This window comes from Gilliamella sp. W8145 (assembly GCF_016101145.1).
GTDB lineage: Bacteria > Pseudomonadota > Gammaproteobacteria > Enterobacterales > Orbaceae > Gilliamella > Gilliamella apis_A.
This window is the reverse complement of the sequence record NZ_JACFRC010000003.1, coordinates 172,749-230,419: the sequence shown is the minus strand read 5'-3', so window position 1 is coordinate 230,419 and position 57,671 is coordinate 172,749. Positions and strand designations below refer to the sequence as shown.

Below are 57,671 nucleotides of genomic sequence, written 5' to 3'. Positions count from 1 at the left end.
ATTGGTATGCTGAGGATTAGATTTAGCAAGCACAGAGGGTCGTAAGGAGGTTAAACGATTAATGCAACCACCAATATCAATGCCAGCAGCATTAGTCTTGGCCCATAATCCTTGCGGAAGAGCGATAATTCCCGGTAGTATCCGTGGTGTCACTTTAGCTGGAATGTAAAGTCGACCGCGGTCATTATAAACTTCAACCAATTGACCATGCTTTATCTGTCTTTGTTCTGCGTCCACTGGATTAATCCAGAGACTACTAGCTACCGCTTCTCGCAGTTGCGGAAGATTACTATAACTTGAATGACAATGCCCTTTGATATGAAAACCGATTAATTGTAATGGATATTTCGCTTGTGTTTGCAGGTCTTCACTGCCCTCTATTGCCGGTAAATATGCCGGTATAGGATAAAGTTTATCATCGTCATCAAACTCCCATTCATTGGCAATTTTGGCTAATGCTTCTGAATAAATTTCGATTTTACCTGACGGCGTATTTAATGGATTTTTTATTGGATCATCGCGAAAAGCTTTTAATCCGATCTGTGCATCGCTATCAGCTAATTTACGATCAACAATCCCCATTCCATCTGTTTCGGCAAAAGTCGGTAAATTAGGATTGAGCTTACGCATTTTTTCATAACTATAAGCAATCCAATCATCTTGACTCCGACCTTCAGTAAATTTATCTTTAACTGCCATTTTTGCTGACAATTCTGTCAAAACCTCATAAGCAGGACGATTTTCCCAAAGTGGTTTTATTGCTCGTTGCAAACGAATAAAATAATGATAAGCACCTGATGCATATGAATTATTGATTAAATCATTACTCTCTACAGATGAAACATCCGGTAACAGTAGATCAGCATATTTTGCTGAAGCAGTCATATGGGTATCCCAAACTAAAATAAATTCACATTTCGATTCGTCTTGTAAAATTTGGTGAGTCCGATTGAGATCGGCGTGTTGATTACCAATAACATTGCTAGCATAGCTCCAGATAAATTTAATACCCACATCTAATTTATCTTTACCTTTTATATAAGAATTTTTCGCAGTCATGCTTAACGGTTCATCAATTGCCTTCGTCCATAAAAAGAAAGGAATACTCGTTTTAACAGGGTTAACCATATTCAAGCTAGGCACAGGATAAGTTACGCTACCACCCCAAGTACCAATGTTAGTACCACGCTTACCAAACTGACCGGTGATAACCGGTAGGATCATAATCGCCCTTGTAGTATGCTCACCATTTTGCCAGCGCTGTGGCCCCCAACCTTGTGAAATCCATGCTGCTTTAGCATTAACAATATCTAATGCCAACTGCCGAATTTGTTTGGCTGGAATGCCGGTTTTTTTAGCTGCCCATTCAGGCGTTTTTGCGGTTCTGTCGTGCCCTAGTCCCAAAATATAAGATTTGTAATCGCTAAAAGGCGGAGCACTATCAGGTAATGTATCAGCATTCCAACCCACACAATATTGGTTAAGCATCGCCTCATCAACACGATCTTCTTCAAGCAACGCATAAATAATTGCAGCGACTAACGCAGCGTCAGTACCAGGAATAATCGGCAGCCACTCAGCATTATAACCAACGACACTTTCACTACGGCGTGGATCAATAATAATTACCCTTGCTTTACTTTGTGCTAATGCAGTATATAACTCAGCAACCTGCCCACCGCCCGACATTCTAGTTTCAGCAACATTATGTCCAAACATCACAACTAGATCAGAATGTTTGATTTGGTCTAGCAACGACTCTTTAGCATTACCATATATAAAAGGTTGAATAGCGGTGATCTGTCCACTTGAATAATCACCATGATAATTAAGGTGGCCACCGATACAACTTAAAAATCGCTTACAGGCATTACGGCCTGAGATATTTGCCCCTGTCGTACCTGTACCATATTGGTAATAAATAGCTTCATTGCCATAGCGATTAATAGTGTATTTGAGTTTCTCAGCTAATAGATCGATAGCTTCGTCCCACGAGATGCGTTTAAATTTGCCTTCACCTCGTTTACCGATTCTTAGCATTGGATATTTTAGCCGTTCCGGATCATAAGTACGCCAACGCACAGCTCGTCCTCGCAGACAAGGACGGATTTGATGTTGACCAAAGATCGCATCATTAATCCCATCTTCAGCAGATATTTTAGTAATAATATCGTTTTTAACATGTACTTTTAACGGGCAACGACTACCACAGTTAACTAAACATGCACTATAAAAAATCTTTTCTTGATTCGTTGGATTAGGTACCGAGGTGTTGGCAAGATCTGTCTCTGGCGAGGCATAAGCAAAAGGTAATTGTAAATCATTAGTTAATGCGGCCACACTACCGATTGCTAATGATTTTTGTAAAAAATCGCGCCGAGTTATCTGATTATCTGACTTGCTCATCCTATTCGCTTATTTATATTTGGCATGTCATTATCATAATACTACAGTTAAAATTATAAAACAGAAAAAAGACTAAAATCGAAATTAACTTAAAATAAATTAATGAAATAAGAATTATTATCAATAAAAAAATAGCTTTGCTTTTTATTATAAATTTAATTTCATGCATCTTAAGGAAAGATTGGTATAATAAGCCCATTTAATCGAATAAACAGAAAAGTTATGTCACAATCCACTTATAATGCAGTTGATATTGAGGTCTTAAAAGGGCTCGATCCTGTTCGTCATCGTCCTGGAATGTATACTGACACAGCTCGCCCCAATCATTTAGGGCAAGAGGTGATTGATAATAGTGTCGATGAGGCTATTGCTGGCCATGCTCGCCAAGTGAAAGTAACCCTTTATGAAGACAATTCACTTGAGGTTATTGATGATGGTCGAGGTATGCCTGTTGATATCCATCCTGAAGAAGGCGTACCGGCTATTGAACTATTACTTTGTCGCTTACATGCTGGTGGTAAGTTCTCCAACAAAAACTATCAATTTTCTGGTGGTTTACATGGGGTGGGTATCTCTGTTGTCAATGCCTTATCCAAACGCGTAGAAGTCACCGTAAACCGTGATGGACAAGTTTACCAAATCGCCTTTGAAAATGGTGATAAAGTCGAAGATTTACATGTAATTGGCACCTGTGGCCGACGAAATACTGGTACAAAAGTACGTTTTTGGCCGGATGAAAAATATTTTGATTCACCACGCTTCTCAGTACCTCGCCTAACTCATTTGCTTAAAGCGAAAGCTGTACTTTGCCCGGGACTGGAAATCATTTTTAAAGACAAAATTAACAGTGCTGAGCAACGCTGGTGTTATCAAGACGGTTTAAAAGATTATCTGATAGAGTCAGTTAGTGGTTACACACTATTACCAGAACAACCATTTACTGGTAGCCATACAGGTGAAACAGAAGCGGTTGAATGGGCATTACTTTGGTTACCAGAAGGAGGTGAATTGTTAACTGAAAGTTACGTTAACTTAATTCCTACTGTGCAAGGTGGTACCCATGTCAATGGTTTACGTCAAGGATTACTTGATGCCATGCGTGAATTTTGTGAGTTTCGTAATTTATTACCGCGTGGTTTAAAATTAACCGCCGATGATATTTGGGAACGCTGTGCCTATGTGTTATCAGTAAAAATGCAAGAACCGCAATTTGCCGGTCAGACCAAAGAACGTTTATCATCAAGACAAAGTGCAGCTTTTGTTTCAGCTATTGTTAAAGATGCATTTAGCCTGTGGTTGAATCAAAATGTACAAATTGCCGAATTACTTGCTGAGATGGTAATTTCCAGTGCTCAAAAACGCTTAAGAGCATCCAAAAAAGTCATCCGTAAAAAACTAACCAGTGGTCCAGCTTTACCGGGTAAACTGGCTGACTGTGCATCACAAGATTTAAGTCGCACCGAACTATTTTTAGTCGAAGGTGATTCTGCTGGTGGGTCGGCTAAACAAGCCCGTGATCGTGAATATCAAGCAATTATGCCGTTGAAAGGCAAAATATTAAATACTTGGGAAGTCTCATCTGACGAAGTATTAGGATCGCAAGAAATTCATGATATTTCAGTAGCTATTGGTATTGATCCTGATAGTGATGATTTAAGTCAATTACGCTACGGTAAAATCTGTATTTTAGCCGATGCTGACTCAGATGGATTGCATATTGCCACGTTACTGTGCGCACTATTTGTTCGTCACTTTCGAGCCATGGTTGAACATGGGCATATTTTTGTCGCCATGCCACCACTGTATCGTATCGATTTAGGCAAAGAAGTTCATTACGCCCTTGATGAAGAAGAAAAAGAAGGGATTTTAGATCAGCTTAAACGTAAAAAAGGTAAGCCAAATGTTCAACGTTTCAAAGGGTTGGGTGAAATGAATCCATTACAACTTCGCGAAACCACAATGGATCCTAACACCCGTAGATTAGTTCAGTTATCACTAGATAATGCCGAAGAAACAATGGCATTAATGGATATGTTACTGGCGAAAAAACGTGCCGAAGATCGCCGAGAATGGTTACAAGAAAAAGGTGACCAAGTTGAACTTGATGTCTAATATACAGAATAATTTAGAGGAACAATAATGAGTGAAATAACTCATGACGGAGTAGAAGTTCAGTCGCTACGAACATTTACCGAAAGCGCCTATTTAAACTACTCAATGTATGTCATTATGGATCGCGCATTGCCGTTTATTGGCGATGGCTTAAAACCAGTACAACGTCGCATTGTTTATGCAATGTCAGAATTAGGGCTAAATGCTCAAGCAAAATTTAAAAAATCAGCCCGTACTGTCGGTGACGTTTTAGGTAAATACCATCCTCATGGTGATAGTGCCTGTTATGAAGCAATGGTATTAATGGCGCAACCGTTTTCTTATCGATATCCATTAGTTGATGGGCAAGGAAACTGGGGGGCACCCGATGATCCGAAATCATTTGCTGCAATGCGTTATACCGAATCACGTCTATCAAAATATGCCGAATTATTGTTAGGTGAGTTAGGACAAGGCACTGTTGACTATACGCCAAATTTTGATGGTACATTACAAGAGCCAAAAATGTTGCCAGCTCGATTGCCGAATATCTTATTAAACGGTACTACCGGTATTGCGGTAGGTATGGCAACCGATATTCCACCACATAACATTCGTGAAGTGGCGAATGCAGCTATTATGTTAGCTGATAATCCAAAAGCAACACTTAGCGAAGTGATGGATCACATAAAAGGCCCTGACTTCCCAACAGAAGCTGAGATTATTACCTCTCCGGAAGATATCGCCAAAATTTATAAAACTGGCCGTGGCTCAATACGTATGCGAGCAGTTTGGAAAAAAGAAGATGGCGACATTGTTATTACTGATCTGCCACATCAAGTTTCTGGTGCTAAAATTTTAGAGCAAATTGCTAGCCAAATGCGCGCTAAAAAACTACCGTTAATTGAAGACTTACGTGACGAATCCGATCACGAAAATCCGACTCGTCTGGTTATTGTGCCACGTTCTAATCGTGTAGATCTAGAGCAAGTAATGAATCATCTATTTGCCACTACTGATCTAGAAAAAAGCTATCGTGTTAATATGAACATGATTGGACTAGATAATCGTCCATCTGTTAAAGGATTGGTTGAAATCCTAACTGAATGGTTAGAATATCGACGCATTACCGTAACCCGTCGCTTAAATTATCGCTTAGATAAAATACTAAAAAGACTACATATTTTAGATGGTTTATTAATTGCCTTCCTAAATATTGATGAAGTAATTGAAATCATTCGTCATGAAGATGACCCAAAAGCAGAATTAATTCAGAGATTTGCCTTAAGCGAAACACAAGCTGAAGCTATCTTAGAATTAAAACTCCGCCATTTAGCTAAACTAGAAGAAATTCGTATCAAAGGTGAACAAGCCGAACTGGCTAAAGAGCGAGATCAACTGCAAGCATTATTAGCTTCACCAAGAAAGTTAAGTAATTTAATCAAAAAAGAGCTACAAGCTGATGCTGAAAAATATGGTGATGAACGTCGTTCACCAATTGTCGAGCGCAGTGAAGCCAAAGCAATTACTGAACAAGAGTTAATCCCTTCTGAACCAGTTACAATCGTATTATCAGAAATGGGTTGGGTCAGAGCTGCTAAAGGCCATGATATCGATCCTGTAGGATTAAGTTATAAAGCAGGTGATAGTTTTAAAACCGCAGCAAAAGGTAAAAGTAATCAACCAGTGGTATTTATCGATTCAACTGGTCGCAGTTACGCTATTGAGCCAAGTACATTACCATCAGCTAGAGGACAAGGCGAACCTCTTACTGGTAAACTGGCATTACCAGCTGGAGCAACCATTGAACATGTATTGATGTCAGGCAATGAACAACAAAAATTCTTACTTGCATCGAGTGCTGGATACGGTTTTATCTGTCAATTTAATGATTTAATTACCCGCAACCGTAATGGTAAAGCAGTGATTAATTTATCTAAAGATGCAGATGTATTAGCACCAATAGAGATTTTATCAGAAGAAAGCTTGCTGTTATCAATTACTAAAGCAGGAAGAATGCTGATATTCCCAGTAAAAGATTTACCAGAATTATCTAAAGGTAAAGGCAATAAAATTATTTCACTCTCTGGTAGCGATGATAGCCTAGCTTATATGATGTTGATAACACCAGAAACATCTATAACTCTATATGTTGGTAAACGCAAACTTACACTTTATCCAGCTGATTTACAAAAATTTAGAGCGGAGCGTGCTCGTAAAGGCACATCATTACCACGTGGATTGCAAAAAATAGATCGAATTGAGGTAAACGAATAATATGTCTTTGATCTGGTCCGTTATTACCGGTTTAATACTGAGTTCAGTATTAAAATCTGGGTGGGGATTTATACTCGGATTATTTATTGGCCCAATGCTATATCAAGCATTTGGCAATAAATTGACTGAGAAAAGGACACAATCTAATCCAAACTTATACTTAACGGTTGTTTTTGAAGTATTAGGACATTTAAGTAAAGCTAAAGGGGTTGTTACTCGTGATGATATTAATCTTGCTCGGCAAGTTATGGATCGACTCCAACTTGATGCGACAAGTCGTCAATTAGCGCAAGAATCATTCAATCGTGGTAAAGCGAGTGATTACCCACTTCGATCACGATTAAGTGAGTTATATCACCAATATCGTTATCGACGTAATGTCTTAAATATCTTTTGTGAACAATTAATTCAAGCTGCTTTAGTTGATGGTCATTTAGATGACAAAGAATCGGAGATTCTTTTCATTGTTGCCGATGAGTTTCGTATTCCACGGCCGCAAATGGCAATATATATTCAAATGATGATGGGAAGCTTTCATTTCCGTCAAGAATATCAGTACAATCAACAAAACAGTCAACATCAATATCAACAAAATCATAATTATAGTGGTTACCAAAGCAGTACTCGGCAATCAGATTTAGCAAATGCTTATAAAATATTAGGAATAAATTCATCTGCTGAAATTTCTGAAATTAAAAGAGCCTATCGTAAATTAATGAATGAACATCATCCAGACAAATTGGTATCCAAAGGCTTACCAAAAGAGATGTTAGAAGCAGCCAAAAAGCGAGCACAAGAAATTCAAGCTGCTTACGATCTTATAAAATCATCACGTGGCTTTAAATAGAGATTACTATATATGATGCATTGGCGCTCGATTATAAGAATTATCGGTTTATTAATATCACTATTGTCAGTATTCATGTTAATACCTGCACTAGTGGCGTTAATATATCGTGACGGTGCTGGTGCTATTTTTGTTCGTTCATTTTTCGCAGCATTAATTTTAGGTGTGTTATTGTGGTTTCCTAATCGTCATCAACGCCATGAATTAAGTACTCGAGAAGGCTTTTTCATTGTTGTATTATTTTGGGTCGTTTTAGGCACTATTGGCGCATTCCCGTTCCTATTTGATAATCATATCAATCTTAATTTAACCACAGCTTTTTTTGAGTCTTTTTCTGGATTAACAACCACTGGCGCCACTACGATTGTCAATTTGGATCATTTACCCAAAGCGCTACTTTTCTATCGTCAAATGCTGCAATGGTTAGGCGGTATGGGGATCATCGTACTTGCGGTTGCAATTTTACCATTATTAGGAGTCGGGGGTATGCAGCTCTATCGTGCTGAAATTCCTGGTCCTCAAAAAGACAGTAAAATGCGACCACGTATTGCCGAAACAGCAAAAACACTTTGGTCGATTTACATTTTACTCACTACCTTATGTGCAATAAGTTTGTGGTGTGCTGGAATGGATATCTTTGATGCTATTTCACATAGCTTTTCAACGATATCAATGGGTGGTTTTTCTACCCACGATAACAATTTAGCTTATTTTAATAGTGCAACAATTAACTATATTGTTACCTTGTTCCTCATTTTGTCAGGATGTAATTTTGCTCTACATTTTGCTGCGTTAAATGGTATCTCAGTGAAAGTGTATTGGCGTGATCAAGAATTTAGAACCTTTATCTTTATTCTGCTTATCTTAATTATTATCTGCGCTTTAGTGATCTATATTTATCAGCCACAACGCCATCTTAGTGTCGACAAAATTGTTTTACAAGTCGTGTCTGTTTCAGCAACAGTAGGCTTTACCGTCGACGATATTAATACTTGGCCATCGTCATTACCCATCTTTTTATTATGTGCTTCGTTTATTGGTGGCTGTGCTGGTTCTACTGGTGGTGGACTAAAAGTTGTTCGGGTACTACTACTATTTATGCAAGGTTCACGAGAGTTAAAACGACTTATTCACCCTAATGCAATTTATACCTTAAAACTCAATAATCGTGTTGTACCAGAACGTATCATTGAAGCGGTATGGGGATTCTTTTCTGCCTATGCATTAGTATTTTTAGTGAGTTTGTTTATTATTATGGCAACAGGAATTGATGCAACTGACTCATTTTATATCGTTGCTTCATCGCTAAATAATTTAGGCGTTGGCCTTGGTAGTGTCAGTGATAATTTTGCTCATGTCAGTGATATGGTGAAATGGGTCATGGTCGTTGACATGTTATTTGGTCGACTAGAAATATTTACTTTATTAGTTTTATTCACGCCGACATTCTGGCGAAGTTAATTTTTACGCCTAATAAAGGCTTTTAATCAACAATTTTCCATAAAATGGTCAAAAATTTAAATATTTTATTGATTATTTTGCTAATTACAGACAGAATTACTAAGCAGCATGTGCTGTGATCATTAGAGGTAATCACCTGACATATGGAATGGATCATGGATCCTACAATCTGGATTGGTTTATCCACTCTAGTTGTACTTGAAATCGTCCTTGGCATTGATAACATTGTTTTTATTGCCATTCTTGCGGAGAAACTTCCGCCTCAACAACGAGATAAAGCACGCATTACAGGCCTTGCTTTTGCATTAATAACCCGAATATTGTTATTAATGTTTACTGGCTGGTTAGTTACTCTCACCACCCCACTATTTTCTATATCAGGTATTAGTTTCAATGCTCGGCAATTAATTATGTTGCTTGGCGGAATATTTTTGCTGTTTAAAGCGACAATGGAACTCAATGAGCGTTTAGAAGGTGCATCACACGAGGATGGAAAACCGAAAAAAACCTCACATTTTTGGACTGTTGTTGCACAAATCGTGGTACTTGATGCCGTATTCTCACTTGATTCAGTCATTACTGCAGTGGGAATGGTTGACCATATACCCGTTATGATTATCGCAGTTTGTATCGCCATTGCGATTATGATGGTGGCAAGTAAACCATTAGCCTATTTTGTTAACTCCCATCCAACGATTGTTATTTTATGTTTAAGCTTTTTATTGATGATTGGCTTTAGTTTGGTTGCCGAAGGTTTCGGTTTTGTCATTCCAAAAGGCTATTTATATGCAGCTATCGGCTTCTCGATTATGATTGAATTCTTTAATCAACTAGCCATATTTAACCGTCGAAAAGCATTAAACAAAAAACCTCTACGCGAACGCACCGCCGAAGCTATTTTACATTTACTTAAAGGCGATGCTGAAGAAGATCCTGATAGCCATACCATTGATGTGGTATCTGATAATAATAAAAAAACTTCAGTATTTAATCATCAAGAATTAAACATGGTTGAGCGAGTATTAGGTTTAGCTCAACGTTCAGTAAGCAGTATCATGACATCTCGATTAGATGTTGATATGGTCAATATCAATGATGATCGAGAAGTAATATTAAAAGAAATTTTTGACAATCCTCATTCACGTTTAGTAGTGACTGATAATGCTTCAATTGATGAACCATTAGGTATCATTCAAGTTAATGATCTGTTAAAAGATATTTTACAAAATAAACAACCCTTTGATATTAATTCATTAATCAAACAACCATTAATTTTTCCTGAAACAGTATCTTTACTTGTAGCGCTGGAACAATTCAAAAAAGCCAAAACGCACTTTGCTTTTGTGGTTGATGAATTTGGATCAATGCAAGGTGTGGTGTCAGTGACCGATGTTATTGAAACCATTGCCGGTGACTTTCCAACTGAAGAAGAAGAGATCGATGCTAAACATGACATCCAATGTTTAGATGATGATAGTTGGATTGCAAATGGCTATATCCCAGTAGAAGAATTAGTAAGATTTGTACCGATTCCGATTGATGATAAGCGAGAATATCATACCCTTGCGGGATTATTGATGGAAAAAGCCCAACATCTACTCAATGTGGGTGAAACCATACAGATTGGTGACTATCTATTTGAAGTTGCCGAGATTGAAAGTCATCGGATTTTAAAAGTAAAAATTACTAAAAATAAATTAGATATTTTGGCTAACTAATCTATTGATAATCAGCATTTTATCCAGTGTACCATTAAATGGCTATAAATTACGTTAACGCTAAGTTATAAGCATGATTGATCACTAATAAAATGCTATTTGTTATTTAGAATAACGCTTGACCAAAATAAATTACAGGCAATAATAGCGCAGTGTTTTTACGTTTTTTAAAGATATGAAGTAATCACTTTATATCTTTTTTATTTTTACCGTAAATTCACTTCGGTAAAAATAAAGATATAAAATTATATCAAAATGGATCACTATCAACCTAAATTGGGCTTTAATTTATGAATTCACTATTCGAAAAAATCTTTCAATTAAAAGAGAAAAAAACCACCCCTGGTACCGAATTTATCGCCGGTTGTACCACCTTTTTAACCATGGTTTATATCATCTTTGTTAATCCTTCAATCTTATCTGCAACAGGAATGGATAAATCAGCAGTGTTTGTCCTAACTTGTGTTGTCACCGCTTTTGCGACAATTATGATGGGATTATTTGCCAATCTACCGATTGCTTTAGCACCTGCCATGGGGCTAAATGTCTTTTTTGCTTATGGAATATGCGGTGCAATGGGCTATTCTTGGCAAGTTGGGATGGGAGCGATATTTTGGGGATCATTGGTCTTTTTTGCATTATCACTATTTAAAGTCCGCCATTGGTTAATTGAACATATTCCACAATGTTTACGCGCTGGTATTAGTGCTGGTATTGGCTTATTTATTGCTTTTATGGGATTCCAAAATATGGGTATTGTGGTCGCATCGCCAGCTACATTACTAACCTTAGGCAATATTTTGTCACTTAAAGTCTTATTAGGTTCGCTTGGATTTTTTATTATCGTTATCCTTGCTACCCGCAATTTTCATGCTGCCGTGTTAGTTTCTATTCTTGTCGTGACCCTACTAGCACTATGGCTTGATCCAAATATTAGTTATCAAGGAATTGCAGCCGTTCCACCGAGTGTTGGCAGCGTTGTTGGCCATGTTAACCTTGCTGGTTCACTGAATATTGGTATCCTCGGGGTAATCTTTTCAGTAATGATTGTCAGCTTGTTTGATTCATCGGGTACTATTTTAGCTTTAACCGATAAAGCAGGACTTTCTGACGAAAAAGGTCGTTTTCCTAAAATGCGTCAAGCTTTATTAATTGATAGTTTCAGCTCTTCACTAGGTGGGTTATTTGGTACTTCATCTGTATTAACTTACATTGAAAGTTCCGCTGGCATTTCAGTTGGTGGACGTACTGGCTTAACTGCTGTGGTGGTTGGCTTATTATTTTTAATGATGACTTTCTTATCACCTTTAGCACATTTAGTACCGCCTTATGCCACATCAGGTGCACTAATTTTTGTTGGTATCTTAATGGTATCAAGTTTAATGAAAGTTAACTGGTCTGATTTAACTGATGCAACACCAGCATTTATTACCGCATTAATGATGCCATTTGCTTTTGCTATTACTGAAGGAGTCGCACTTGGCTTTATCTCTTATGTAATATTGAAAACATTTACTGGAAAATTTAAAGAATTAAATCTTTGTGTGATAGTTTTTGCACTACTGTTTGCTTTAAAATTCATCTTTATCGATCATCATTAATTTCATCAAACTATTTCTACCATTAACATGGTAGAAATAGCTTCTTCCCCCCATAAAATTATTTCATCTGAAATATCAAACAGACTACAACAATCATTTTACCTTCTTTAAACCCTTCATAGAATTTGATCTGCGTCACAAAAAACAAAAAACATAAAATCGCTACAAAATTTAGTAATTGTTGTTGTTGTTAAAACTCATGCATATTGATTACCTGATTTAGCAACGTTTAGTTATCCAGAAAACTTAGTAACCAATATATAGATTTTAAGTTAATTAATGGTATTTAGAGGTACATTATGAGTCAATATTATGAAAAAATAGAAAGAGTTAAATACGAAGGAACACAAACTAATAATCCTTTTGCGTTCAGGCATTACAATCCAGAGCAGATAATTTTAGGAAAAACAATGGCTGAGCACTTACGCTTTTCTATCTGTTATTGGCACACTTTTTGTTGGGCTGGCACCGACATGTTTGGTGCAAATTCATTTAATTATCCGTGGCAAAAAGGGGCTGATCCACTAGCTAATGCCAAAGCAAAGGCAGATATTGCTTTTGAATTTTTTTATAAAATGAATGTTCCTTTTTATGCATTTCATGATGTCGATGTTGCCCCAGAAGGTAATTCAATTCAAGAATACATCTCTAATTTATCCATGATGACGGATATCCTGTTACAAAAGCAACAAGAAACCGGCGTTAATTTATTATGGGGAACCGCTAACTGTTTCACAAATCCAAGATATGCAGCTGGTGCGGCAACCAATCCCGATCCGGAAGTTTTTGCCTGTGCTGCCACTCAAGTTGTCCATGCAATGAATGCTACTCATAAGTTAGGTGGTCAAAATTATGTATTATGGGGTGGTCGGGAAGGTTATGAAACGCTGTTAAATACTAACTTACGCCAAGAACGTGAACAACTCGGTAAATTTATGCAATTAGTTGTCGAAAACAAACACAAGATTGGTTTCAATGGCGCATTATTGATTGAACCAAAACCACAAGAGCCAACCAAACATCAATATGATTATGATGTTGCAACCATTTATGGCTTTTTAAAACAATTCGGCTTAGAAAAGGAAATTAAGGTCAATATTGAAGCAAATCATGCAACACTTGCCGGCCATTCATTTCAACATGAGGTAGCTTCAGCTATTGCCTTAGATATATTTGGTTCACTTGATGCTAATCGAGGTGATCCACAATTGGGATGGGATACAGATCAATTTCCGAATAGTGTCGAGGAAAACACACTAGTTATGTATGAAATATTAAAAAGAGGCGGATTTACCACTGGTGGACTTAACTTTGATGCCAAAATAAGACGGCAAAGCATTGATAAATATGATGTATTTCATGGACATATTGGTGCTATCGATACGATGGCATTATCATTAAAATGTGCAGCGAAAATGATTGAAGATAAACTATTAAATCAAAAAGTGGCTGAGCGTTATGCCGATTGGGACAAAAATTTAGGTAAAGATATTTTACAAGGGAATATGTCCCTACAAGAAATTGCACAATATAGTCTTGCAAACAACCTGCAACCTAAAGCGCGTAGCGGTGCACAAGAGCAATTAGAAAATATTGTTAATAAATCTATTTTTGGCTAAAAAAATCATTGTGTATTTATCTATCAGAACTATTATATTTATAGTTCTGATAGCTGCATAATGGAGGCAGATATGTATATTGGTATTGATTTAGGCACCTCTGGTGTCAAAGTAATTTTAATGGATGAAAAACAACGCATTATGGCGTCAAATACAAAGGCACTCACCGTATCCCGTCCCCACCCATTATGGTCAGAACAAGATCCCCAGCAGTGGTGGCATGCAACAGATTCAGCACTACAAGAACTTAGCCATCAACATGACTTAACACGAGTCAAAGCAATTGGCTTAAGTGGACAAATGCATGGAGCAGTACTATTAGATAGTTCATCTCAAGTATTAAGGCCTGCAATTTTATGGAATGACGGTCGTTGTGATATTGAATGTCATGAATTAGAACAGTTAGTGCCAAATTCTAGAAAAATTACTGGCAATTTGATGATGGCAGGTTTTACTGCACCCAAAATAAAATGGGTGCAAAAACACGAGCCAGAAATATTTGCCAAAATAGATAAAGTACTTTTACCAAAGGATTATTTACGCTTTAAAATTACAGGCGAATATGCATCAGATATGTCTGATTCTGCTGGCACCATGTGGTTAGATGTTGAAAAACGTGATTGGAACGATCAATTGTTAAATGCTTGTGGTTTAAATCGACGACATATGCCAACCTTATTTGAAGGCAATCAAATAACGGGTTATGTTACTGATGATATTGCTAAACGTTGGAAAATAAATTCAATTCCAGTTATTGCCGGTGGTGGCGATAATGCTGCTGGTGCTATCGGTGTTGGTCTTTATCAACCAGGACAAGCAATGCTTTCACTTGGTACTTCAGGGGTTTATTTCGCCGTTACTGATCGGTTTATCAGCCAACCTGAACAGGCAATTCATAGCTTTTGCCATGCATTACCTAATCGTTGGCATCTTATGTCGGTTATGTTAAGTTGTGCTTCATGTCTTGATTGGGGATGCCAATTGTTAGACATTAAAGATGTTGCTACATTATTTAGCTTAATAGAAGAACAACCATCTGACGATAAACCGCCAGTCTATTTTTTACCTTATCTATCAGGTGAAAGAACACCGCATAATAACCCTGAAGCTAAAGGCGTATTTTTTGGCTTAACCTATCAACATAATAAAGTCGATTTGGCTAAAGCAATCTTATTAGGTGTGAGTTATGGCCTAGCAGATGGTATAGATGTGGTAAAACAAAGCGGCATTTCACCTGATAAAATTATTGTTATTGGTGGCGGAGCTAGAAGTAAATATTGGCGCCAATTAATTAGTGATATATCTGGTTATACTATAGTTTATTGTGAGGGTGGCGAAGTTGGTCCCGCTTTAGGCGCCGCTAAACTGGCACAAATCGCTTGTAACCCAGATAGTGATTTAGGGCAATGGTTAGCACCATTACCAACCATTCAAACTCACCAGCCAGATAGGGAAAAACATGAATATTACCAACAACAGCGTGCTATGTTTAGAAACATTTATCAACAATTAAAGCCGCTAATGTCTTGATATTAAAAAGCAGAAGATCTTTTGTAACACTCTTCTGCTTTTTAGCCAGTTAATAAATCTATTTTTTAACTTTATGTTAATTTGATTATAGTAAATTAAGATTGGTAAATTTATTTCTGAAATCCTTCGGTGTCATACCATATAACTTTTTAAATAAAAAGTAAAAATATTGCACTGATGGATAGCCACATTGCTCAGATATTGCTTGAATCGATAATGAAGATTCAATTAATAGATATTTGGCTCGATTAAACTTCTCTTCATGAATGACCGTGTGAATGGTTTTACCTAATGATGTTTTAAAGCGAAGTTCTAAATTAGAACGAGATATTTGCAATTCCGAAGTCACTTGATCTACTTTAATACCTTTACAAGCATAATCACGGATATAATGAATAGCTTGTATAACATAAGGATCTTGTATTGAACGGTAATCGGTCGAACGACGTTCAATAACTTTTTTCGGTGAAATTAACCGTGGTGAGGTAGAGACCTTTCCTTTATTAAATATTTTTTGCAATAATTTAGCGGCTTCAAATCCCATCTCCTCGGTTCCTTGTTTTACAGTAGATAAGGAAACCATCGATAGATCATTGATTACTTCTTCATTATCTATACCAATTAAGCATAACTCTTCAGGTATTTTTATTTCAACTCTATCACAAGCTTGTAAAATATGATGAGCTCTAGCATCATTTACGGCAATAATGCCGGTATTAACTGGCAGAGATAATAACCATTTAGAGAGTTTATCTAAGCTATCTTGCCAATTATCAAGAGATGTAGTTGTTCCTTGATAAATAAACCCTTCATACCCCTTTTGACTTACAATTTGCTCAAAAAACTGTTCTCTTACTGCCGCCCAACGACAAGATCGATGTGATGGTAGGCCATAAAAGGCAAATTGATTAATGCCTTTAGAACATAAATGATTAAAAGCACTCTCAATAATCGCAAAATTATCCGCAGCAACATAAGGAACCTTTGGATAACTTGAATTATCATGATGGGAACTACCTACCCCAATTATTGGAATATCAACATTGGTTAGTAGATCTTGAATATCTGGATCATCAAAATTAGCAATAATACCATCGCAATCAAAATGGAAAGCTGTATTTGTGTCATAACGCATGGTTTCGGAAATATAGATATTCCAGTGAATATTATTTGCTTTTAGAAAATCACCTATTCCTTTAAGGATTTGTCGATCATAAATATTGTTTGCATTAAATAGCAAAACAACTTTGTAACTTTCAACCTGTGTATCTTTCATTGTCACATTTATATATTGGTATTAATTTATATCCCATCTATTAGGATAAACTAGTGCGATAAAAAGCACCAATAAAATAAAAAAAATGTATTTTTATTTCGCATTTATTCACACATAAAAATTATTGATAAATAACATAAAGAACCTGTGCTAATACTTGACATTATAGCTATTGAGGTCTAGAATCTTGCGACCCAAAACTTATATAAATAGGCTTTGGGCTACAGTTATTAATTACGTATCTAAAAAGCAATTTTTAAATTTATTTTAATTAATCAGGAGCTTATTAATGGCAACAATTAATCAGCTGGTACGCAAACCAAGAGCACTAAAGGAAGCGAAAAGTAACGTTCCTGCACTTGAAGCATGCCCGCAAAAACGAGGTGTATGTACACGTGTTTACACCACTACACCTAAAAAACCAAACTCAGCATTACGTAAAGTATGCCGTGTACGTTTAACCAACGGTTTCGAAGTAACTTCTTACATCGGTGGTGAAGGTCATAACTTACAAGAACATAGCGTGATTTTAATCCGCGGTGGTCGTGTTAAAGATTTACCTGGTGTTCGTTATCACACTGTTCGTGGTGCATTAGACTGCGCAGGTGTTAAAGATCGCAAACAAAGCCGTTCTAAATACGGTGTGAAACGACCTAAAGCTTAATGGAACTCCGTTAAGTAAGGCCAAACTATATAAATTCCATATAACTCATTTGAGTTTTGGGTAAACCTGAAAATTTGTAACATATAAACGGAGTATTCCAATGCCACGTCGTCATGTTGTCGGTCAAAGAAAAATTTTACCTGATCCGAAATTCGGTTCAGATTTGCTGGCGAAATTTGTAAATATTTTAATGATAGATGGTAAAAAATCTGTCGCAGAATCAATCGTATATTCAGCTCTTGATAAATTAGCTGAGCGTAGTGGAAAAGACCACTTAGCAGCTTTCGAAGTTGCATTAGATAACGTAAGACCAACTGTAGAAGTTAAGTCTCGTCGCGTTGGTGGTTCTACATACCAAGTTCCTGTTGAAGTGCGTCCTGTTCGTCGTAATGCACTTGCAATGCGTTGGATTGTAGATGCTGCACGTAAACGTGGCGATAAATCAATGGCATTACGCCTAGCGAATGAACTTATGGATGCTTTTGAAAACAAAGGTACCGCTGTGAAAAAACGCGAAGATGTTCATCGTATGGCTGAAGCTAATAGAGCGTTTGCACACTATCGTTGGTAATTTAAGCGCTTATATAAGACGCTTGAAATTAGACTGATAATTAATAGTTATTATCAGTCCCCCAAAAGATATTTTATAAGCAAACGATTCTAAATAGAGGATTAATATGGCTCGTACAACCCCTATAGCACGCTACCGTAATATCGGTATCAGTGCACACATTGACGCAGGTAAAACTACGACAACTGAACGTATTTTGTTTTACACTGGCGTAAGTCACAAAATTGGTGAGGTTCATGATGGTGCAGCTACCATGGACTGGATGGAACAAGAACAAGAACGTGGTATCACTATCACTTCTGCGGCAACTACTGCATTCTGGTCTGGTATGGGTCAACAATTTGAACCACACCGAATCAATATCATCGACACCCCGGGACACGTTGACTTCACAATCGAAGTTGAACGTTCTATGCGTGTTTTAGATGGTGCGGTAATGGTTTACTGTGCGGTTGGCGGTGTTCAACCTCAATCAGAAACAGTATGGCGTCAAGCAAACAAATATAAAGTTCCACGTATCGCTTTCGTAAACAAAATGGACCGTATGGGTGCTAACTTCTTACGTGTTGTTGATCAAATCAAAACTCGTTTAGCCGCTGTACCAGTTCCATTAGTATTACCTATCGGTGCTGAAGAAGGCTTTACTGGTGTAGTTGATTTACTTAAACGTAAAGCAATTAACTGGAATGATGCTGATCAAGGTGTAAGTTTCACTTATGAAGATGTTCCTGCAGATATGGTTGAGCAAGTCGAAGAATGGCGTGCAAACTTAATGGAAGCAGCAGCTGAAGCAAATGAAGAGTTAATGGAAAAATACCTTGGTGGTGAAGAGTTAACTGAAGAAGAAGTTAAATTAGCATTACGTGAACGTGTGCTTGCTAACGAAATCATCTTAGTAACTTGTGGTAGTGCCTTTAAAAACAAAGGTGTTCAATTCATGCTTGATGCAGTAATTGAATATTTACCAGCACCAACAGATGTTCCAGCAATCAAAGGTGAATTACCAAATGGTGAAGCAGCAGAGCGTCATTCAAGTGATGATGAACCATTCTCATCATTAGCATTTAAAATTGCAACTGACCCATTTGTTGGTAACTTAACATTCTTCCGTGTTTACTCTGGTGTAGTAAATTCTGGTGATACTGTTCTTAACTCTGTTAAAGATAAAAAAGAACGTTTTGGTCGTATCGTTCAGATGCACGCTAACAAACGTGAAGAAATTAAAGAAGTTCGCGCAGGTGACATTGCAGCAGCTATCGGTCTTAAAGAGGTAACAACTGGTGATACATTATGTGCTGAAAGTGCTCCAATTATTCTAGAAAGAATGGAGTTCCCAGAGCCGGTAATTTCTGTTGCTGTTGAACCAAAAACTAAAGCTGACCAAGAAAAAATGGGACTTGCTTTAGGTCGACTAGCACAAGAAGATCCTTCATTCCGTGTTCACACCGATGAAGAATCAGGTCAAACCATTATTTCTGGTATGGGTGAGCTTCACTTAGAAATCATCGTTGACCGTATGAAACGTGAATTTAAAGTCGAAGCAAATGTTGGTAAACCGCAAGTTGCTTACCGTGAAACCATTCGCAATGAAGTTGAACAAGAAGGTAAATTTGTTCGTCAGTCTGGTGGTCGTGGTCAATATGGTCATGTATGGTTAAGAATTAAACCATTGGAAGCTGGTGGCGAAGGCTACAAATTCAACAATGAAATTGTTGGTGGTGTGGTTCCTAAAGAATACATCCCTGCAGTTGATAAAGGCTGTCAAGAACAAATGAAAAATGGTGTTCTTGCTGGTTACCCAATTGTTGATGTTGAAGTTACCATCTTTGATGGTTCTTACCATGATGTCGACTCATCAGAAATGGCATTTAAAATTGCCGGTTCAATGGCGTTTAAAGATGGCTTCATGAAAGCTAAACCTGTGCTTTTAGAACCAATCATGAAAGTAGAAGTTGAAACCCCTGAAGATTATATGGGTGACGTTATCGGTGACTTAAACCGTCGTCGTGGTATGATCGAAGGAATGGAAGATACTGCAACTGGTAAAACAGTTAAAGCACAAGTTCCACTTTCAGAAATGTTTGGTTATGCAACTGACCTTCGTTCACAAACACAAGGTCGTGCTTCTTACTCAATGGAGTTCTTGAAGTACAATGAAGCGCCAACCAATATTGCAACTGCAATTATTGAAGCTCGTAAAGCGAAATAATTATTTATATAAATAAGTAACACTTCCCTATTGTTAGGGAAGTGATTTAATAAAGGAACATTAAGATGTCTAAAGAAAAATTTGAACGTACAAAACCCCACGTTAACGTTGGTACAATCGGCCACGTTGACCATGGTAAAACAACTTTAACTGCAGCGATCACATCAGTATTATCTAAAAAATACGGTGGTCAAGCTCGTGCATTCGATCAAATCGATAACGCACCAGAAGAAAAAGCACGTGGTATCACCATCAATACTTCACACGTTGAATACGATACACCAACTCGTCACTACGCACACGTAGACTGCCCAGGCCATGCTGACTATGTTAAAAACATGATCACTGGTGCGGCACAAATGGACGGCGCTATCTTAGTAGTAGCAGCAACTGATGGTCCAATGCCACAAACTCGTGAGCACATTCTTTTAGGTCGTCAAGTAGGTGTACCTTACATCATCGTATTCTTAAACAAATGTGATATGGTTGATGATGAAGAATTATTAGAATTAGTTGAAATGGAAGTACGTGAACTTCTATCTCAATACGATTTCCCAGGTGACGATACACCAGTAATTCGTGGTTCAGCGCTTAAAGCGTTAGAAGGCGATGCAGCATGGGAAGACAAAATTGTAGAATTAGCAGAAGCATTAGACAGCTACATTCCAGAACCAGAGCGTGACATTGATAAACCATTCTTATTACCAATCGAAGACGTATTCTCAATCTCAGGTCGTGGTACAGTAGTAACAGGTCGTGTAGAGCGCGGTGTAATCAAAGTTGGTGAAGAAGTTGAAATCGTTGGTATCAAACCGACTACTAAAACAACTTGTACTGGTGTTGAAATGTTCCGTAAATTACTAGACGAAGGTCGTGCTGGTGAGAACGTGGGTGTATTATTACGTGGTACAAAACGTGAAGAAATCGAACGTGGTCAAGTATTAGCAAAACCAGGTTCAATCACTCCACATACAGATTTCGAATCAGAAGTGTATATTCTAAGTAAAGATGAAGGTGGTCGTCATACTCCATTCTTCAAAGGTTACCGTCCACAGTTCTACTTCCGTACAACAGACGTAACAGGTACTATTGAATTACCAGAAGGCGTAGAAATGGTAATGCCAGGTGATAACATCAAAATGACAGTATCATTAATTCACCCAATCGCAATGGCAGACGGCTTACGTTTCGCTATTCGTGAAGGTGGTCGTACTGTTGGTGCTGGTGTTGTTGCTAAGGTTATTAAATAATTTAAGCTTAACTAAAGAGCATGTTAAATGCTCTTACCAGTTCAAAAAAGGTGCACTTTGTGCACCTTTTTTATTTGCTATCTAATCAATACTGTTCGAATAACTAAAACAACTTAACTGATTTCCTCAAATTAGCTAGCGAAAATTATCATCTTTAGCTCTTTATTGGCTAAAAATACAAACAAGTATGCCATTATTTGCATAGCGAGAAATAGAATAACTAATCATATTCTCTAAAAATACAACAACTAACTAATAGCGCTAATAACCACTTGTCACCAGCCAATACAACGATTAATTGTACGAATAATATGAATGCTTAATATCGAGATAAATAATTAACGTAGAGTTAATTATCAAAAACCTGATGGTTAATCAGTATATTTAAACTACGGATACTCCACAACTATCATACTACCACATTAGCACCAGAAGAAAGAATAAATTAAAAACAATAAGATACATTACTTCTAATAATAAGATTTAATCTAATAATAAACATATTTTTTAGTTTTAATATTTATTGATGCTATCTGACAGTAATAACATTACTGTCAGATATAGTTTTAATTTCAATTAAGGTTGTCAATGTATGATTATCAACATTAAAAAATCATACAACAACATAGCATCATAATAAAAACAGAACTAAGGGGTGACACATATTGCATTTGAAAACCTAAAACCTGTAGAAGAGTATTCAACTTTTCCATTATTATTTATTAAGAATCTTCCATCATAATCACTTGCTATTATACCTGGTTGATAACTAAGAGGTAATCCATACGAAGAAACATCTCCCCATTCTGCCATTAAGCCTGCACCAATATTACGTTGGTAAAAGTTAACTGGTGCCGCCGGTAAACCACCTTGACATTCTGGTGCCTCCGACTGTGCAACTTTACAGTTTGAATTAGTAATATCTTTTATCTGTGCCACTCTATAACCTAAACGTTGGCACCAATTTTTGTGACTACTATAATTGGTCGAATTATATCCTCGATGAACAAACCATTGGCGTAAGACAAAACCATATTTTATCACTGCATTACCACTGTTATCATAACCTATTATTTCAAAAGTTTGTGGTAATTTTGGAACATGAATACCTCGAACTCTATCATTATATACTTGATTTGAGGCTTCAGGTCCATTTAAAGTTACCTTTACGAGGCCATCATCGAAAGTCATCTTAGCAGTAATACCATCATGAGTAACAGATGGCCACGTAAGTGTAGTTCCATCGATACCACCTATCTGCAAAGTGAAATATAATTTATCCATACCAGTAGTTGGCCAATTATGACTATATAACTCAGGTTCAGTTGATTGGGGCAAAAATCCCCAAAACTGCCTATAAATATTGATAGGAGCTACACGATCAGCTGAATCCATCCCTCCCACGTATAGTCTGGGCTGAAGAAAACATAATTTGGGAGGATGTTTAGGAGCAAACGAAAAGGTGTGAGAGTCAAAATCAAAATCACTACGGTTTGGAAGACCATATAAGGTACTTATAGATCCTGGATAACCCGACAAAGTTATTTTATATGGTGCAGCACAAATATCTAAAGGAGCAGTATAACGATTAACTTTCTCTGGGTATATATTTTCAATAGAAATCTTTATACCTCCGGATGAGACAATTATCGGTTCATCACCATCATCATCTCTCAAATTTCCACTCTTAGCTAATTCATCGAAACTTAATAAAGGAGCATCGAAATAACCGTGTGCACCCGTTTCTGATGCAGGCACATTTATATGAATATCAGCTAAGGTTTTATCAGCAGAAGGTAATTGAATTGGATTTTCCCATGTTGAATTATCGGTCTCAGGAGTAATTTTTCGACCATCTGATAATGTAATAGTTAATAACTCTTCTGTAGAGGTTACTTTAGTTTTGCCATCATCGAAGGTCAAATATGGTGGAGATCCATAAATAAGATTAGTGCTAATAGCTGATAATGCTTGCAAATCAAAGGTATAAAATAGGAAAATTGATACCAATAAAGCTTTTGAGAATATTTTAGCTAATAACGTTGAAAAGAGAAACTTAGAAAACATAAAGACAGTTTTTACATAATAAAATAACAAATTTAATGTGTAAAATAAGCACTTTTCCCTATGATAATCTGAAATAATACTATATTTATAAGCAAATATATTGTTATGTTCCATTTAATTATTACCTCAATCCGATGAAATAATTGAAAATCCATTTTTATTTAGTATAGTGAATAAAAAACAATCATTCTATATATCTATATCAAGAATTTTGTAAGGATTTGTAAGGATTTGTAAGGTTTTTTTTGACATTAATCATCTTTAATATTTTTTCAATTATTGCTAATATTTGTTAGAAAAATATCTTGCTGGATAAAAAATTGCTATTATTTCAAATGAGATTATTAAGTTGTTTAGTAATAATAAGATACATTATTTCTAACAATTAGATTTAATCTAATAATAAATTTATTTTTCAGTTTTAATATTTATTGAAGCTATCTGACAGTAATAATATTACTGTCAGATAGTGCTACTTAAAATGAACGTTGTGAAGGAAGTGTAAGTTGGTGAAGATAGGTTGTCTTTAAAATTGTTACCTGATTCAATTTAATTTCAATTATTTTTTGTTTACGCCAACTAGAAATTAGTCGGCTTAACGTTTCATAACGGATACCAAGCTTAGTTGCCAATTGACTGCGTGATATTGGTAACACAAAACTTATATCTTGTTTAGAAGATAACGATAAAATATAAGCCGCTAAACGCTGTTCTGCCGAACTGGATGTTAACCAATCGATGTTATTAATTTGTTCGTATAGTTTACTACTAAATTGCACTAACAAGCGTTGCATAACAATAGGATTATTCATACAAACTTGTAATACGCTATTTTTTTCAAGTAATAATAATGAGCAATTAGTTTTTGCTCGAATTGTCATCGGAAAGCGATTATGTGGCATAAACACTGCCGCAATGGCAACTAATTCATAAGGTGAAAAAATTCCAAAAACTTTTTCTTCACCTAAATAAGTATTTCTAAATACCTCGACTTCACCAGCAAGAACCAAAGAACAACCAGAAAATGGCATACCTTCATAGCTAATTAGCTCACCGGTACTAAATTCCATATAACTAGCATTTTCAAGGATCGGTATTAATGCATCAGTGGTTAGCCCATCAAACATTTTTACATTATTTAACCAAATCAAAATCTCATCTTGCGTTGGTATATTTTTGACAAATGTCATAGGGATTGCCTAATGATAACTTTAGAATGATTTCAATATAATTGATAATAATTCTTATTTCAATAAATAAAACTTTATTATTAATTGCCAATAACCATATGAAATATAATATTTTTTGTTAACAATAATAATTTAACTACTTATAACCTATATCATAAGCATTGGCCAAAATAACAATTATATTTTGTTTTGCACTTACTGAAAAACAGGAGAATCTTATGCCAAATAATACTATTCCCCCAGCACAAGAACTCAATTTAGCTTCATTAATTAAACAAACAGAGCAAGGTATTGCTAGTCGAGTGTTGGCTAAAACATCTGGTGGTAACTTAACCTTATTTGCTTTTGATAAAGGACAAGGGCTCTCTGAACATAGCGCACCATTTGATGCGATCGTTATGGTCATAGAAGGGCAATTAAATTTAATTATTGATGGCAAACTAGTTAAAGCTGAATCAGGAACGATAGTAAAAATGCCAGCTAATATCCCTCATGCTGTTGAAGCACCAATACCAGCAAAAATGCTATTAATTATGTTGAGAGAAATCACATTAAAGACTAATTAAACTAAGGATAGACAATGGAACAAATTAAAAAAGAAGCTGGCCATAAATTTCTTGCTCGTTTAGGGAAAACAAGGTTACGCCCAGGGGGAAAGAAAGCCACGGAATGGTTATTTAAACAAGCAGAATTTACGCCACAAAGTCGAGTTTTAGAAATTGCATGTAATATGGCTACGACATCTATTGATATTGCCAAACGATTTAATTGCCATATTATTGGTATTGATATGGACAAATCGGCATTAGCAAAAGCCAAACAAAATGTTATAAAAAATAATGTTAGTCAGTTAGTCGATATACAGCAAGCCGACGCATCCAAATTACCTTTCGCTGATAACAGCTTTGATGTTGTAATTAATGAAGCGATGTTAACCATGTATGCCGATAAAACGAAAGCTCGCCTACTCAACGAATATTTTCGAGTATTAAAACCAGGTGGAAAATTATTAACGCATGACATTATGTTAGACAATCCAGAAAACTCTCAAGACGTAATGGCACAGATTCATAATGCGATCAATGTTAATGCTCAGCCTATGAGTCATGATGATTGGATTAATCTTTTTTCAACTATAGGATTTATCAATATAAAATCAGAAAATGCCGCTATGACGTTAATGTCACCACGAGGTATGATTACCGATGAAGGATTTTTTGGTGCAATCAAAATTGTTGGTAATGCATTACATAAACAAAATCGACCACAATTTATCCAAATGTTTAAAACATTTAGAAAAAATAAAAAATCCCTTAATTACATTGCTATCTGTAGTGTCAAACCGAAATAATAAAAAAATTAGGTATAGCTGAATATCATGACTAAACAGTCTTTTTTTGCTATAGTGGGCGTCATTTTATTTAATTTGGATTAATGAAAAACTATGGAATCTATACCTAATTGCCCAGCTTGCCAATCTGAACACACTTACCACGATGGTACTTTTTATGTTTGTCCGGAATGTGCACACGAATGGGATCCAAATCAAGAAACTTCGACAACCGATGAATTACAAGTTAAAGATAGCAATGGCAATTTGTTAGTTGATGGCGATGATATTATTTTGATTAAAGATTTAAAATTAAAAGGCTCATCAACCGTCCTCAAAAAAGGCGCTAAAGCTAAAGGCATTCGTTTAGTAGACGGTGATCACGAAATTGATTGTAAAATCGATGGCATGAAAGTAATGCTTAAAGCCTGTTTTGTTAAAAAGGCTTAATGATTTAAAGCAACATGCAACTTTTTTAATATAAGCTAATAAATTGACTTTGTTAGCTTATATCTTTATTTTTCCAGACCAAATCCGCAACCTTTAATACAAAACCAATATTTCATCACCTATAAAAATAAATACTTCTGGTAATCTTAATTTAAATGTGGTATAAAACGCGCGCTATATTTCAGATTATTTTTATTGAAAATAATAATGAAACATCAGCATAAAATTTAATAATTAATTAACGTTATAACACACACATATCATTACTCTTTGCCGGGGTGCCTTTTACTTAAAATAATAAGGTCGGATAAAGCGGATATGTGGAGGCATAACCCCAACGTAAAAATGAGGAAATCATGACTACAGTATCAATGCGCGATATGTTACAAGCAGGTGTACACTTTGGACACCAAACTCGTTATTGGAACCCAAAAATGAAACCATTTATTTTTGGTGCTCGTAACAAAGTTCACATCATCAATCTTGAAAAAACAGTACCAATGTTCAATGAAGCATTAGCTGAATTAAACAAAGTTGCTGCGCGTAAAGGTAAAATTTTATTTGTTGGTACAAAACGTGCTGCAAGTGAAGCAATTAAACAAGCAGCTGAAAGCTGTGGACAATACTACGTTAATCACCGTTGGTTAGGTGGTATGTTGACTAACTGGAAAACAGTACGTCAATCAATCAAACGTTTAAAAGATTTAGAAACACAAGCTAATGATGGTACATTTGATAAATTAACCAAGAAAGAAGCACTTATGCGTGCTCGTGAAATGGCTAAATTAGAAAATAGCTTGGGTGGAATTAAAAATATGGGTGGCTTACCCGATGTGATTTTTGTTATTGGTGCAGACCATGAACATATCGCAATCAAAGAAGCTAACAATTTAGGTATTCCAGTCATTGCTGTTGTTGATACTAACTCAGATCCAGATGGTATTGATTACATTGTTCCTGGTAATGATGACGCAATCCGTGCAATTCAATTATATGTAAATGCAGTTGCTGAAGCAGTACGTTCAGGTCGTGAACAAAATCAATCTCCAGTATCTGAAGAAAGCTTTGTTGAAGAAGCTCCAGCAGCAGAATAATAAACTCAAATATTTTCAGGGTCGATAATATCGTCGACCCATTCTAATGAAAATCATCATAATGGTTAAATAGAGGATTTTAAAATGGCTGAAGTTACCGCTTCTATGGTAAAAGAACTGCGCGAAAGAACTGGCGCAGGTATGATGGAATGTAAAAAAGCATTAGTTGAAGCAAATGGTGATATCGATCTTGCTATCGACAACATGCGTAAATCAGGTCAAGCCAAAGCAGCTAAAAAAGCTGGTCGTGTGGCAGCTGAAGGTGTAATTATTTCTAAAATTTCAGCAGATAAAAAAGTTGGTGTTATTTTAGAAATTAACTGTGAAACTGACTTTGTTGCTAAAGATGCTGGTTTCTTAGAATTCAGTGATAAAGTAGCAACAGCTGCTTTAAATGATCAAATCACTGATATTGCAGCTTTACAAGCAAAATTTGAAGAAGAACGTACTGCATTAGTTGCTAAAATTGGTGAAAACATCGGTATCCGTCGTGTTCAACAAATCACTGGCGATGTAGTTGGTAGTTATCAACACGGTGCACGTATTGGTGTTTTAGTTGCAGCTAACAGTGGTTGTGATGAAGAATTAGTTAAACACATTGCAATGCACATTGCAGCAAGCAAACCAGAATATGTTGACCCTAGCGATGTACCTGCAGATGTGGTTGAGCATGAGCGTAATATTCAAATTGATATTGCAATGCAATCTGGTAAACCTCGTGAAATCGCAGAAAAAATGGTTGAAGGCCGTATGCGTAAATTCACTGGTGAAGTATCACTTACTGGTCAACCATTTGTAATGGATCCAAGCAAAACAGTTGGTGATTTACTTGCTGAGAAAAAAGCGACTGTTGCATCATTTATCCGCTTTGAAGTGGGTGAAGGTATCGAAAAAGTCGAAGTTGATTTTGCGGCAGAAGTGGCTGCGATGTCGAAACAATCTTAATTGTTTTATTAAAACCGCCTTCATGGCGGTTTTGTTTATCCACAAAATATTTTAAAATGATTGCCAGCTAGTTATGCTAGCTTTTTAAGTAATTAAATAACGAAATAGTGAGACTTCATATGGTAACCCCTTTCTATAAACGTATCCTTCTTAAACTTAGTGGTGAAGCGCTGCAAGGTGATGAAGGTTTTGGTATTGATCCAACCGTTCTTGATCGTATGGCACAAGAAATTAAAGAACTTATCGATATGGGAGTTCAGGTTGCTGTTGTTATTGGGGGTGGTAATCTATTTCGTGGTGCAGGACTTGCTAAAGCAGGTATGAACCGTGTTGTTGGTGACCATATGGGTATGCTTGCCACAGTAATGAACGGTCTTGCTATGCGTGATGCGTTGCACCGAATTGAAGTTAATGCCCGTTTGATGTCGGCAATTCCATTAAACGGCGTTTGTGATGATTATCGCTGGACTGAAGCAATCAGCTTGCTTAAACATGGTAAGGTCGTTATCCTTTCGGCTGGAACCGGTAACCCATTTTTCACAACTGACTCAGCAGCCTGTTTACGAGGTATTGAAATTGAAGCTGATGTGGTTTTAAAAGCAACCAAAGTTGATGGTGTTTATTCAGCCGATCCCGTAAAAGATCCTAATGCAACACTTTATAAAACACTTAATTACGAGAAAGTGTTAGATGATGAATTAAAAGTGATGGATTTAGCCGCATTTACATTAGCACGTGATCATAATCTACCAATTTGTGTGTTTAATATGAATAAACCCGGTGCATTACGTCGCGTCATTCTAGGCGAATCAGAAGGAACATTAATCAATAATCAGGCTACAGTTAGCTGCTAGTCTTATTTATTTAAAAAGGTTTTTTATTATGCTAAATGAGATTCAAAAAGAAGCGCAAGAGCGCATGGAAAAAAGTATTGATGCGTTTCAGAATCATATTTCTAAAATTAGAACTGGTCGTGCATCGCCAAGTTTATTAGATGGCATTATGGTTGAGTATTATGGTAGCCCAACACCACTTCGTCAATTAGCCAATATCGTTGCTGAAGATGCAAGAACCCTTGCAATTACAGTATTTGATAAATCATTAACACCATTAATTGAAAAAGCAATTTTAACTTCAGATTTAGGATTAAATCCGGCATCAGCGGGTACCGTTATTCGAGTTCCTCTGCCACCGCTTACTGAAGAGCGCCGTCGTGATTTAACTAAAATTGTTCGTGGTGAGGCAGAGCAAGGCCGTGTATCGATCCGTAATATCCGTCGTGATGCCAATGATCAAATCAAAGCATTATTGAAAGATAAAGAAATTTCTGAAGATGATGAACGTAAATCACAAGATTTAATTCAAAAAGCAACCGATGTTGCTATTAAAAAATTAGATGCAGTACTTGCTGAGAAAGAGAAAGAATTAATGGAATTCTAATCTATTTCAAAAATTCATAAATATCATTTTGACGCCCAGTTTTATTAAATTGGGCGTTTTTATTTATTTCTTTAATATATTAATACTAGTTGTTGTATTTCAAATTCTCATAAATTAGCGATATAATGTTATTAAAGTAACATTATTTGTTTATATTTGTTATTTTTATAACATTACTCTTTACAAATTAACAACATTAACTAGATTTAACATTAATAAAAAATTTAAGGAAACCTTTATGGATTATGCAAAGTATATTGATCATACTTTATTAGCGATGAATGCGACTGAAGATCAGATTCGAAAACTCTGTGATGAAGCAAAAGAATATCATTTTTATTCTGTCTGCGTTAATTCTGGCTATGTACCTTTAGTGGCAGAGTTATTAAAAGGTAGTGATGTAAAAGTATGTTCAGTAGTCGGTTTTCCACTTGGCGCTATGCTTACGTCAGCTAAAGCTTATGAAACAGAAATGGCTGTTAAAGCTGGTGCAGAAGAAATTGATATGGTAATCAATGTCGGTTGGCTAAAAAGCAATAATTGGAATGCAGTTAAAAATGATATCGAAGCGGTATTCAAAGCCTGCGGTTCAGTACCATTAAAAGTTATCTTAGAAACTTGCTTATTAACCAAAGAAGAAATTGTTAAAGTTTGTACAATTTGTAAAGATATTGGCGTTGCTTTTGTCAAAACATCTACCGGCTTTAGTACTTCTGGTGCAACAGTTGAAGATGTAAAATTAATGCGTGAAACGGTCGGTGAAAATATGGGCGTGAAAGCGTCTGGTGGTATTCGTGATCGTATGACTGCCGAAAAAATGGTTCAAGCTGGTGCAAATCGTTTAGGCGCAAGTGCTGGTATTGCAATCGTTTCAGGTAGCAGTACATCATCTAGCAATTACTAATCAATCATAACAATAAGTTACATATATATTATGTAGCTTATTGTTATTTAGGAAAAACAATGGAAACTCAACCACAAAAAAGAATAAATGAACTCCTTGAAATCCTAAAAAACACTGACAAAATCCATCTAAAAGCAGCGGCTGAAAAATTAGCAGTGTCAGAAATGACTATCAGGCGTGATCTTAACAATTGCCCCTCCTCATTAATTGTCTTAGGTGGCTATATTGTCAATGAAGACCGTCATTCAATCGCAAAGTATTTCGTTTCAGATCAGCAGGATAAGCAAGTTGAAGAAAAAGCTTATATTGCAAAACTTGTTAGTCAATTTATCAATGAAAACGACACAATATTTTTTGATTGTGGCACCACCATGCCTTTTATCATTAACGCAATAGATAATGATATTGCATTTACTGCTATCTGTTATTCATTAAATAGTTTATTGGCACTACAACATAAACCTAAATGTAAGATCATTTTATGCGGTGGTCAATTCCAATCAAATAATGCTATCTTTACGAGTTTACATCAATCCAACCAGTTAGATTCTATCTGTCCGAATAAAGCCTTTATTTCAGCAGCAGGTATTGATTTGCAACAAGGGGTAACTTGTTATCATTTTGAAGAATTAGATATGAAGCAACAAGCAATGAAAAAATCAGCGCAAAAAATCTTGATTGCCGATCATACTAAATTTAATCAAATAAAGCCGGCATTTATTAGTGAATTGACTTTGTTCGATCAGATAATTACTGATAAACTGCCCGATGAGCAATTTGTCTCTTTTTTTAATGAAAATAACATAAGTTTAATTTACTAATATGAAAAATATCACAATTTTAGGCTCAACTGGTTCAATAGGTTGCAGCACTTTGGCCGTTATTCGACAAAATCCAGATTTATTTAAAGCATTTGCTTTAACTGGTGGGCAGAATGTTGGCAAAATGACTGAACAATGTTTAGAATTTAGACCAAATTATGTCGCAATGGCTGATGAACAGGCGGCACAGCAACTTAGAAAAAATCTGCTTGAGCTAAAATTAAATATTGAAGTATTACATGGTCAACAAGCTATATGCGATTTAGCAGAGCTTACCGAAGTAGATATGGTAATGGCAGCTATAGTCGGGGCAGCAGGATTAAAACCAACACTTTCCGCCATAAAGAAAGGCAAACGAATTTTATTAGCAAATAAAGAATCTTTGGTAACTTGTGGTCATTTATTTATGCAGGCAGTCAAAAAGTATGGTGCACAGCTATTACCTGTTGATAGTGAACACAATGCAATCTTTCAGAGCCTACCAACAACAGTCCAACAAAATTTAGGATTTGCTAATTTAACCGATTATGGTATCACTAAAATTGTCCTAACGGGTTCTGGAGGACCATTTAGAGATTTACCACTCAATCAATTATCTAGTGTCACACCCGAACAAGCTATTGCTCATCCTAACTGGTCAATGGGTAAGAAAATCTCTGTCGATTCGGCTACCATGATGAATAAAGGACTAGAATATATTGAAGCCCGTTGGCTATTTAATGCTAGTGCTGACGAGATGGAAATTATAATTCATCCACAATCAATAATACATTCAATGGTTCGTTACCAAGATGGTAGCGTAATTGCCGAGCTCGGAATGCCTGATATGTGTACACCAATAGCCTATGCTATGTCATATCCAGATAGAATTTCCTCAACGGTCCCAGCATTAGATTTTACTAAAATTTCATCACTCACTTTTACTCAACCTGATTTTAATCGCTATCCTTGTTTAAAATTAGCGATTGATGCATTTAATCAAGGACAAGCCGCGACTACGGCACTTAATGCGGCTAATGAAATTGCTGTAGAGGCATTTCTTCAAAACAAAATCGGCTTTATGGATATTGCTAAACAGGTATCAACAGTTTTAGAAGCACTTGATTTTCCTGAACCAACCACGATTGAAGACGTATTTGCTATCGATCTATGGGCAAGACAAACCTGCGCAAAATTATAGCAATACGGCCAAAAAGTTAAGATTAATGTTCTTATATTTAAATCTTAAGAATTATCGCTAGATTGATTATTTTGCACTTGCTCACTAATTGCCTGCACAATAGCTGCCTTATGTACCTCATCGCTATAATCTTGGTTCTTTTCTGGACTAATTCCTAATTTAAAAAATAAAGCATTATCTTTATCGACTTGCGGATTAGATGTAGTTAATAACTTATCACCATAAAATATTGAATTAGCACCGGCTAAAAAAGCCAGTGCTTGCATTTGCTCATTCATTTGTTCTCTTCCTGCTGACAAGCGTATATAAGATTTAGGCATCATAATACGAGCGACAGCTAGCATTCTAATAAAATCAAATGGTTCAATATCTTTTTCATTTGCTAACGGAGTACCTTTAACCTTGACTAAATTATTAATGGGAACACTTTCTGGGTGTTCGTCTAAATTGGCAAGTTGTATCAATAAATTGGCTCGATCTCTTAAAGTTTCCCCCATACCCAAAATACCACCCGAGCAAATTTTAATACCAGCTTCTCTTACATAAGCCAATGTTTGTAAACGCTCACTGTATGTACGAGTAGTAATTATTTGCTGATAAAACTCAGGTGAAGTATCTAAATTATGATTATAAAAATCTAAACCAGCATCGGCTAATGCGTAAGCCTGTAGCTGGGATAATTGCCCCAGAGTCATGCAGGTTTCCATTCCCAGAGCTTTAACACCTTTTACCATCTCCAAGAGATAAGGCATATCGCGATTTGTTGGATGCTTCCAAGCAGCGCCCATACAAAAACGTGTAGCCCCAACAGTTTTGGCTGTTTTAGCTTCTTCTACTACTCTTTGTACTTCAAGTAATTTTTCTTTTTCTAAGCCAGTATCATGATGGATAGACTGAGGACAATATTTACAATCTTCAGGACAAGCACCGGTCTTTATTGATAACAGGGTAGAAACCTGTACTGTATTTGCATCAAAATATTGTCGATGTATGGTTTGTGCTTTGAAAATAAGATCATTGAAAGGTAATTGAAAAGTATCCATTACTTCAGACAATACCCAGTCATGACGAATGCAATTTAATGACATAGAAAATCCTTTTAACAATCAACATAAATCTGCATGCATCATAATACATAACCCTATATTGTCAACTATTTCAATATAAAATAGTTTACATTAAAAGAGCTATTTTGCTATACAAAAGTTTATTGAACTGAAAACAGATATCTTGCACATAAAGTTATTCATTCGCGAGTAAATTGATACAAGGCTCGAGCAACAAACTAGCTAATATTTTCTCATTTTATTAGTCATTTGTTTAGCGTATAAAGCAGGATTATCGCTTATAAATGATTGCAAAAATGCGCTATCAGGTAGTGCAGTTAATGCGCTTTTAATGTTTTATGTACACGACAAGGGGTGCCCATAGCAATAACATTGCTAGGTATATCACGATCAACAATGCTTCCGGCAGCAATAACACTATTATCACCAATTGTTACACCCAGTAATACAATAACATTACCGCCAATCCAAACATTATTACCAACCGTAATCGGTTTAGCAAACTCCAATCCACTACTCCTTGTTTGGCTATCAAGTGGATGACCTGAAGTATAAAAACCACAATTAGGCGCGACAAGGACATTATCACCAAATGTTACTTTAGCTGCGTCTAATATAATACAGTTAAAATTAGCAAAAAAATCCTCGCCGATTTCAATATTATAGCCGTAATCACACTGAAAGCCGGGCATTATGGTAAATTTCTGTTTCGTTTTTCCTAATAATGTCTTGAATAATCGTTGCCGTTTATCAATAGAACTTGGCGATAATTGATTTAACTGAAAACAGATATCTTGAGCATAAAGTCGTTCATTTTCAAGTTCATCGATACTAGGATCATAAAGTAGTCCTGTTAGCATTTTTTGTTTTTCTGTCATTATTTACACCATTTGTTTAGCAATTAGCGCTGGGTTATCACTAATAAAGGATTGTAAAAATGCACTATCCGGTAATGCTGCTAAAGCGCCTTTTTTAGTAGTCGCCAATGCCCCACAAGCGCTGGCTATCGTCATCATACTTTCTAACATTAATTTATCTTCCGGCATTCCCGATGAGGCAATACTACTAAGTAATCCAGCAACAAACGCATCGCCTGCACCTGTTGTATCAATACTATTAACATGGAAAGAGTCAAAACTAAACGTTTTACCTTGCCATAACACAATACTACCGTCTTTACCTTTAGTGATTAATTTAAGCGGTGTATTATAATGTTGTTGCAGTTTATTAAGTGCTACATGCCAATCTTGACTTTCCGTTAACCAAAATAGCTCTTCATCGGAAAGTTTAAGAATATCTGCATCGTGACAAAATTGGGTAATAATAGTGCGCATTTCATTTTTATCCTGCCACATTTGTTCGCGCAAATTAATATCAAAGCTAATTAAGCCATTTTTGGCAGTCAGTTTTTCAATAGCTGTTTTTAATGTTTGTCGACAGGTTGTGCCAACTAGCGCCAAAGAACAAAAATGTAAAATGTCCTGATTAAAATCCGGCAATGCTTGTTCAGATAAAAATTGATCAGCTGAAGGCGAAACAAGAAAAGTGAAACTGCGTTCACCATTATCTCCTAAATCAACTACCACAGTACTCGTTCTATGCTCATCGTCCTTTTCAAGACTTTGACAATCAACATGATGTTCACAAAAAGTTTTTTCCATAAAGTGGCCAAATGGATCATTACCGACTCGACCAATAAAAGCCGATGGTAGCCCTAACTTAGCTATCGCAATGGCAACATTCGCTGGAGCACCGCCAGCACAGGCTCGATAGTTCATTTCACCAAATGGCAATAAGTCAATAACGGCATCACCAAGAGACCATACTTTTGTATTTTTCATTTTGTCACTCATATTATTGTTAAAAAGGATTGAATGTATGTAACACGATTAATGTTATTGCACTATACTTTTCGATTAAATTAGTTAATTAATAACTAATTAATTGATATGCTGATAATCAATATTAATAATAAACTAAATCATTGATAAAAAAAATCATTGTTAACGTTAAAAATATGTGACTAGTATCACATAAATAACGTTTATTTTATTATAAGTTAACGTTAACAACTATTTTGAGGTAGTATGTAATTATATTAACTTAACTCAATTTGAACGAAGGTAATGTTATGAATACTGCAATTGATAAAGCAAACCAAGCTGTAGAAAAACTAGAACAACAAATAAATAAACAGTATTACCCTCATTTTCATTTAGCACCACTAGCGGGCTGGATGAACGATCCCAATGGATTAGTTTATTATAAAGGGCAATATCATGCCTTTTATCAACATCATCCTTATGATGAAAATTGGGGGCCTATGCATTGGGGTCATGCGGTAAGTGATGATCTGATTACATGGCGAAGATTACCTATTGCTATTGCACCCGATCATGATTATGACCAAAGCGGTTGTTTCTCTGGTTCAGCCGTAGATAATAATGGTGAACTGTGTTTAATTTACACTGGTCACATCTGGCTAAATGGTCAAGGTAATGATGAACATATTCGTGAAACCCAATGTCTTGCTACCAGTAAAGATGGTATTCATTTTGAAAAACATGGTACTGTGCTGACACCAAAAGAAGGGATTATGCATTTTCGTGATCCTAAAGTTTGGCAACAACAAGGAAAATGGTGGATGGTGGTTGGGCAACGAGAAGCCAATGACATTGGGCAAGTATTGCTTTATCGTTCTACTGACTTAAAAGATTGGATATTTGATCAAGTACTTATCAGTGATATTGATCCTAATGTTTATATGCTTGAATGTCCTGACTTTTTCCCATTGGGTGATAAATGGATCTTGATGTTTTCACCGCAAGGCATGCACGCTAAAGGTTATCAATATCGTAATCGATTCCAATCGGGTTATATTGTTGGCGATTGGCAACCTGGTAAACAATTTACCGTCATTAAATCATTCCAAGAGATGGATTTTGGTCATGATTTTTATGCACCACAATCATTTCTTGCCGCTGATGGTCGCCGAATTGTATTTGCATGGATGGATATGTGGGAGTCAAAAATGCCAAGTAAACACGATAAATGGATGGGGGCATTTACTTTACCACGTGAATTAATCTTAGACCGCCAAAACAAAGTTCGTAACCGACCAGTGAAAGAACTTGAAGCGTTGCGAGAAAAACCGCAATCATTAACCAATATCACATTAAATAATGAATTAAAAAATACCGATATAGAGTCAATTAGTTGTGAACTTAATGTTGAAATTGATTTAGCCAATAGTAATGCCGAACGTTTTGGCTTACAACTCGCGGCAACCCCAGATGGTAAACAAGCAACATTATTATATATTGACTTGCAATCTAATCGACTGGTTCTTGATCGAAGCCTTTCTGGACTTGATTTAAAAGGTTATCGCAGCATACCATTACCAAGAAACAAAAAAGTAACATTGCATATTTTTGTGGATGCATCATCAGTCGAGGTTTTCGTCAACAAAGATTTATATAGTCTTTCAAGCCGTATTTATCCAAAATTACCAGCTACACGTTTAATTAATTTATTTGCTGAAAATGGACAAGCAAGAATTAGCAAATTAGAAAGCTGGCAATTAAAATCTATTTATCAGTAATTGCTAATAAAAACCACCATAATATGGTGGTTTTTTTACTCTAGACAGATTCTCGTGCTAAATAAGGCGATGGGATATGCGTGACATTTTTCTCGCTTTGGCCATTAATGATATGTAAGGCAGCGGCTTGTCCTATTTCGTAATGAGGTAATTGCACGGTAGTTAGTGCAGGATAAAAAAGCTCACCAGTACCAACCATATTATCATAGCCAAGAACGGCGATATCCTTCGGTATATGAAACCCTTTGCTAAGTAAAAATTGATATGCAACAAAAGCGATGCGGTCATTACCGCAGATCAATACATCAAAATCAGGTTTTTTAATACAATGTTTTGCTAAGATCTCTACCGTCATCATATACTCTAACGCAAGATTATCTGGGGATATAGACGTATGATAGCTTTTGATATCCGCTAAATCATTACCTGCATCTAGCCATGCTTGTTCAACCGCTTTACGTCTAATTTTACCGGCTAAGGTATTTTCTGATAAATAGATGCAGAGTGGTTTTTTATAGCCTTTGTTGATCACGTTTTGCATAGCTTGATACTGACCAGAATAATCATCAGGAATGTAACAAGCAAGTTGTTCTGAATCACTAATACAATTGGCTAAAACTAGATTCTTACCTAATAGTTTTTCAGGTAGTTGAACTTTTCTTAATCCCATTGTGGTATAAATAATACCATTAGGTCGATAAGATAAAAGCGTATTAATCGCATGATCAGCATCTTTATCATCAAATAAATTGACGATAAATGTATTCCAACCATGTTGCTGTGCCGTTTTTTCTATTGCCTGAAGTAATTCAACTGAAAATGGTGTCGTTGCTGTTTCTAAGGCCAACACGCCAATAGCATGTGGCCCTGAATTATCACCTCGAATTTTACGTGCTGATAAGTCAGGCACATAATTTAATTCTTCAATAGCTTTCTTCACTTTTTTATAAGTTTGTTTATTTAATTTTTCAGGATTATTGATCGCTCGAGACACTGTCATTAATGAAACAGATGCCAGTTTAGCCACATCCTTTAGTGAAGCCATAGTTGGATCCTTTTACTCAGCATAAAAACAATTAATATTTAGTTAGTGTGATGATACCACAAATAAAAATGATAAAAAGTGTGAGGAAAGTAACATTTATGAAATCTGATTCTATCTATTTTATTTCAATTATGGCCATAATGTTAACATTAACATGTTAACGTTAAACTAACCAATAGAAGAGAATGAAAAATGAATATAGATATGATAAAAAATAAAAATTATTGGTTCTCATCAGGCTATCTTATTACCTTTTATGCTGCATGGTCGCTTTGGTGGTCTTTTTATGCGATTTGGCTTAAAAGCAAAATTGGATTATCTGGAGAACAATTAGGGGTTGTGTATGCAGCTAATTCGGCTGCAGCCATGTTTTTTATGATCTTTTACGGTATCATTCAAGATAAATTACAGATAGGAAAAGCGGTTGTTACTTTTCAAAGTATCATGATGATACTGATTGGCCCTTTTTTGATTTATGTTTATGAACCCCTATTAAGACAGGATTTTATATTAGGTGTTTGTATCGGCGCACCGGTATTAAGTGCGGGCTTTATATCGGGCAGTGCTTTAATTGATTCATTTATCGAGCGGATAAGTCGTTTATGTAACTTTGAATTTGGCCCAGCAAGATTTTGGGGCTCATTTGGCTATGCTGCTGCGACTTTTGTTGCCGGTATTTCATTTGGCATTGATCCACATATTAACTTTTGGCTCGCTTCTGGCGTCGCAGCTATCTATTTCATCATTAATTTATTTTTTAAACCTACACAAAAATTATCGGTAAGCAATAACACACAGCAAATAATAGTACCGAAGCCTAACATTCCAACAATCAGTGAAATATTTTCACTTTTTGCTCTTCGTAAATTTTGGCTATTTGTTGTCTTTATTATCGGTACTTTCAGTTTTTATACCATTTATGATCAGCAGCTATTCCCGAATTTTTACACCAGCTTTTTCGAAAAAGAGGAAACCGGTTATAAAATTTATGGTTATTTAAATTCATTCCAAGTTTTTCTTGAAGCAAGTTGTATGATTATTGCTCCTTATTTTATTAATAAATTAGGAGCTAAAAAATCACTATTAGTGGCGGCATTAGTGATGATTTGTCGAATAGGTTTATCAGCAAGCTTAGATAATGTCTACTTAGTCTCTTTGGTCAAACTATTTCATGCAATTGAAATTCCACTGTTTATTTTAGCTATGTTCAAATATATTGTAGCTAATTTTGATGCCAGACTTTCAGCAACACTTTATTTGGTTGGTTTTAATATTTCGTCAAATTTAGGGGTTATTGTGTTGTCAAAACCTGTGGGTAAATTATTTGATAATCATGGATATTCATCCACTTTTTATATACTTGCTAGTATCGTGCTAATCATTTCATGCATCGCGATATTTACTTTAAGTGATAATAAACAAGCAAATAATCAATAACAATTCAATAATCGAATAAAAAAATGGGAACAATCGGTTCCCATTTCACAAATTATCAGCGGTTTGTCTATTAAAGCTTGCGTCTATCCATTGTTTGCGAAACAATACCAAATATCATAACTAATGTTTAAATCTATATAGGTATTTGGCGTGAATACAAGCAAAAAAATTGTTAAACCAGCTATGTTGTGGCAAACAATTCGACAAGAAGCATCGAAGCTGGTTGAAAGTGAACCAATGTTAGCGAGTTATTTCCATGCAACACTACTTAATCATGAAAATCTTGGTAGTGCCTTAAGTTACATTTTAGCCAATAAACTTGCTACTCAAGTTGTACCTGCAATTGAAATCCGCGAGATAGCCAGACAAGCTTATCAGGCTGATGATAATATTATCCATGCCGCCATTACCGATATTCTTGCTGTGTACGTTCGTGACCCAGCCACAAATTACTATTCAACGCCATTGCTCTATTATAAAGGTTTTCTCTCATTACAAGCTTATCGAATTGCACACTGGCTTTGGAAACAAGATCGTAAATCATTAGCAACCTTCTTACAGAGTCAAATTGCCATTGTTTTTGGTGTTGATATCCATCCGGCAGCCAAAATTGGTTGTGGTGTTATGTTTGACCATGCTACAGGTATTGTCATTGGTGAAACGGTAGTGATTGAAAATGATGTCTCTATCCTACAATCAGTTACTTTAGGAGGCACCGGTAAAGAAAATGGCGATCGTCATCCGAAAATTCGTGAAGGTGTTATGATTGGTGCCCATTCGACAATATTAGGGAATATTGAAATTGGCAAAGGCGCTAAAATTGGTGCCGGTTCAGTCGTTCTAGAGCCTGTACCGAAACATACTACGGTGGCAGGTGTGCCAGCTAAAATCGTTGGTTGTCCTGACTGTGATAAACCAGCATTAAATATGGATCAAGATATCTAACTACAAAAAGAAGTGTTGTATTCCGTTGCTAACCAACAACGGAATACCATAGTTGAAAATTATGATTGAGAGTTTACATTTACATCCATCGTTGGATATGGAATGTTGATACCATTTTCAGTTAAGCCATTTTTAATATTTTCAAGCAGTTCAGCTTTTACTGACCCATAATTGGCATTGAGAGTCCAAACTAAAACATTAAAATTCATCGATGAAGCATCCAATAAATCCAAACGGATAATTGAATCTTTACTTGTTAAGATATTATTCGTTTTATTCACTGCTTGATTTAAAACTTGATAAACCTTTTGAATATCTGAATCATAACCAACATTAACGACTAAATCTAAACGTCTTTCTGGCAAACGGGTATAGTTAATAATATTAGCACTAACCACTTGCCCATTTGGAATGACAACAACTTCATTAGTTGGTGTAACAATAGTCGTTGAAAAAATTTGAATAGAATCAATCACCCCTCTTTGGTTATTAATAACCACTGTCTCACCGACTTTGAAAGGACGAAAAATAATTAAAATCACGCCAGCAGCAAAATTTGATAAAGATCCTTGTAAAGCTAAACCGACAGCTAATCCGGCAGCACCTATCACGGCAACAATTGATGCTGTTTGGACACCTAATTGTCCCAGTACAGCAACTAAAGTCATTACAATAATGGCGTAATAGGATAAAGAACTGACAAATTTAACTACAGTTGGATCAACGTGACGATTAGTTAATATTCTTCTTAGCTGACGAGCAACAAATTTAGCAATTGTTCGGCCAATAATAAAAATAAGAATGGCAAAACAAAAATGCGCTACATAACTTAATACTACCCCATCATATTTTTCTATAAAGAATAGAATCTGATTGGTTATATTTTCAAAATTCATGAAATTATCCTCTGTAATAATAACAGAAATAGTTAGAACAATAATTGTTAGTAAGTCGAGTTAAACTAACTGTTTTGCTAATAAAGCCCAACGGGTTTCAAAGTTTGTTGTAGGTAGATACTTAAAACCTGAACGAGAATAACGCGCCATCATTCCTTCACAAAATGCAAGCAATTGACTAGCTAAAATACGTTCATCAGTATTAAAAGCAATACCTTCGCGAATTTTTCTTTCTCGTATGACTTGCTTTATCTGAGTTTCGATTCGTTCAAATAATTGACTAATTCGATCTTGTAACTGTTCTTGTTCAAACATTAAGGCATGCCCAGTCATGATACGAGTCAGGCCAGGATTTTTTTCAGAAAAACCAAGTATTAAGGCTAAAATAAGTTGCAGTCGAGCAAAGGTATTTGGTTCATCTTGCATAATCACATTAATACGAGAAAGCAAAATATCTTCAATATAAACAATTAAGCTCTCAAACATTTTCGTCTTACTAGGAAAATGTCGATACAATGCTGCTTCAGAAACACCAACCGTTGCGGCTAACTTAGCTGTTGTTATTCGTTGCGTACCTTCATTAGATTCAAGCATAGCTGCCAATGCTTGCAGAATATCTTCTTTACGATTTTTATTTTTGCTACTCACGATTATTTCTTACCTGAATGCCCAAATCCACCTTCACCGCGTGTTGATTCAACAAATTCATCAACAATATTAAATTCTGCTTGTACCACAGGTACAATAATTAATTGCGCAATACGATCACCAGCTTCAATAATAAATGGAGTTTGGCTACGGTTCCAAACTGGTACAAATAGCTGACCTTGATAATCAGAATCGATTAAACCAACTAAATTACCAAGAACTATACCATTTTTTGAACCAAGTCCTGAACGAGGTAACACTAATGCAGCTAAGCTAGGATCAGCAATATGCATAGATAAACCAGTTGGAGTTAAAATCGTTTCGCCTGGTTTGATTTCGGTAGTTTTATCAAACATTGCTCTTAAATCGATACCTGCTGAACCTTCGGTTGCATAAGTTGGCAGTGGAAACTCATTACCTAAACGTCTATCTAATACTTTAATATCAATTTTTCTTTTCATCATGACTCGCTTTATATCGTGTTATAACTGCTTGAAGTAACTGTTTTGCTAATTGTTGTTTACTGCTTAATGGTAACGTTTGTTCGCCATTTTGCCAATAAAGTGTTAATGCATTTTGATCAGAGTTAAAACCTATATTATGGTCCGATACATCATTAGCACAAATCAGATCTAAATTTTTTGTAGTTAATTTTTTAAGGGCATAGGTCTTTACATCATTCGTTTCAGCGGCAAAACCAACGACAAATGGACGGTGTTCTTTTAATCCAGCTATACTGGCAACAATATCCGGATTTTTAACTAATTTAATCACAAGTTCATTGCTATCATCAGTTTTTTTAATTTTATTTTTAGCAATAGTCTCTGCTCGATAATCGGCAACAGCCGCACAAGAGATAAAAATTGCAGATTTTTCTGCCAAAACCAATGCTTCATCATACATCTGTTTAGCACTTTTTACATTAATGCGATTAACATTGTTAGGTGTTGTTAAATTAACTGGACCACTAATTAAGTTTACTGTTGCCCCCATTTCGGCCGCCGCTTTTGCAATGGCAAAACCCATTTTACCAGAACTATAATTACTGATATAACGGACTGGATCAAGCTCTTCAATGGTAGGACCAGCTGTGACGGTAATGGTGGTTCCCGCGAGTTCAGAATTAGCTAAAAAATAGTTATTAATACTTTCAACAATAGTTGTCGGTTCAACCATGCGACCAGGACCAATGTCACCACACGCTTGAAAACCCTCATCTGGACCTAAAACTAATGTATTGCGTGATTCTAATGTCGCTAAATTTTGCTGCGTTGCGGCAGCTTTATACATCTGTTGATTCATCGCTGGTGCGATGACAATTTTGGCTGGCGTTGCAAGGCACATCGTCGATAACAGGTCATCGGCAATACCATTTGCCATCTTAGCAATGATATTCGCTGTAGCCGGAGCAATTAATACTAAATCAGCCCATTTAGCTAATTCAATATGGCTCATTGAGAGTTCAGCAGTAGGATCGAATAACTCTTTTGAAACTGCATTACCAGACACCGCTTGTAAAGTCATTGGTGCGACAAAATGGCTAGCGGACTCAGTCAACACAACTCGTACTTGTGCACCAGACTTTTTTAAATGGCGGACAAGATCTGGACATTTATAAGCAGCAATGCCACCCGTTATGCCTAATAAAATATTTTTACCAGATAAGCTCATAATTCTAGCTATCCTCAGTCCAAAATTAAAGTCGTTATATTACCATAATTAAATTAGATAATAAGTAACTCTTTCGCATTGGCTAATGTCGCATCTGTAATTTTATCGCCGCCCAATAACCTAGCTAACTCATTTAAGCGACCATTTTTATCTAATCTTTGCATATCAGTCGCTGTCTGTTTGCCATTGGTTTGTTTACTTACAAAGTAATGTTGATTAGCTTGACCCGCTACTTGTGGCAAATGTGTCACAGTAATAACTTGAGTTGATTCACCTAGTTGTCTTAATAACTGTCCCACCTTAGCGGCAGTAGGTCCGCTAATACCAACATCAATTTCATCAAAAATCAGTACCGGTGTATCCATTTTTTGCGCTGTTAAAACTTGTATAGCCAAAGCAATACGAGATAATTCACCGCCAGATGCGACTTTTGCTAAAGGTTGTGCAATTTGTCCTGCATTGGTACTAACTAAAAAGGACACCTGATCTGCACCATCTTCATTCAAGCGGTTTTCATCGAATGTTATATCAATACTGAAATTACCATTTGGCATAGATAGTTCATGCATAGTAGCCGATACTTTTTTAGCTAGTGTTTTGCTAGCTGTTAAGCGTTTTTGGTGTAATTTAGTTGCTAATTCTACAGCAATTTGTTGATATTTTTTGATCTGATCTTTTAACTGTTCACCTTGTTCATCTTGCTGATTAATCTGTTTAAATTCATTAAGTAAACTCTGATGTAATTCAGGTAATGCTTCCGGTGACACATGGTGCTTACGTGCCAAAGCAATCTGTTTTGATAAGCGTTGTTCAAGTTGCATCACTCTTGCCGGATCCAACTCTAAACTTTCACTATAATGACGTAATTCATAGCAAGCTTCTTTAATTTGGATAGTGGCTTCTTCTAGCATTGCCGAAACATTATTTAAGGATGGATCTAATGCAGCTAAATCATTAATAATATGTTTAACACTATTAAGCATATTACTTACATTGTACTCATCAGCTTCGTCGAGTAACATTATCGATTGTTGACTAAGGTTAATTAGCTGTTCACTATTGGCTAACTTCTTATATTCCTCATCAATTTGTTGATATTCCCCTTCAATCGGCGAAAATTCATTTAATTCTTTTAACTGATATTGCAATAATTGAACATGTGCATCACGTTCTTGTTTTGAGGATTGATATTGTTGATAAGCTTGGCTAGCCGTTTTCCATTGCTTATAGGCCTGTTGCATTTGCGATAATAAGTTCGGTTCATGCATATAGTGATTAAGTAATATTTGTTGATAATCACTTTTTAACAAACGCTGATGTTCATGTTGGCCATGAATTTGAATTAGCATTTGTCCTAAATCTTTTAATTGTGAAATTGGTACAGCTCGCCCATTAATAAATGCTTTAGAACGCCCATCTTGATTGATGACTCGTCGTAAAATACAGTCATTACCTTCATCAAGTTGATTTTCAGTTAACCATGCATATGCCGCTGGTGTGTCATCAAGGATAAAACTAGCTGAAATATCTACTCGTTCTGCACCATTACGAATGGCAGAGGCATCTGAACGATTACCTAAACATAGTCCTAAAGCATCAATCGCAATCGATTTACCGGCCCCAGTTTCCCCTGTAATTGCGGTCATCCCTGTTGTAAAATCAACTAACAACTGATCGACAATAGCAAAATTATTAATAGTAAGTTGAGTTATCATAATAATTAAATAAACACATGCAGCTGATTAAAATTAGTACAAGTATACCAACAAAAACACTGTAAATAAATACAGCTTTTTAAATAAAATTACGATTTAATTTTATTATTTTAACTAGAATTACGTTGCTATCTTGATTTTACCTTACTTGCAAAACTGATTCTTTCGCTTAATAATTAAGCAAATCGATAAAAGGGGGTCGTCAATTGATAAGAAAAAAATAAACCATTGATAACAACTGAATCAATGGTTTTGACCAATCATTAGTTTATATATAAGTTGATGTTATAGTTAGTTAATATAATGAACTAATCACTTCATAAATTAGTTGTAAATTTAATATCACTAACGAAATAGTTGCTATCCAGCCTAAAATAGTAGTTAACTTACGGTTAACAAACTCCTGCATAATTTTTTTATTTGAAGTGACCCAAATTAAAGGCACCATGGATATCGGTAAAGCGATGCTCAAAAATACTTGAGTATAAATTAATAAATTTTCGACAATATTTTCTCTATCTCCCCAAATATAAATACATAAAATAACCGGAGTCACCGCCAATCCACGACTAATTATTCGTCTTGCCCAAAGAGGAATCGATAAATTGATAAATCCCTCCATAACGATTTGCCCTGTCAATGTACCCGTAATTGTTGCATTTTGACCGGATGCCAGTAATGCCACAGCAAATAAAGTAGCCATAACTGAACTCGCTACTGGCCCCACCATATGTGGGTCTTTCAAAGCATCATATAGCTGTGTAAATCGACCAAGATCATCGGGATTATTGCCATAAAAAAGGGCAGCACCAAGAATCAATAATAGACAATTGATGATGAACGAAAAGGATAACTGTATATTGGAATCAATGGTGGCATATTTAATTGCATCTTTTAGACTAGTTCGATTCTTTCTGTCATATTTTCTGGTTTGAACGATAGAAGAGTGTAGATATAAATTATGTGGCATAACAGTTGCACCAACAATGCCCAGCGCAATAACCAATGCTGAATCATGGCCTTTGATTGAGGCAGTAAAAATATCTGTTCGAGGAATAAAACCATTTATAATGTCACTGAATTCTGGAGATGCCCTTAACACTTCATAAGTGAAGATAATAAATATTGTCGCAATTAAACAAAAAACGATAGCTTCTATTTTTCTAAAACCAAAACGCATTAGAATTAACAAAATAACCACATCAAATACCGTTAATAAAACCCCAATTAATAATGGAATATCAAATAATAGGTTTAAGGCAACAGCACTACCAATTACTTCTGCAATTTCTGTGGCAATAATAGCTAATTCAGTGGATATCCATAAACAAAAAGCCACTTTTCTACCAACCATCGATTTAGTTGCTTGAGCAAGATCCATGCCTGTAACGATGCCTATTTTTACACACATCGCTTGTAACAACATGGCTATCAGGCTAGAAATTAATATTACTGATAATAGTAAATAACTATAAAGAGCCCCACCTTGAATTGAGGTTATCCAATTCCCAGGATCCATATAACCAACAGCAACTAAAGCCCCTGGTCCAGAAAAAGCCCACAGTTTGCGAAAAAAACCAGCATTAGGGTTGGGAATATGAACCGTATTATTAATCTCTTCAAGACTTACTGTAGATATTTTTAACATAATTAAAACCTCTAAATGGATATATCGGCATTATACATGATAATGAGAATCATTATCAATTAATAACAACTCATTTATGGTTATTTTTAAAAATTATGATGATAATGTGTATTATTTATATTTAAGCGTGTATATTATTTATTCAAGATTAGTTTATATAGGTATGGCTATGCCTATTATGACTGATTAAAGATACAGAAGTCCATCCCAAATCGTTATCAAAAAACTAAATAATATCGTTTTAGGTAACCGATTATTTTATAAAACAATCAGCAGTGTTAAGTGGCAGTAAACTGATCTAAATTATTGTCTATTCTCGTTTGAAAATCTATTTAATATAGTAAGGAATAAGTCACATGTTTGGAAATAAAACAAATCGTCAAATTATCATCTGGACAACAATTATTGGTGGTTTTATAAGTTCATTAGTAAAGTGGGGATCTGAAGTTAATATGCCCCCTCGAGTTCCTGGTGAAATTTCGCCACCAGCGGCACATATTGATGCTTGGCTTGGTTGGTTAGGCATCAATTCTCACTCGCTTGATTATATTTATCAAGGAACCAATGTTTTAGGTGCAGTCACTCTTTATCACTGGTTATTCAGTTTCGCTTTTGCTTTTGTTTATGTATTTATTGCTTATTTTTGGAATAAAATCCGACTTTGGTATGGGGCGTTTTATGGTCTAATTATTACCGTTGTCATGCACGGATTTTTAATTCCTTTATTAGGTTTCCGCCATCCTGCTTACGCACCAGAAGGAACAATTGGTTGGTTGTGGAATTTAAATGGCTATGAATTATGGAGTGAAATTCTAGGCCATATTTATTGGGGTGTTTCTATCGAGATCTGTATGATTGCAGTTCTAGCGCACTTTTCCAGACCAATCCGAGGCGAATGGCAAAAATAAATATTGTTTGCTCCCCTTCTATCCCAATCAAGATAGGAGGGTTTTGAATCTTAACTATATAAATTAATTATTAATCATATTTGTAAAATATTTAGATTAATCTTCTCTACTCTTTCCGCCTTTATATCACTAAGTTGTCGCTCAAGCCAGTGTGATTGACGAGCTTCCTTTGTCTTTTCCACCATGAAATTGTTTACCGGAATAAAAATAATAACCGCATACAATAAGCCAACCGCAAGATAATCAAACCAATGTTTACGTGACTTAAATAGGCAATACAGAATATTGACATTACAGTTAAAAAAGAAAAAAACGATAATAAAAAAGTTCAAAATCGACTGAGCAGTCACAACACCAAGATGGTCATTACCTAATGATGGACAGATCAATGTAAGTTCAAGAAAGTAAATTAAATAAAGAATAATACACATAGTAACTATTATTGATCATGTTCTAAAATTTATTATTATCTTATATGCCGTTATTAAATAAATATATCTAATTTTAATTTAGATAAAAATGCTAGATTATTTTGTTATAGTTAAAAACTATATCAATCCATAAAAAACTATAATTATTCAATAACAATTTTTTTTGTTATCTTTTTATCTACTAAAGAACTGCGATGAAATGAAAGGAAAATAAAATGAATACTGCTGTTATTGGATATCCACGTGTTGGTAAGCTTCGTGAATTAAAATTTGCTACCGAAGCTTATTTTAAAGGAAACAAAACTCAAGCTGAACTATTAAGTGAAGCAAAAGCGCTACGTGCAGAACATTTAAATCAACAAGCTGCTCAAAAAATAGCATTTATATCATCAAATGACTTCTCATTTTATGATGCAGTTCTCGACACAGCATGTTTACTAAATGTTGTACCAAAACGTTATCAAGATTTAGGTTTACCTGAACTCGATCGTTATTTTGCTATGGCTCGTGGTTATCAAGGCGATAAAGGTGATGTTCGCGCATTAGCTATGAAAAAATGGTTCAATACCAATTATCACTATCTTGTTCCTGAAATCGAAGATTCACTAGAAATAAAAATTGCCAGTAGCAAACCATTTGATGAATACCAAGAAGCAAAAGAACTCGGCATTCAAACTAAACCTGTTGTCATTGGTGCTTTAACCTTTTTCAAATTAGCTCAATACTTAGGTAGTAAGCAATTAGTTGATTTTAAAGCTGATATTATTAAAGCTTATCAAGAAATCATTCAAAAATTCACTGATCTTGGCACTGATTGGATTCAAATTGACGAACCAATTTTAGTGACTGATCTTACTCAACAAGATATCGAGTTATTTAACGAAATTTATCAAGCTATTTTATCTGTTAAAGGTAAAACTAAAGTCGTATTACAAACTTATTTTGGTGATGTACGTGACTGTTATAAAGAACTTGTTGCATTACCTTTTGATGGTGTTGGTCTTGATTTTGTTGAAGGTAAACAAACTTTAGCCTTACTTGAAAATAATGGCTTCCCTGCTGAAAAAGTATTATTTGCAGGTGTCGTTAATGGTAAAAATATTTGGAAAAATGATTACAAAAAAACTTTAACTTTATTAGCTAAAATTAAACAAAAAGCTGCAAACGTTGTGGTGAATACTTCATGCTCATTATTGCATGTACCTTATACATTACAAAATGAGACTAAATTAACTATTCAACAACGTGCTTATTTTGCTTTCGCTCAGGAAAAACTACAAGAGCTTGCTGAATTAGGCCAATTACTTAATGAAGCAAATCCAGATAATAATGCTGCTTATAAAGCGAACCAAACACTCTTTACCCGTGAGCGTGAAGGAGCTAACCAAGTAGTTCGTCAAAAAGTAGCAGCATTAAAAGAGTCTGATTTTACTCGTTTACCTGAGTTTTCAGTGCGTGAAGCTGAGCAGAAAAAAGCCTTTAATCTGCCATTATTACCGACTACAACAATTGGTTCATTCCCACAAACCCCAGATGTTCGTTTAAATCGAGCTAAATTTAAAAAGGGTGAAATTTGTTTAAATGAATATACCGAATTTAATAAACAAAAAATTGCTGAATGTATCAAACTGCAAGAAGAGATCGGTATTGATGTATTAGTTCACGGTGAATTTGAACGTAATGACATGGTGGAATACTTCGGTGAAAGCTTAAACGGATTCGTATTTACTGAAAAAGCGTGGGTACAATCTTATGGTACACGTTGCGTTAAGCCACCAATTGTTTGGGGTGATATTTCACGTTCAAAACCAATTACTGTTGAATATTCAAAATATGCACAAAGTTTAACTGATAAACCAGTTAAAGGCATGTTAACCGGCCCTGTGACTATCTTAAACTGGTCATTCCCTCGTGAAGATATCTCACAAAAAGAATCGGTATTCCAAATTGGTTTAGCGATCAGTGATGAAGTATTAGATCTTGAAGCGGCTGGTATCAAAGTCATTCAAATTGATGAAGCAGCATTAAAAGAAAAATTACCATTACGTAAAGCTGATTGGAATAGTGAATATCTAGATTGGGCAATTCCAGCGTTTAGATTGGTTCACAGCAAAGTACAAGCTGATACACAAATTCATACTCATATGTGTTATAGCGAATTTGCTGACATCATTAAAGATATCGATGCGATGGATGCTGATGTTATCTCATTTGAAGCATCACGCTCAAATCTACAATTAATTGATGTGCTTAAAGCTAATAACTTTAAAACAGAAGTGGGACCTGGTGTGTATGACATCCACTCACCACGCGTACCACCAGTAGCTGAAATCAAAGCAACTATTGAAAAATTATTAGCCAAAATTGATAACCAAAAATTGTGGATTAATCCAGACTGTGGTTTAAAAACTCGAGGTGAAAAAGAAGTAGTTGAAAGCTTAGAACACCTAGTTCAAGCAACCTTAGAAGTGAGAAAGACACTTAATTAACACTGTTTTTTATAAAGTTAATTAGCTTTGTCTGTCTTAATTACCGCCGCCTTTATAGGCGGCGGTAATGTCAGTAGAGTAAAAAAGATAGCAAGAATGGATGGTACCAATGAAAACAAATTTATTATTTAACCAAAAAACAGTATTTTCCTTTGAGGTTTTTCCACCTAAAAAAACGTCACCATTAGAGACAATTTATAGCACATTACGCGAATTAGGTTATTTTAAACCTGACTTTATTAGTGTCACTTATGGTGCCGGTGGTAGCTTAAATGGCCAAACTACAATTGATATTGCACATGCGGTTAAACATACTTATGGTATTGAAAGTGTCGCCCATTTACCAGGGATCAACTTCGACAAAGCCGAAATGCTAAAAATTCTTCATGACCTCAAATGTGCCGGAATTGATAATGTTTTAGCATTACGTGGTGATATCAGTCCCAATGTACCACCAAAAGATGATTTTCGTTTTGCTAGCGAATTAGTCACCTTTATTAAAGAAAATGGTGATTTTAATGTTATTGGCGCATGCTATCCAGAAGGGCATCTTGAAGCAACGACGCTTAAACAAGATTTAATCCATCTAAAAGAAAAAGTAAATGCCGGTACCGATCAGCTAATTTCACAACTATTTTTTGATAATGATTATTTTTATGCTTTTTTAGATAAAGCACATGACATGGATATTAATGTACCAATTGAAGCAGGTATTATGCCCGTTACCAATAAAAATCAGATTGAACGCATGGTTTCAATGTGTGGCGTAAATTTACCTAAAAAGTTCAAACAGATGATGGAAAAATATGAACATCACCCTGATGCATTTCGTGATGCTGGTATTGCTTATGCTATCGATCAGATTGTTGATTTAGTCTCACAAAATGTTGATGGCATCCATTTATACACAATGAACAATAGTTACATTGCTAGACGTATTAGCGAAGCAGTATCAACATTACTTGCTGTGCCAAAATCTGCATAATGATTAGTAATAAATAAAAGTGGGGAAAGATTTGGAGAAATTGGTTGCGGGGGCTGGATTTGAACCAACGACCTTCGGGTTATGAGCCCGACGAGCTACCAAGCTGCTCCACCCCGCGTCAAAGAGGTGGCTATATTATATCAATAAAATAATAAAGCAATACCTTACTAGTCTAACTGTCCTTTTTTTATACATTCCTTAACAAATAAAGACAATTTATATACTAGACGGTATACACTCCTCAATATTTTTTACAGCCAAACTTATTCTAGTTGATTATTCATTATGCTAATATTTAACCAATTAGCAAAATCATTAATTGGAAAAAGGAAAAAATATGTCTACTCAATATCATGGATCTTGTTTATGCGGAAAAGTAAAATTAGCGGTTCCGTTTGCTAATACACATTTAAGTGCATGTCATTGCCAAACTTGCCGTAAATGGAGTGCTGGGCCATTAATGACATTAGCACATAGTGGCGATATAACGATAGAAGGGCAAGAGAACATTAGTCATTTTAATTCATCACAATGGGCAGAAAGAACATTTTGCAAAGAGTGTGGTTCACATCTTTATTATCGTTTAAAAGATACACAAAATTACTATTTTGCTGCTTGGATCTTTGATGATATTAAAGATTTAGAATTTACTGCAGAAGTGTTTATCGATAAGAAACCAATTTGTTATGCTTTCGCTAATCCTACTCACAAACTAACCGAAGCGGATATCTTAGCGATGGTTGAAGCCAAGAGTTAAAAAATAAATTATGATCAATCAAAAAAGACGAGCTATAGCTCGTCTTTTTGCTTATTGATAAAGTGCCTGTAACGGTATCACACTATCAGCAGGATCGTAATCCAAAGCTGCTGTCGTAGCATAAGCTGCATTCATAGTCGTATCGTAATGGACTTTATATTGGATAGCACTACGGCGTAGGATTTTAGATGCTTCAATAGCTGCACGACCTGAGGTTGTGTTAAGAATATAACTGTACTCGCCATTTTTAATATGATCATGGATATTTGGCCGACCTTCATTCTCTTTTTTAACGATTTGACAGCTGATACCAGCTTGTTGTAACAGTTTGGCCGTACCCAAGGTTGCATCAATCGTAAAACCATGCGCAATTAAACGTTTAGCTACTTCTAATAGTCTTGATTTATCTTGTTCACGAACTGAAAGTAATGCTTTACCCGATTTTTTCATGTTAGATAAACTACCAAGTTGTGCTTTAGCAAAAGCTTCGGCAAACGTTTTACCAATTCCCATGACTTCACCGGTTGAGCGCATTTCAGGGCCTAAAATAGGATCGACACCACTAAACTTATTAAATGGTAATACCACTTCTTTAACTGAGTAATAAGGAGGCAGCACTTCTTTAGTCACATTCTGTTGTGCCAGCAATTTTCCTGTCATCACCCGAGCTGCAATTTTGGCCAATGGTAACCCTGTGGCTTTCGAGACAAAAGGTACCGTTCGTGCAGCCCGAGGATTAATTTCAATCAGATAAACTTGATTATCTTTTACGGCAAACTGTCCATTCATTAAACCTTTTACGTTTAACTCGAATGCTAACTGTTTAGCTTGTTTACGCAGTTCAGCTAGAATTTCAGGACTTAATGTATACGTTGGTAGCGAACAAGCGGAATCGCCAGAGTGAATACCAGCTTGTTCAATATGTTCCATAATGCCACCAATAATAATTTGTTCACCATCAGCAATGACATCAATATCCACCTCGATTGCATCATCTAAAAAGTGATCAAGTAGTACAGGCGCATTATTTGACTCACTCACCGCATTTTTAAAATAACGGCATAAATCTTGTTCATTGTAAACAATTTCCATTGCTCGACCGCCTAATACGTAAGAAGGACGAACCACTAATGGATAACCAATTTGCTCAGCTTTAATCACTGCTTCATCGAGATCTGTGACAGTAGCATTTACAGGTTGTTTTAACTGCAACTTATCAACGATAGCTTGGAAACGTTTGCGATCTTCAGCTTTATCAATAGCATCAGGTGACGTACCAATAATCGGTACGCCTGCTTGTTCAAGTGCTCGGGCAAGTTTAAGCGGCGTTTGACCGCCATACTGCACGATTACCCCATCAGGTTTTTCAACATAAGCTATTTCAAGTACATCCTCAAGAGTAACTGGCTCAAAATACAGACGATCCGAAGTATCGTAATCGGTTGAAACAGTTTCTGGATTACAATTTACCATAATGGTTTCAAAACCATCTTCACGTAAAGCCAATGCAGCATGCACACAGCAATAATCAAATTCAATGCCTTGACCAATTCGATTAGGCCCACCGCCCAAAATCATAATCTTTTTACGATTAAATTGTGGTTGTGCTTCACACTCTTGCTCATATGTTGAGTAAAGATAGGCTGTATCGGTTGAAAATTCAGCAGCACAAGTATCCACTCGTTTATAAACTGAGTGAATATCATATTGCCAACGTAGATCTCGCACTATTTGTTCTTGGCAACCTAGGAGTTTGGCGATACGAAGATCGGAAAATCCTTTGCGCTTAAGCTGCCATAATGCCTCTTGATCAAGATCTTCAATCGTTTGCTGTTTTAAGCGATTTTCTATTTGGACTAACTCTTCAATTTGTACTAAGAACCAACGATCAATATGGGTTAATAAAAAGATTTCATCCAGCGTGAAACCAGCACGAAACGCATCAGCTAGATACCAAATACGCTCACTACCAGCTTCCTGTAATTCATAACGAATTTTAGTTAGATTCTTTTCATCACTATAATCATCGATTTTTTCGTCCAACCCACTGGCACCAACTTCTAGACCTCGAAGTGCTTTTTGCATGGATTCTTGGAATGTTCGGCCAATGGCCATCACTTCACCAACTGATTTCATTTGAGTAGTTAAGCGATCATTACAGCCAGCAAATTTTTCAAAATTAAACCGTGGGATCTTAGTAACGACATAATCAATAGTAGGTTCGAAAGAAGCAGGTGTTTTTCCACCAGTAATATCATTGCAGAGTTCATCAAGTGTATAACCAACCGCTAATTTAGCCGCGATCTTAGCAATAGGAAAACCCGTTGCTTTAGATGCTAATGCTGAAGAACGCGATACCCGAGGATTCATTTCTATCACAATTAATCGACCTGTTTTTGGGTCAACCGAAAATTGAACATTTGAACCACCAGTTTCAACGCCTATCTCACGTAATACCGCAATTGAGGCATTACGCATAATTTGATACTCTTTATCTGTTAAGGTTTGTGCCGGTGCAACCGTGATTGAGTCGCCAGTGTGGATCCCCATAGGATCGAAATTTTCAATCGAACAAACAATAATACAATTATCGTTTTTATCCCGCACGACCTCCATTTCATACTCTTTCCATCCAATCAATGATTCATCAATAAGTAATTCATTAGTCGGTGATAAATCAAGTCCTCGAGTACATATTTCCTCAAATTCTTCTTGATTGTAAGCTATACCGCCACCGGTTCCCCCCATTGTAAAAGAAGGACGAATAATACAAGGAAAGCCGACTTGTTCTAATACCGCATAAGCTTCTGTTAATGAGTGAGCAATACCAGAACGAGCTGTATCAAGACCAATTTTTTTCATCGCCTGATCAAAGCGTTTGCGATCTTCCGCTTTATCAATCGCATCGGCAGTAGCACCAATCATTTCAACATTAAACTCTTTTAATACACCCTGTTTTTCAAGCTCTAATGCACAATTTAATGCCGTTTGCCCGCCCATTGTCGGTAAAATGGCATCAGGTCGCTCTTTCTCGATAATTTTGCGCACACATGTCCAGTGGATAGGTTCAATATAGGTAGCATCAGCCATTTCTGAATCGGTCATAATGGTTGCGGGATTCGAGTTAACTAAAATGACTCGATAGCCCTCTTCACGTAATGCTTTACATGCCTGAGCACCGGAATAATCAAATTCACAAGCTTGACCGATAACGATTGGCCCTGCGCCAATAATTAGAATACTTTTAATATCTGTTCGCTTAGCCATGTTATTGCTCCTGCTTATAAATTTTAATTAATTCAATAAAGTGATCAAAAAGTGGCGCAGCATCATGAGGCCCGGGACTTGCCTCTGGATGGCCCTGAAAACTAAATGCTGGTTTTTGATTGTGATGAATACCTTGTAATGAACCATCGAATAACGATTTATGTGTAGCTCGTAAATGATTAGGTAAGGAATTTTCATCGACAGCAAAGCCATGATTTTGCGCAGTAATCATTACCCTATTATTTTCCAGATCTTTAACTGGATGGTTACCACCATGGTGACCAAATTTCATTTTAATCGTTTTAGCACCACAGGCTAGCGCTAACAATTGGTGTCCCAAACAGATACCAAAAACAGGAATATCGGTAGTCAGAAACTGCTTAATCGCGTCAATAGCATAAGTACAAGGCGCCGGATCTCCTGGGCCATTTGATAAAAAGATACCATCCGGATTTAATGCCAGTACTTCATCTGCTGGCGTTTTAGCGGGAACAACAGTTAACTTACATCCACGCGCAACTAACATCCTTAAAATATTTTGTTTAACACCAAAGTCATAAGCAACAACATGGTAAGGTAGTTCACTTTCTGTTTTTGGGATTGGATACTCTTGTTGAATTGTCCATATACTGCTGGTCCATGTATAACTTTTACTGCACGTCACATCTTGAGCCAGATCTAAACCACTTAAACCCTTATAATCTACTGCCTGCTGTTTGGCATTTTCTGCTTTATCAAGTAAGGTCTGTTTATCATTTGCGGTAATAATCACGCCATGTTGTGCCCCTTTTTCACGTAAAATACGTGTTAAACGACGTGTATCAATATCTGCTATTGCAATCACATTATGTTTTTTTAAATAACTTGAAAGATCCATTTCGCTGCGATAATTACTTACGATTAATGGTAAATCTCGAATAATCAATCCTTTTGCATAAACTTGCGTTGATTCGGCATCAGCACTATTGGTACCAACATTACCAATATGCGGATACGTTAATGTCACTATTTGTTCACAATATGAAGGATCAGTAAGAATTTCTTGATACCCTGTCATAGAAGTATTAAATACAACTTCACCAACAGTTTGGCCTTCAGCACCAATTGATTTACCAATAAATTGTGAACCATCTTGTAAAATAAGGAGGGCATAAGTTTGCATGATTAAACGACCTTTTGATTAAAAAATCAATAATTATGAATAAAAATTCAATTAATTG

Annotated in this window: 46 protein-coding genes and 1 tRNA gene (1 of these 47 only partly in view); 29 read left to right on the top strand and 18 right to left on the bottom strand. The window is 35.9% G+C overall.

Features of this window, described 5'->3' with window-relative positions; translation table 11 throughout:
- Positions 1 to 2,406 carry the 5' portion of a DMSO/selenate family reductase complex A subunit gene (locus H3T80_RS10120; RefSeq protein WP_198201601.1) on the bottom strand. It extends 45 nt beyond the left edge of the window, so the window shows 2,406 of its 2,451 coding nt (coding positions 1–2,406); its start codon is at positions 2,404 to 2,406; its stop codon lies beyond the left edge, outside the window.
- Positions 2,407 to 2,628: 222 nt separating this feature from the next.
- Between H3T80_RS10120 and parE the strand changes: the two genes are divergently transcribed.
- The 8 genes from parE (at position 2,629) to xylB (ending at position 15,550) form a co-directional block, all read left to right on the top strand.
- Positions 2,629 to 4,518, top strand: a complete 1,890-nt coding sequence (parE, locus tag H3T80_RS10115; protein ID WP_198201600.1) for a DNA topoisomerase IV subunit B — start codon at positions 2,629 to 2,631, stop codon at positions 4,516 to 4,518.
- Between the two features lie 27 nt (positions 4,519 to 4,545).
- Complete coding sequence (gene parC / locus H3T80_RS10110) at positions 4,546 to 6,774, top strand: DNA topoisomerase IV subunit A (RefSeq protein WP_198201599.1); 2,229 nt, start codon at positions 4,546 to 4,548, stop codon at positions 6,772 to 6,774.
- 1 nt (position 6,775) lies between these two features.
- Entirely contained in the window at positions 6,776 to 7,621 is an 846-nt protein-coding gene (gene djlA, locus H3T80_RS10105) for a co-chaperone DjlA (protein ID WP_065578183.1), read from the top strand.
- A gap of 15 nt (positions 7,622 to 7,636) precedes the next feature.
- Complete coding sequence (locus tag H3T80_RS10100) at positions 7,637 to 9,082, top strand: TrkH family potassium uptake protein (RefSeq protein ID WP_110448645.1); 1,446 nt, start codon at positions 7,637 to 7,639, stop codon at positions 9,080 to 9,082.
- A gap of 143 nt (positions 9,083 to 9,225) precedes the next feature.
- Entirely contained in the window at positions 9,226 to 10,800 is a 1,575-nt protein-coding gene (locus H3T80_RS10095) for a TerC family protein (RefSeq protein ID WP_198201598.1), read from the top strand.
- A 290-nt stretch (positions 10,801 to 11,090) separates the two neighbouring features.
- A complete protein-coding gene (locus H3T80_RS10090) occupies positions 11,091 to 12,401 on the top strand; it encodes an NCS2 family permease (RefSeq protein ID WP_198201597.1) in 1,311 nt (436 codons plus the stop codon).
- 299 nt (positions 12,402 to 12,700) lie between these two features.
- Complete coding sequence (gene xylA / locus H3T80_RS10085) at positions 12,701 to 14,020, top strand: xylose isomerase (protein WP_198201596.1); 1,320 nt, start codon at positions 12,701 to 12,703, stop codon at positions 14,018 to 14,020.
- Positions 14,021 to 14,092: 72 nt separating this feature from the next.
- Positions 14,093 to 15,550 carry a xylulokinase gene (xylB, locus tag H3T80_RS10080; protein ID WP_198201595.1) on the top strand — a complete coding sequence of 486 codons (1,458 nt, stop codon included), beginning with the start codon at positions 14,093 to 14,095 and terminating at the stop codon, positions 15,548 to 15,550.
- A gap of 85 nt (positions 15,551 to 15,635) precedes the next feature.
- On the opposite strand, the gene H3T80_RS10075 is transcribed toward xylB, so the two are convergent.
- Entirely contained in the window at positions 15,636 to 16,826 is a 1,191-nt protein-coding gene (locus tag H3T80_RS10075) for a DNA-binding transcriptional regulator (RefSeq protein ID WP_198201594.1), read from the bottom strand.
- A gap of 289 nt (positions 16,827 to 17,115) precedes the next feature.
- Between H3T80_RS10075 and rpsL the strand changes: the two genes are divergently transcribed.
- From rpsL to tuf, 4 genes are all read left to right on the top strand, one after another.
- On the top strand, positions 17,116 to 17,490 hold the full coding sequence (gene rpsL / locus H3T80_RS10070) for a 30S ribosomal protein S12 (protein ID WP_034883792.1): 375 nt from the start codon (positions 17,116 to 17,118) through the stop codon (positions 17,488 to 17,490).
- 100 nt (positions 17,491 to 17,590) lie between these two features.
- On the top strand, positions 17,591 to 18,061 hold the full coding sequence (gene rpsG, locus H3T80_RS10065; protein ID WP_065578189.1) for a 30S ribosomal protein S7: 471 nt from the start codon (positions 17,591 to 17,593) through the stop codon (positions 18,059 to 18,061).
- A gap of 106 nt (positions 18,062 to 18,167) precedes the next feature.
- Entirely contained in the window at positions 18,168 to 20,270 is a 2,103-nt protein-coding gene (fusA, locus tag H3T80_RS10060) for an elongation factor G (protein ID WP_110448642.1), read from the top strand.
- A gap of 65 nt (positions 20,271 to 20,335) precedes the next feature.
- Positions 20,336 to 21,520: an elongation factor Tu gene (gene tuf / locus H3T80_RS10055; protein WP_034900851.1), complete on the top strand. Its 1,185-nt coding sequence runs from the start codon at positions 20,336 to 20,338 to the stop codon at positions 21,518 to 21,520.
- A gap of 648 nt (positions 21,521 to 22,168) precedes the next feature.
- On the opposite strand, the gene H3T80_RS10050 is transcribed toward tuf, so the two are convergent.
- Together H3T80_RS10050 and H3T80_RS10045 are read right to left on the bottom strand one after the other, a co-directional pair.
- The gene (locus H3T80_RS10050; protein WP_198201593.1) at positions 22,169 to 23,587 is read right to left on the bottom strand and encodes a hypothetical protein; all 1,419 of its coding nucleotides are present in this window, start codon (positions 23,585 to 23,587) and stop codon (positions 22,169 to 22,171) included.
- Positions 23,588 to 24,063: 476 nt separating this feature from the next.
- Positions 24,064 to 24,777: a Crp/Fnr family transcriptional regulator gene (locus H3T80_RS10045; RefSeq protein ID WP_198201592.1), complete on the bottom strand. Its 714-nt coding sequence runs from the start codon at positions 24,775 to 24,777 to the stop codon at positions 24,064 to 24,066.
- A gap of 218 nt (positions 24,778 to 24,995) precedes the next feature.
- Here H3T80_RS10045 and H3T80_RS10040 point away from each other — a divergent pair, with 218 nt between their 5' ends.
- The 10 genes from H3T80_RS10040 to ispC all read left to right on the top strand — a co-directional run bounded on the left by H3T80_RS10040 (position 24,996) and on the right by ispC (position 32,941).
- On the top strand, positions 24,996 to 25,343 hold the full coding sequence (locus H3T80_RS10040; RefSeq protein WP_198201591.1) for a cupin domain-containing protein: 348 nt from the start codon (positions 24,996 to 24,998) through the stop codon (positions 25,341 to 25,343).
- Between the two features lie 14 nt (positions 25,344 to 25,357).
- Positions 25,358 to 26,128, top strand: a complete 771-nt coding sequence (locus H3T80_RS10035; RefSeq protein WP_198201590.1) for a class I SAM-dependent methyltransferase — start codon at positions 25,358 to 25,360, stop codon at positions 26,126 to 26,128.
- A gap of 93 nt (positions 26,129 to 26,221) precedes the next feature.
- The gene (locus H3T80_RS10030; protein ID WP_065579134.1) at positions 26,222 to 26,557 is read left to right on the top strand and encodes a zinc ribbon domain-containing protein YjdM; all 336 of its coding nucleotides are present in this window, start codon (positions 26,222 to 26,224) and stop codon (positions 26,555 to 26,557) included.
- A gap of 356 nt (positions 26,558 to 26,913) precedes the next feature.
- On the top strand, positions 26,914 to 27,651 hold the full coding sequence (gene rpsB, locus H3T80_RS10025; protein ID WP_198201589.1) for a 30S ribosomal protein S2: 738 nt from the start codon (positions 26,914 to 26,916) through the stop codon (positions 27,649 to 27,651).
- An 84-nt stretch (positions 27,652 to 27,735) separates the two neighbouring features.
- Entirely contained in the window at positions 27,736 to 28,596 is an 861-nt protein-coding gene (gene tsf / locus H3T80_RS10020; RefSeq protein WP_110448719.1) for a translation elongation factor Ts, read from the top strand.
- 119 nt (positions 28,597 to 28,715) lie between these two features.
- Positions 28,716 to 29,450 (top strand): UMP kinase, encoded by a 735-nt coding sequence (gene pyrH / locus H3T80_RS10015; protein WP_065579131.1) that lies wholly within the window; start codon positions 28,716 to 28,718, stop codon positions 29,448 to 29,450.
- 28 nt (positions 29,451 to 29,478) lie between these two features.
- On the top strand, positions 29,479 to 30,036 hold the full coding sequence (gene frr, locus H3T80_RS10010) for a ribosome recycling factor (protein WP_110448720.1): 558 nt from the start codon (positions 29,479 to 29,481) through the stop codon (positions 30,034 to 30,036).
- Between the two features lie 238 nt (positions 30,037 to 30,274).
- Positions 30,275 to 30,940, top strand: a complete 666-nt coding sequence (gene deoC, locus H3T80_RS10005) for a deoxyribose-phosphate aldolase (protein ID WP_198201588.1) — start codon at positions 30,275 to 30,277, stop codon at positions 30,938 to 30,940.
- Positions 30,941 to 30,999: 59 nt separating this feature from the next.
- Entirely contained in the window at positions 31,000 to 31,761 is a 762-nt protein-coding gene (deoR, locus tag H3T80_RS10000; RefSeq protein WP_198201587.1) for a DNA-binding transcriptional repressor DeoR, read from the top strand.
- 1 nt (position 31,762) lies between these two features.
- Positions 31,763 to 32,941, top strand: a complete 1,179-nt coding sequence (gene ispC, locus H3T80_RS09995) for a 1-deoxy-D-xylulose-5-phosphate reductoisomerase (RefSeq protein ID WP_110448723.1) — start codon at positions 31,763 to 31,765, stop codon at positions 32,939 to 32,941.
- A gap of 44 nt (positions 32,942 to 32,985) precedes the next feature.
- Here ispC and bioB read toward each other — a convergent pair whose 3' ends face one another.
- The 3 genes from bioB to H3T80_RS09980 form a co-directional block, all read right to left on the bottom strand.
- Positions 32,986 to 34,029 (bottom strand): biotin synthase BioB, encoded by a 1,044-nt coding sequence (gene bioB, locus H3T80_RS09990; RefSeq protein WP_198201586.1) that lies wholly within the window; start codon positions 34,027 to 34,029, stop codon positions 32,986 to 32,988.
- 296 nt (positions 34,030 to 34,325) lie between these two features.
- Positions 34,326 to 34,889 carry a sugar O-acetyltransferase gene (locus tag H3T80_RS09985; RefSeq protein WP_370548403.1) on the bottom strand — a complete coding sequence of 188 codons (564 nt, stop codon included), beginning with the start codon at positions 34,887 to 34,889 and terminating at the stop codon, positions 34,326 to 34,328.
- Positions 34,890 to 35,849, bottom strand: a complete 960-nt coding sequence (locus H3T80_RS09980) for an aminoimidazole riboside kinase (RefSeq protein WP_198201584.1) — start codon at positions 35,847 to 35,849, stop codon at positions 34,890 to 34,892.
- A 290-nt stretch (positions 35,850 to 36,139) separates the two neighbouring features.
- On the opposite strand from H3T80_RS09980, the gene H3T80_RS09975 reads away from it, so the two are divergent.
- Positions 36,140 to 37,609, top strand: coding sequence for a glycoside hydrolase family 32 protein (locus tag H3T80_RS09975; RefSeq protein WP_198201583.1), 1,470 nt, complete (start codon positions 36,140 to 36,142; stop codon positions 37,607 to 37,609).
- Between the two features lie 40 nt (positions 37,610 to 37,649).
- Here H3T80_RS09975 and H3T80_RS09970 read toward each other — a convergent pair whose 3' ends face one another.
- Positions 37,650 to 38,654, bottom strand: a complete 1,005-nt coding sequence (locus tag H3T80_RS09970) for a LacI family DNA-binding transcriptional regulator (protein ID WP_198201582.1) — start codon at positions 38,652 to 38,654, stop codon at positions 37,650 to 37,652.
- A 192-nt stretch (positions 38,655 to 38,846) separates the two neighbouring features.
- Here H3T80_RS09970 and H3T80_RS09965 point away from each other — a divergent pair, with 192 nt between their 5' ends.
- Positions 38,847 to 40,091, top strand: a complete 1,245-nt coding sequence (locus H3T80_RS09965; RefSeq protein ID WP_110448729.1) for an oligosaccharide MFS transporter — start codon at positions 38,847 to 38,849, stop codon at positions 40,089 to 40,091.
- A gap of 183 nt (positions 40,092 to 40,274) precedes the next feature.
- A complete protein-coding gene (gene cysE, locus H3T80_RS09960) occupies positions 40,275 to 41,036 on the top strand; it encodes a serine O-acetyltransferase (protein ID WP_198201616.1) in 762 nt (253 codons plus the stop codon).
- A gap of 59 nt (positions 41,037 to 41,095) precedes the next feature.
- Here the strand turns inward: cysE and H3T80_RS09955 are convergent, their stop codons facing one another.
- The 6 genes from H3T80_RS09955 to H3T80_RS09930 form a co-directional block, all read right to left on the bottom strand.
- A complete protein-coding gene (locus H3T80_RS09955; protein WP_198201581.1) occupies positions 41,096 to 41,932 on the bottom strand; it encodes a mechanosensitive ion channel domain-containing protein in 837 nt (278 codons plus the stop codon).
- Between the two features lie 60 nt (positions 41,933 to 41,992).
- A complete protein-coding gene (gene slmA, locus H3T80_RS09950) occupies positions 41,993 to 42,580 on the bottom strand; it encodes a nucleoid occlusion factor SlmA (protein WP_294893235.1) in 588 nt (195 codons plus the stop codon).
- 2 nt (positions 42,581 to 42,582) lie between these two features.
- Entirely contained in the window at positions 42,583 to 43,041 is a 459-nt protein-coding gene (gene dut / locus H3T80_RS09945; protein WP_198201580.1) for a dUTP diphosphatase, read from the bottom strand.
- Complete coding sequence (gene coaBC, locus H3T80_RS09940) at positions 43,025 to 44,254, bottom strand: bifunctional phosphopantothenoylcysteine decarboxylase/phosphopantothenate--cysteine ligase CoaBC (protein WP_370548400.1); 1,230 nt, start codon at positions 44,252 to 44,254, stop codon at positions 43,025 to 43,027. Before coaBC ends, dut begins: the two co-directional genes overlap by 17 nt.
- Before the next feature lie 50 nt (positions 44,255 to 44,304).
- Entirely contained in the window at positions 44,305 to 45,966 is a 1,662-nt protein-coding gene (recN, locus tag H3T80_RS09935; RefSeq protein ID WP_198201578.1) for a DNA repair protein RecN, read from the bottom strand.
- Positions 45,967 to 46,261: 295 nt separating this feature from the next.
- Positions 46,262 to 47,614, bottom strand: coding sequence for an Nramp family divalent metal transporter (locus H3T80_RS09930; RefSeq protein ID WP_110448735.1), 1,353 nt, complete (start codon positions 47,612 to 47,614; stop codon positions 46,262 to 46,264).
- 356 nt (positions 47,615 to 47,970) lie between these two features.
- On the opposite strand from H3T80_RS09930, the gene H3T80_RS09925 reads away from it, so the two are divergent.
- Positions 47,971 to 48,522: a DUF1440 domain-containing protein gene (locus H3T80_RS09925; protein WP_110448736.1), complete on the top strand. Its 552-nt coding sequence runs from the start codon at positions 47,971 to 47,973 to the stop codon at positions 48,520 to 48,522.
- Between the two features lie 74 nt (positions 48,523 to 48,596).
- Here the strand turns inward: H3T80_RS09925 and H3T80_RS09920 are convergent, their stop codons facing one another.
- Complete coding sequence (locus H3T80_RS09920; protein ID WP_198201577.1) at positions 48,597 to 48,953, bottom strand: hypothetical protein; 357 nt, start codon at positions 48,951 to 48,953, stop codon at positions 48,597 to 48,599.
- A 215-nt stretch (positions 48,954 to 49,168) separates the two neighbouring features.
- Between H3T80_RS09920 and metE the strand changes: the two genes are divergently transcribed.
- Positions 49,169 to 51,442, top strand: a complete 2,274-nt coding sequence (metE, locus tag H3T80_RS09915; protein WP_198201576.1) for a 5-methyltetrahydropteroyltriglutamate--homocysteine S-methyltransferase — start codon at positions 49,169 to 49,171, stop codon at positions 51,440 to 51,442.
- A gap of 109 nt (positions 51,443 to 51,551) precedes the next feature.
- Positions 51,552 to 52,427, top strand: a complete 876-nt coding sequence (gene metF, locus H3T80_RS09910) for a methylenetetrahydrofolate reductase [NAD(P)H] (RefSeq protein ID WP_198201575.1) — start codon at positions 51,552 to 51,554, stop codon at positions 52,425 to 52,427.
- A gap of 41 nt (positions 52,428 to 52,468) precedes the next feature.
- Here metF and H3T80_RS09905 read toward each other — a convergent pair.
- Positions 52,469 to 52,545: transfer RNA gene (locus tag H3T80_RS09905), tRNA-Met, on the bottom strand.
- A gap of 219 nt (positions 52,546 to 52,764) precedes the next feature.
- Here H3T80_RS09905 and H3T80_RS09900 point away from each other — a divergent pair.
- Positions 52,765 to 53,184: a GFA family protein gene (locus tag H3T80_RS09900; protein WP_198201574.1), complete on the top strand. Its 420-nt coding sequence runs from the start codon at positions 52,765 to 52,767 to the stop codon at positions 53,182 to 53,184.
- 51 nt (positions 53,185 to 53,235) lie between these two features.
- Here H3T80_RS09900 and carB read toward each other — a convergent pair whose 3' ends face one another.
- Positions 53,236 to 56,451, bottom strand: coding sequence for a carbamoyl-phosphate synthase large subunit (gene carB, locus H3T80_RS09895; RefSeq protein WP_198201573.1), 3,216 nt, complete (start codon positions 56,449 to 56,451; stop codon positions 53,236 to 53,238).
- Position 56,452: 1 nt separating this feature from the next.
- Positions 56,453 to 57,613 carry a glutamine-hydrolyzing carbamoyl-phosphate synthase small subunit gene (gene carA, locus H3T80_RS09890; RefSeq protein WP_198201572.1) on the bottom strand — a complete coding sequence of 387 codons (1,161 nt, stop codon included), beginning with the start codon at positions 57,611 to 57,613 and terminating at the stop codon, positions 56,453 to 56,455.
- Positions 57,614 to 57,671 lie beyond the last annotated feature (58 nt).

Coding starts and splice junctions, on each gene's coding strand:
- parE (WP_198201600.1), top strand. CDS start 2,629: ATGTCACAATCCACTTATAATGCAGTTGATATTGAGGTCTTAAAAGGG.
- parC (WP_198201599.1), top strand. CDS start 4,546: ATGAGTGAAATAACTCATGACGGAGTAGAAGTTCAGTCGCTACGAACA.
- djlA (WP_065578183.1), top strand. CDS start 6,776: ATGTCTTTGATCTGGTCCGTTATTACCGGTTTAATACTGAGTTCAGTA.
- H3T80_RS10100 (WP_110448645.1), top strand. CDS start 7,637: ATGCATTGGCGCTCGATTATAAGAATTATCGGTTTATTAATATCACTA.
- H3T80_RS10095 (WP_198201598.1), top strand. CDS start 9,226: ATGGAATGGATCATGGATCCTACAATCTGGATTGGTTTATCCACTCTA.
- H3T80_RS10090 (WP_198201597.1), top strand. CDS start 11,091: ATGAATTCACTATTCGAAAAAATCTTTCAATTAAAAGAGAAAAAAACC.
- xylA (WP_198201596.1), top strand. CDS start 12,701: ATGAGTCAATATTATGAAAAAATAGAAAGAGTTAAATACGAAGGAACA.
- xylB (WP_198201595.1), top strand. CDS start 14,093: ATGTATATTGGTATTGATTTAGGCACCTCTGGTGTCAAAGTAATTTTA.
- H3T80_RS10075 (WP_198201594.1), bottom strand. CDS start 16,826: ATGAAAGATACACAGGTTGAAAGTTACAAAGTTGTTTTGCTATTTAAT.
- rpsL (WP_034883792.1), top strand. CDS start 17,116: ATGGCAACAATTAATCAGCTGGTACGCAAACCAAGAGCACTAAAGGAA.
- rpsG (WP_065578189.1), top strand. CDS start 17,591: ATGCCACGTCGTCATGTTGTCGGTCAAAGAAAAATTTTACCTGATCCG.
- fusA (WP_110448642.1), top strand. CDS start 18,168: ATGGCTCGTACAACCCCTATAGCACGCTACCGTAATATCGGTATCAGT.
- tuf (WP_034900851.1), top strand. CDS start 20,336: ATGTCTAAAGAAAAATTTGAACGTACAAAACCCCACGTTAACGTTGGT.
- H3T80_RS10050 (WP_198201593.1), bottom strand. CDS start 23,587: ATGTTTTCTAAGTTTCTCTTTTCAACGTTATTAGCTAAAATATTCTCA.
- H3T80_RS10045 (WP_198201592.1), bottom strand. CDS start 24,777: ATGACATTTGTCAAAAATATACCAACGCAAGATGAGATTTTGATTTGG.
- H3T80_RS10040 (WP_198201591.1), top strand. CDS start 24,996: ATGCCAAATAATACTATTCCCCCAGCACAAGAACTCAATTTAGCTTCA.
- H3T80_RS10035 (WP_198201590.1), top strand. CDS start 25,358: ATGGAACAAATTAAAAAAGAAGCTGGCCATAAATTTCTTGCTCGTTTA.
- H3T80_RS10030 (WP_065579134.1), top strand. CDS start 26,222: ATGGAATCTATACCTAATTGCCCAGCTTGCCAATCTGAACACACTTAC.
- rpsB (WP_198201589.1), top strand. CDS start 26,914: ATGACTACAGTATCAATGCGCGATATGTTACAAGCAGGTGTACACTTT.
- tsf (WP_110448719.1), top strand. CDS start 27,736: ATGGCTGAAGTTACCGCTTCTATGGTAAAAGAACTGCGCGAAAGAACT.
- pyrH (WP_065579131.1), top strand. CDS start 28,716: ATGGTAACCCCTTTCTATAAACGTATCCTTCTTAAACTTAGTGGTGAA.
- frr (WP_110448720.1), top strand. CDS start 29,479: ATGCTAAATGAGATTCAAAAAGAAGCGCAAGAGCGCATGGAAAAAAGT.
- deoC (WP_198201588.1), top strand. CDS start 30,275: ATGGATTATGCAAAGTATATTGATCATACTTTATTAGCGATGAATGCG.
- deoR (WP_198201587.1), top strand. CDS start 31,000: ATGGAAACTCAACCACAAAAAAGAATAAATGAACTCCTTGAAATCCTA.
- ispC (WP_110448723.1), top strand. CDS start 31,763: ATGAAAAATATCACAATTTTAGGCTCAACTGGTTCAATAGGTTGCAGC.
- bioB (WP_198201586.1), bottom strand. CDS start 34,029: ATGTCATTAAATTGCATTCGTCATGACTGGGTATTGTCTGAAGTAATG.
- H3T80_RS09980 (WP_198201584.1), bottom strand. CDS start 35,849: ATGAAAAATACAAAAGTATGGTCTCTTGGTGATGCCGTTATTGACTTA.
- H3T80_RS09975 (WP_198201583.1), top strand. CDS start 36,140: ATGAATACTGCAATTGATAAAGCAAACCAAGCTGTAGAAAAACTAGAA.
- H3T80_RS09970 (WP_198201582.1), bottom strand. CDS start 38,654: ATGGCTTCACTAAAGGATGTGGCTAAACTGGCATCTGTTTCATTAATG.
- H3T80_RS09965 (WP_110448729.1), top strand. CDS start 38,847: ATGAATATAGATATGATAAAAAATAAAAATTATTGGTTCTCATCAGGC.
- cysE (WP_198201616.1), top strand. CDS start 40,275: ATGTTGTGGCAAACAATTCGACAAGAAGCATCGAAGCTGGTTGAAAGT.
- H3T80_RS09955 (WP_198201581.1), bottom strand. CDS start 41,932: ATGAATTTTGAAAATATAACCAATCAGATTCTATTCTTTATAGAAAAA.
- dut (WP_198201580.1), bottom strand. CDS start 43,041: ATGAAAAGAAAAATTGATATTAAAGTATTAGATAGACGTTTAGGTAAT.
- recN (WP_198201578.1), bottom strand. CDS start 45,966: ATGATAACTCAACTTACTATTAATAATTTTGCTATTGTCGATCAGTTG.
- H3T80_RS09930 (WP_110448735.1), bottom strand. CDS start 47,614: ATGTTAAAAATATCTACAGTAAGTCTTGAAGAGATTAATAATACGGTT.
- H3T80_RS09925 (WP_110448736.1), top strand. CDS start 47,971: ATGTTTGGAAATAAAACAAATCGTCAAATTATCATCTGGACAACAATT.
- H3T80_RS09920 (WP_198201577.1), bottom strand. CDS start 48,953: ATGTGTATTATTCTTTATTTAATTTACTTTCTTGAACTTACATTGATC.
- metE (WP_198201576.1), top strand. CDS start 49,169: ATGAATACTGCTGTTATTGGATATCCACGTGTTGGTAAGCTTCGTGAA.
- metF (WP_198201575.1), top strand. CDS start 51,552: ATGAAAACAAATTTATTATTTAACCAAAAAACAGTATTTTCCTTTGAG.
- H3T80_RS09900 (WP_198201574.1), top strand. CDS start 52,765: ATGTCTACTCAATATCATGGATCTTGTTTATGCGGAAAAGTAAAATTA.
- carB (WP_198201573.1), bottom strand. CDS start 56,451: ATGGCTAAGCGAACAGATATTAAAAGTATTCTAATTATTGGCGCAGGG.
- carA (WP_198201572.1), bottom strand. CDS start 57,613: ATGCAAACTTATGCCCTCCTTATTTTACAAGATGGTTCACAATTTATT.